General features: G+C 70.4%; 54 protein-coding genes (1 of these 54 running past the window's edge). 21 read left to right on the top strand and 33 right to left on the bottom strand.

Annotated elements, in window-relative coordinates; translation table 11 throughout:
- Positions 1 to 416 precede the first annotated feature (416 nt).
- From H8R17_RS01995 to H8R17_RS01985, 3 genes are all read left to right on the top strand, one after another.
- Positions 417 to 1,502, top strand: coding sequence for an Ig-like domain-containing protein (locus H8R17_RS01995; protein ID WP_316959275.1), 1,086 nt, complete (start codon positions 417 to 419; stop codon positions 1,500 to 1,502).
- A 149-nt stretch (positions 1,503 to 1,651) separates the two neighbouring features.
- Positions 1,652 to 2,248, top strand: coding sequence for a hypothetical protein (locus H8R17_RS48505; protein WP_187821334.1), 597 nt, complete (start codon positions 1,652 to 1,654; stop codon positions 2,246 to 2,248).
- 920 nt (positions 2,249 to 3,168) lie between these two features.
- Positions 3,169 to 3,927 carry a hypothetical protein gene (locus H8R17_RS01985; protein WP_187821333.1) on the top strand — a complete coding sequence of 253 codons (759 nt, stop codon included), beginning with the start codon at positions 3,169 to 3,171 and terminating at the stop codon, positions 3,925 to 3,927.
- A gap of 442 nt (positions 3,928 to 4,369) precedes the next feature.
- Here H8R17_RS01985 and H8R17_RS01980 read toward each other — a convergent pair whose 3' ends face one another.
- From H8R17_RS01980 to H8R17_RS01965, 4 genes are read right to left on the bottom strand one after another with little or no spacing between them, the layout of a single operon-like run.
- A complete protein-coding gene (locus H8R17_RS01980; protein ID WP_187821332.1) occupies positions 4,370 to 5,800 on the bottom strand; it encodes an amidase family protein in 1,431 nt (476 codons plus the stop codon).
- The gene (locus H8R17_RS01975) at positions 5,797 to 7,005 is read right to left on the bottom strand and encodes an MAB_1171c family putative transporter (protein WP_187821331.1); all 1,209 of its coding nucleotides are present in this window, start codon (positions 7,003 to 7,005) and stop codon (positions 5,797 to 5,799) included. The genes H8R17_RS01980 and H8R17_RS01975 overlap by 4 nt, the downstream gene beginning before the upstream one ends.
- On the bottom strand, positions 7,002 to 7,514 hold the full coding sequence (locus tag H8R17_RS46195; RefSeq protein ID WP_262504926.1) for a hypothetical protein: 513 nt from the start codon (positions 7,512 to 7,514) through the stop codon (positions 7,002 to 7,004). The genes H8R17_RS01975 and H8R17_RS46195 overlap by 4 nt, the downstream gene beginning before the upstream one ends.
- 36 nt (positions 7,515 to 7,550) lie before the next feature.
- Positions 7,551 to 8,021, bottom strand: a complete 471-nt coding sequence (locus tag H8R17_RS01965; protein WP_316959274.1) for an XRE family transcriptional regulator — start codon at positions 8,019 to 8,021, stop codon at positions 7,551 to 7,553.
- A gap of 853 nt (positions 8,022 to 8,874) precedes the next feature.
- Here H8R17_RS01965 and H8R17_RS01960 point away from each other — a divergent pair.
- From H8R17_RS01960 to H8R17_RS01915, 10 genes are all read left to right on the top strand, one after another.
- Positions 8,875 to 9,762 carry a helix-turn-helix domain-containing protein gene (locus tag H8R17_RS01960; protein ID WP_187821330.1) on the top strand — a complete coding sequence of 296 codons (888 nt, stop codon included), beginning with the start codon at positions 8,875 to 8,877 and terminating at the stop codon, positions 9,760 to 9,762.
- A gap of 2 nt (positions 9,763 to 9,764) precedes the next feature.
- Complete coding sequence (locus H8R17_RS01955) at positions 9,765 to 10,481, top strand: hypothetical protein (protein ID WP_187821329.1); 717 nt, start codon at positions 9,765 to 9,767, stop codon at positions 10,479 to 10,481.
- Between the two features lie 161 nt (positions 10,482 to 10,642).
- Positions 10,643 to 11,284: a WhiB family transcriptional regulator gene (locus H8R17_RS01950; RefSeq protein WP_187821328.1), complete on the top strand. Its 642-nt coding sequence runs from the start codon at positions 10,643 to 10,645 to the stop codon at positions 11,282 to 11,284.
- Positions 11,281 to 12,921 carry a hypothetical protein gene (locus H8R17_RS01945; RefSeq protein ID WP_187821327.1) on the top strand — a complete coding sequence of 547 codons (1,641 nt, stop codon included), beginning with the start codon at positions 11,281 to 11,283 and terminating at the stop codon, positions 12,919 to 12,921. Before H8R17_RS01950 ends, H8R17_RS01945 begins: the two co-directional genes overlap by 4 nt.
- Complete coding sequence (locus H8R17_RS01940; protein WP_055493674.1) at positions 12,918 to 13,109, top strand: hypothetical protein; 192 nt, start codon at positions 12,918 to 12,920, stop codon at positions 13,107 to 13,109. Before H8R17_RS01945 ends, H8R17_RS01940 begins: the two co-directional genes overlap by 4 nt.
- Positions 13,110 to 13,196: 87 nt before the next feature.
- On the top strand, positions 13,197 to 13,433 hold the full coding sequence (locus tag H8R17_RS01935; RefSeq protein WP_187821326.1) for a hypothetical protein: 237 nt from the start codon (positions 13,197 to 13,199) through the stop codon (positions 13,431 to 13,433).
- A gap of 101 nt (positions 13,434 to 13,534) precedes the next feature.
- A complete protein-coding gene (locus tag H8R17_RS46190) occupies positions 13,535 to 14,047 on the top strand; it encodes a plasmid mobilization protein (protein ID WP_316959273.1) in 513 nt (170 codons plus the stop codon).
- Positions 14,044 to 15,786 carry a relaxase/mobilization nuclease domain-containing protein gene (locus H8R17_RS01925; RefSeq protein WP_187821325.1) on the top strand — a complete coding sequence of 581 codons (1,743 nt, stop codon included), beginning with the start codon at positions 14,044 to 14,046 and terminating at the stop codon, positions 15,784 to 15,786. The genes H8R17_RS46190 and H8R17_RS01925 overlap by 4 nt, the downstream gene beginning before the upstream one ends.
- Before the next feature lie 428 nt (positions 15,787 to 16,214).
- Positions 16,215 to 16,658, top strand: coding sequence for a hypothetical protein (locus H8R17_RS01920; RefSeq protein ID WP_187821324.1), 444 nt, complete (start codon positions 16,215 to 16,217; stop codon positions 16,656 to 16,658).
- A 79-nt stretch (positions 16,659 to 16,737) separates the two neighbouring features.
- Positions 16,738 to 17,436, top strand: a complete 699-nt coding sequence (locus H8R17_RS01915) for a hypothetical protein (protein WP_187821323.1) — start codon at positions 16,738 to 16,740, stop codon at positions 17,434 to 17,436.
- Positions 17,437 to 18,000: 564 nt separating this feature from the next.
- On the opposite strand, the gene H8R17_RS01910 is transcribed toward H8R17_RS01915, so the two are convergent.
- The 8 genes from H8R17_RS01910 to merA form a co-directional block, all read right to left on the bottom strand.
- Positions 18,001 to 18,819, bottom strand: a complete 819-nt coding sequence (locus H8R17_RS01910) for a DUF317 domain-containing protein (RefSeq protein WP_187821322.1) — start codon at positions 18,817 to 18,819, stop codon at positions 18,001 to 18,003.
- Between the two features lie 15 nt (positions 18,820 to 18,834).
- Entirely contained in the window at positions 18,835 to 19,125 is a 291-nt protein-coding gene (locus tag H8R17_RS01905) for a hypothetical protein (protein WP_033306504.1), read from the bottom strand.
- A 90-nt stretch (positions 19,126 to 19,215) separates the two neighbouring features.
- Positions 19,216 to 19,590 (bottom strand): DUF317 domain-containing protein, encoded by a 375-nt coding sequence (locus H8R17_RS01900; RefSeq protein ID WP_187821321.1) that lies wholly within the window; start codon positions 19,588 to 19,590, stop codon positions 19,216 to 19,218.
- Positions 19,591 to 19,860: 270 nt separating this feature from the next.
- A complete protein-coding gene (locus H8R17_RS01895; RefSeq protein WP_187821507.1) occupies positions 19,861 to 22,098 on the bottom strand; it encodes a hypothetical protein in 2,238 nt (745 codons plus the stop codon).
- Between the two features lie 292 nt (positions 22,099 to 22,390).
- A complete protein-coding gene (locus H8R17_RS01890; protein ID WP_187821320.1) occupies positions 22,391 to 22,843 on the bottom strand; it encodes a hypothetical protein in 453 nt (150 codons plus the stop codon).
- Between the two features lie 869 nt (positions 22,844 to 23,712).
- On the bottom strand, positions 23,713 to 24,357 hold the full coding sequence (gene merB / locus H8R17_RS01885) for an organomercurial lyase MerB (protein ID WP_187821319.1): 645 nt from the start codon (positions 24,355 to 24,357) through the stop codon (positions 23,713 to 23,715).
- Between the two features lie 73 nt (positions 24,358 to 24,430).
- A complete protein-coding gene (locus H8R17_RS01880; protein WP_262504924.1) occupies positions 24,431 to 24,877 on the bottom strand; it encodes a MerR family transcriptional regulator in 447 nt (148 codons plus the stop codon).
- A 26-nt stretch (positions 24,878 to 24,903) separates the two neighbouring features.
- Positions 24,904 to 26,343, bottom strand: a complete 1,440-nt coding sequence (gene merA / locus H8R17_RS01875) for a mercury(II) reductase (RefSeq protein ID WP_187821318.1) — start codon at positions 26,341 to 26,343, stop codon at positions 24,904 to 24,906.
- A gap of 121 nt (positions 26,344 to 26,464) precedes the next feature.
- Here merA and H8R17_RS01870 point away from each other — a divergent pair, with 121 nt between their 5' ends.
- Both H8R17_RS01870 and H8R17_RS46185 read left to right on the top strand, forming a co-directional pair.
- Entirely contained in the window at positions 26,465 to 26,848 is a 384-nt protein-coding gene (locus H8R17_RS01870) for a helix-turn-helix transcriptional regulator (RefSeq protein ID WP_187821317.1), read from the top strand.
- A 204-nt stretch (positions 26,849 to 27,052) separates the two neighbouring features.
- Positions 27,053 to 27,196, top strand: a complete 144-nt coding sequence (locus H8R17_RS46185; RefSeq protein ID WP_262504923.1) for a hypothetical protein — start codon at positions 27,053 to 27,055, stop codon at positions 27,194 to 27,196.
- Between the two features lie 237 nt (positions 27,197 to 27,433).
- Here H8R17_RS46185 and H8R17_RS01860 read toward each other — a convergent pair whose 3' ends face one another.
- From H8R17_RS01860 to H8R17_RS01760, 21 genes are all read right to left on the bottom strand, one after another.
- Positions 27,434 to 27,817, bottom strand: coding sequence for a hypothetical protein (locus tag H8R17_RS01860; RefSeq protein ID WP_187821316.1), 384 nt, complete (start codon positions 27,815 to 27,817; stop codon positions 27,434 to 27,436).
- A 585-nt stretch (positions 27,818 to 28,402) separates the two neighbouring features.
- On the bottom strand, positions 28,403 to 29,425 hold the full coding sequence (locus tag H8R17_RS01855) for a collagen binding domain-containing protein (protein WP_187821315.1): 1,023 nt from the start codon (positions 29,423 to 29,425) through the stop codon (positions 28,403 to 28,405).
- A gap of 37 nt (positions 29,426 to 29,462) precedes the next feature.
- Positions 29,463 to 30,248 (bottom strand): DUF317 domain-containing protein, encoded by a 786-nt coding sequence (locus H8R17_RS01850; RefSeq protein WP_223124528.1) that lies wholly within the window; start codon positions 30,246 to 30,248, stop codon positions 29,463 to 29,465.
- A gap of 59 nt (positions 30,249 to 30,307) precedes the next feature.
- Positions 30,308 to 30,796, bottom strand: a complete 489-nt coding sequence (locus H8R17_RS01845) for a hypothetical protein (protein ID WP_187821313.1) — start codon at positions 30,794 to 30,796, stop codon at positions 30,308 to 30,310.
- Positions 30,797 to 30,825: 29 nt separating this feature from the next.
- Positions 30,826 to 31,686: a DUF317 domain-containing protein gene (locus tag H8R17_RS01840; RefSeq protein WP_187821312.1), complete on the bottom strand. Its 861-nt coding sequence runs from the start codon at positions 31,684 to 31,686 to the stop codon at positions 30,826 to 30,828.
- A 49-nt stretch (positions 31,687 to 31,735) separates the two neighbouring features.
- Positions 31,736 to 32,392 carry an HAD family phosphatase gene (locus H8R17_RS01835; protein WP_187821311.1) on the bottom strand — a complete coding sequence of 219 codons (657 nt, stop codon included), beginning with the start codon at positions 32,390 to 32,392 and terminating at the stop codon, positions 31,736 to 31,738.
- Positions 32,389 to 33,552 (bottom strand): MFS transporter, encoded by a 1,164-nt coding sequence (locus H8R17_RS01830; RefSeq protein ID WP_187821310.1) that lies wholly within the window; start codon positions 33,550 to 33,552, stop codon positions 32,389 to 32,391. The genes H8R17_RS01835 and H8R17_RS01830 overlap by 4 nt, the downstream gene beginning before the upstream one ends.
- Complete coding sequence (locus H8R17_RS01825; protein WP_223124527.1) at positions 33,549 to 34,802, bottom strand: ATP-grasp domain-containing protein; 1,254 nt, start codon at positions 34,800 to 34,802, stop codon at positions 33,549 to 33,551. Before H8R17_RS01825 ends, H8R17_RS01830 begins: the two co-directional genes overlap by 4 nt.
- A 54-nt stretch (positions 34,803 to 34,856) precedes the next feature.
- The gene (locus H8R17_RS01820; RefSeq protein WP_187821309.1) at positions 34,857 to 35,159 is read right to left on the bottom strand and encodes a hypothetical protein; all 303 of its coding nucleotides are present in this window, start codon (positions 35,157 to 35,159) and stop codon (positions 34,857 to 34,859) included.
- 32 nt (positions 35,160 to 35,191) lie between these two features.
- On the bottom strand, positions 35,192 to 36,412 hold the full coding sequence (locus H8R17_RS01815) for an MFS transporter (RefSeq protein ID WP_223124526.1): 1,221 nt from the start codon (positions 36,410 to 36,412) through the stop codon (positions 35,192 to 35,194).
- Positions 36,413 to 36,423: 11 nt separating this feature from the next.
- A complete protein-coding gene (locus H8R17_RS01810; protein WP_187821307.1) occupies positions 36,424 to 36,942 on the bottom strand; it encodes a regulator in 519 nt (172 codons plus the stop codon).
- Positions 36,939 to 37,781: a winged helix-turn-helix transcriptional regulator gene (locus tag H8R17_RS01805; RefSeq protein ID WP_187821306.1), complete on the bottom strand. Its 843-nt coding sequence runs from the start codon at positions 37,779 to 37,781 to the stop codon at positions 36,939 to 36,941. The genes H8R17_RS01810 and H8R17_RS01805 overlap by 4 nt, the downstream gene beginning before the upstream one ends.
- A 40-nt stretch (positions 37,782 to 37,821) precedes the next feature.
- Positions 37,822 to 38,235: a hypothetical protein gene (locus tag H8R17_RS01800; RefSeq protein WP_187821305.1), complete on the bottom strand. Its 414-nt coding sequence runs from the start codon at positions 38,233 to 38,235 to the stop codon at positions 37,822 to 37,824.
- 9 nt (positions 38,236 to 38,244) lie between these two features.
- On the bottom strand, positions 38,245 to 38,688 hold the full coding sequence (locus H8R17_RS01795; RefSeq protein ID WP_187821304.1) for a hypothetical protein: 444 nt from the start codon (positions 38,686 to 38,688) through the stop codon (positions 38,245 to 38,247).
- Entirely contained in the window at positions 38,685 to 39,167 is a 483-nt protein-coding gene (locus tag H8R17_RS01790) for a hypothetical protein (RefSeq protein ID WP_187821303.1), read from the bottom strand. Before H8R17_RS01790 ends, H8R17_RS01795 begins: the two co-directional genes overlap by 4 nt.
- A gap of 99 nt (positions 39,168 to 39,266) precedes the next feature.
- Positions 39,267 to 39,587, bottom strand: coding sequence for an SH3 domain-containing protein (locus H8R17_RS01785; RefSeq protein ID WP_187821302.1), 321 nt, complete (start codon positions 39,585 to 39,587; stop codon positions 39,267 to 39,269).
- Positions 39,588 to 39,768: 181 nt separating this feature from the next.
- Complete coding sequence (locus tag H8R17_RS01780) at positions 39,769 to 40,518, bottom strand: hypothetical protein (protein WP_187821301.1); 750 nt, start codon at positions 40,516 to 40,518, stop codon at positions 39,769 to 39,771.
- A 17-nt stretch (positions 40,519 to 40,535) separates the two neighbouring features.
- Positions 40,536 to 41,234 carry a hypothetical protein gene (locus H8R17_RS01775; RefSeq protein ID WP_187821300.1) on the bottom strand — a complete coding sequence of 233 codons (699 nt, stop codon included), beginning with the start codon at positions 41,232 to 41,234 and terminating at the stop codon, positions 40,536 to 40,538.
- 18 nt (positions 41,235 to 41,252) lie between these two features.
- Positions 41,253 to 41,732 carry a hypothetical protein gene (locus H8R17_RS01770; RefSeq protein WP_187821299.1) on the bottom strand — a complete coding sequence of 160 codons (480 nt, stop codon included), beginning with the start codon at positions 41,730 to 41,732 and terminating at the stop codon, positions 41,253 to 41,255.
- Positions 41,729 to 42,280 carry a DUF4913 domain-containing protein gene (locus tag H8R17_RS01765; RefSeq protein WP_187821480.1) on the bottom strand — a complete coding sequence of 184 codons (552 nt, stop codon included), beginning with the start codon at positions 42,278 to 42,280 and terminating at the stop codon, positions 41,729 to 41,731. The genes H8R17_RS01770 and H8R17_RS01765 overlap by 4 nt, the downstream gene beginning before the upstream one ends.
- 239 nt (positions 42,281 to 42,519) lie before the next feature.
- Positions 42,520 to 43,275, bottom strand: a complete 756-nt coding sequence (locus H8R17_RS01760) for a site-specific DNA-methyltransferase (RefSeq protein ID WP_187821298.1) — start codon at positions 43,273 to 43,275, stop codon at positions 42,520 to 42,522.
- Positions 43,276 to 43,789: 514 nt separating this feature from the next.
- On the opposite strand from H8R17_RS01760, the gene H8R17_RS01755 reads away from it, so the two are divergent.
- The 6 genes from H8R17_RS01755 to H8R17_RS01730 all read left to right on the top strand — a co-directional run.
- Positions 43,790 to 44,923, top strand: a complete 1,134-nt coding sequence (locus tag H8R17_RS01755; RefSeq protein ID WP_187821297.1) for a C40 family peptidase — start codon at positions 43,790 to 43,792, stop codon at positions 44,921 to 44,923.
- Positions 44,924 to 45,058: 135 nt separating this feature from the next.
- Complete coding sequence (locus tag H8R17_RS01750; protein WP_011031268.1) at positions 45,059 to 45,373, top strand: DUF6112 family protein; 315 nt, start codon at positions 45,059 to 45,061, stop codon at positions 45,371 to 45,373.
- Positions 45,373 to 46,065 carry a hypothetical protein gene (locus tag H8R17_RS01745; RefSeq protein WP_187821296.1) on the top strand — a complete coding sequence of 231 codons (693 nt, stop codon included), beginning with the start codon at positions 45,373 to 45,375 and terminating at the stop codon, positions 46,063 to 46,065. The genes H8R17_RS01750 and H8R17_RS01745 overlap by 1 nt, the downstream gene beginning before the upstream one ends.
- A gap of 36 nt (positions 46,066 to 46,101) precedes the next feature.
- Entirely contained in the window at positions 46,102 to 47,478 is a 1,377-nt protein-coding gene (locus tag H8R17_RS01740; protein ID WP_187821295.1) for an ATP-binding protein, read from the top strand.
- 81 nt (positions 47,479 to 47,559) lie between these two features.
- Positions 47,560 to 49,032 (top strand): SCO6880 family protein, encoded by a 1,473-nt coding sequence (locus tag H8R17_RS01735; RefSeq protein WP_187821294.1) that lies wholly within the window; start codon positions 47,560 to 47,562, stop codon positions 49,030 to 49,032.
- 100 nt (positions 49,033 to 49,132) lie between these two features.
- Positions 49,133 to 49,476, top strand: the 5' portion of a protein-coding gene (locus H8R17_RS01730) for a DUF6238 family protein (protein WP_187821293.1). It continues 118 nt past the right edge of the window; 344 of the gene's 462 nt are visible here — the first part of the coding sequence; its start codon is at positions 49,133 to 49,135; its stop codon lies beyond the right edge, outside the window.

Here is a 49,476-nt window from a genome sequence, read left to right as displayed (position 1 = left end):
CGGCCGGACGAGCGGCACGGGGGGTGACCGCTCGTCCGCCCGACGATGAAACATGACCTTAGACTACGAATACGCTTCGTAGTAGTGCGCCATCTTCTTGATCTCGACGGCCGCAAACCATCCGGTCGAGTCGGCCCCACAGGGAGGCCACCTGAATCACGAGCCCCCGACTGCGGGAACCGAGCGACGCCCGGCACTCGTCTACTAAATCACTTAGCTACATCTTGGGATGGAGGATGACTGTGCAAGACAGCCGACGGGGGCACATGGAGCCCGCAGAGCGACGACCTCGGCGCAGGCGCCTGGGATTCGCGGCCCTCGCCCTGGCCGGGATCGTGACCCTGGCCGCCTGCAGTCAGGCCGCCAATGGCGCCTCGAAGGAATCGCCGGCCTCGGATTCGAAGCCCGGGTCAGAGGTGGACGCGGATTCCGGCAAGAACGGGTCGGCCGCCGTCACGGTCTCTCCTGCCACCGACGGCAAGGACGTGATACCCGGCGAGCCGCTCACGGTGAAGCCGAGCGACGGAAAGCTGGCGTCGGTCACGGTCACCGCCAGCGACGGCACGACACTCGACGGCTCACTGTCCTCCGACAGCACCTCCTGGACCTCGTCCCATGCCACCGGATACGGCGCCACCTACACGCTCAAGGCCCAACTCGCCGCGTCTGATGGCAAGAAGACGACCCGCAGCAGCAGCTTCACGACGCTCAGCAAGGACGAGATCTTCGTCGGCACCTACAACGTCAACAAGGGCGCCACCGTCGGCGTCGCCCTTCCGGTGTCGATCGTCTTCAACAAAGCGATCCACGACAAGGCGGCAGTGGAGCGCAAGCTCAGCGTCACCTCTTCCCCGGTCGTCGAGGGCGCGTGGAGCTGGATGAAGGACCGGGACGGCAAGGACCGGGTCGACTACCGGCCCAAGGAGTACTGGAAGCCCGGCACCAAGGTGAAGCTGCGGATGGACCTGGTCGGCCTGAAGAACGGCGACCTGGTCGGCACGCAGAAGCGCGAGATCGACTTCACCATCGGCAAGTCGGTCGTCAGCACGGTGGACGTGGTCAAGAAGACGATGACCGTGGCCGAGAACGGCAAGGTCGTCAAGACCCTTCCGGTCTCCACGGGCAAGAAGACCTTCGAGACGTGGAACGGCACCATGGTCGTGCTGAGCAAGGTCCCGACGATCCGGATGAACTCCGCCACGGTCGGCATCTTCGGCCCCGAGGCGTATGACCTCGGCGCCGTCAAGTGGGACGTCCAGCTCACGCCCTCGGGCACCTACGCCCACGCCGCCCCGTGGAACGAGGGCAAGTTCGGCAAGGTCAACGCCAGCCACGGCTGTATCGGCCTGAGCACCGCCAACGCCAAGTGGTTCTACGACCGGGTGAACTACGGCGACCCCGTGACCGTCATCAAGTCCACGGACACCGTGGACGTGAACAACGGCTACGGCGCCTGGAACGTCGACTGGGAGTCCTGGAAGAAGGGCAGCGCGCTGACCTGACAAACCACGCACCCGACGAGAGCCTTGCCCGACGGCCGTGTGCCGGCGGGCAAGGCTTTGTGATGTGAGGCGTCCCTGACTGAACGGTCCACTGAGATCCGACGTACTAAGTGAGTAAGTAGAAACAGGGCTCATTGAGGGGAACCTCCGTGATCCGGCAACGTGTTGTCCTGGCCGCAGCCGCAGGCGTCACCTCCGCACTCCTCCTGACCGCGTGCGGCAGCTCCGGGGACAGTTCCTCCAGTACGGACTCCGGTGCCGCCGCGGCCTCCTCGGCCCCCGCGTCCTCCACCCCGGCCGGCAACAATGATGCAGACGGCATGGGCATGACCACCACCTCCATGCTGATGACCGAGGAGATGGAGGGCATGGGCACCTTCGTCACCGACGACAAGGGGATGACCCTCTACCGCTACGAGATGGACCAGGCGTCCCCGTCCAAGTCGATGTGTACCGGTGACTGCGCGAAGACCTGGATGCCGGTCATGGCGCAGGACTCCGTCAAGGCGATGGGCGTGGAGCAGAGCCTCATCGGCTCGGTGGACCGCTCGGACGGAATGAAGCAGCTCACCCTCGCTGGTCGGCCGCTGTACCGCTACATGGGCGATGCCAAGGCCGGCGAGTTGAAGGGCCAGGCCAAGGACAGCAAGTGGTACCCGGTCACGCCCGCCGGCGAGAAGGCCGCGATGTCCTCGGACGGCTCCGGTTCGTCCGACGACATGGAGGGCATGCCCGGCATGTCCTGACGCTCAGCAGTGCCGCGCCGGACCCGTCGGCCGAGCCATGGCACCGTCGCCGAGCAGCGCGTGGTCCAGGCACTGATCGGCACGACTGTCCGGATGCCGGTGGTCGTACGCGGCTGTGGTGGAGACCGCGAGGACGGCAACCCGATTGTCGGACCGGGCGAGGCGTACCCGCTTGTCGGCGCCCGGGCCGTCGGTCAGCCGGGTTCCTACTCAAGGAGCCGATCCCGTCCAACTGCCACTGCTGGTTACGCTCCTTGGCCGACGGCGGCGTCGCCCTGTCGTCCCGGGTCACCCGCGCCGTCGTGGACGGCTACCTGGACAACGGCCCCCAGGAAGCGGCCGCCGCGGTGTCGCCCGGTTGACCGAGCGCGAGCGCGCCGTACTCGTCCTCATCGCCGAGGGACTGCCCAACACTGTGTCCCACGTCTCAGCGCAGCCTTGCACTGCAAGGCCCCCTCCAGGAAGGCCGGTTCCGGCGCTGAGACTGAAGCTCTCACGCCGCCGAGGCCGTGCAGTCGACCAGTTGAGACAGAAAGCCCAACTCTCGGCGCGGACGCATGGGCGCGGTACCGCTGCCCGCAGGACGCAACCCCTTTATCGGATCGGGCTCTTCCTCGCATCCGACGCATCCTCCTGTGCGGCGACTCGACCTCCGTCCGCGTAGGTCGCTTAGTAGTGGATGAATCTCTCAAGCTGTGCACATGACAAACGCACGTCGATTCCCCTAATCTGCTTAGCGCTTGGTACCTCTGATCGGCTGGAGCCCCACTGGCATGCCTACGTCGCATGCCGCCCGGTCGAACGGTCAGTCACCACCGCAACACCCGCACGGTAGTTCGCGATCCTGGCTGTGCCGACGACGAAGGGGCTCATCCGGGGTCGCGTGTGGCTTCCATCCCCGACCACTGAGGAGACCCCTCGTGCGCATGAAGCTGCTCGCCGCCGTCACCACCGCGGCCGCCGCCACGCTGACGCTCAGCACCTCCGCCCAGGCCAACCACTCATGGGGCGGCTACCACTGGGCTCGCACCTCGAACCCCTTCACCCTCAAGCTCGGCGACAATCTCAGCTCCTCCTGGAAGAGCTACCTGAGCACGGCTTCGAGCGACTGGTCCACGTCCTCGGCGCTCGACACCACGGTGGTTGCCGGGCAGTCCAACAACAGCTGCCGGGCCACCAGCGGCCGGGTCGAAGTGTGCAACAGAACGTACGGCAGCAACGGCTGGCTTGGCCTCGCCTCGATATCCGTGACCGGCGGCACTCACATCAGCTCGGGCACGGTCAAGGTCAACGACACCTACTTCAACACCGCGACGTACAACACGCCGTCCTGGAGAACCCTGGTGATGTGCCAGGAGGTCGGGCACACCTTCGGTCTGAACCACCAGGACGAGACCCAGACCAACCCCAACCTGGGCACGTGTATGGACTACACCAACACCCCCGACGGGCCGCCCAGCAACCTCCACCCCAACACACACGACTATGACCAGCTGGCCACCATCTACGCCCACCTCGACTCGACGAGCACGGTCGACCAGTCCGCAGCCGTACCGCAGGTCGGTAACGACAAGGCGAGCTGGGGCAAGCGGGTTGCGCGCTCGTCCAACGGCGACACCTACGTGCGTGACTTCGGCAAGGGCAAGGCTGTGATCACCTTCGTGGTCTGGGCGCGCTGACGCCCACCGGCCAGGGCAAGGCGGCCGGACTCTCTGGCCGCCTCGCCCTCCCCGCCCGTATTGGCGGCCCTCGCGTGCGTGGGCGGGATCGTCACCGCGTCGGTGGCTGCCGCGGAGCCCGCCCTGACCGCCTTAACCTGTCCGAACAGCACACCTAGGGCCGTACACGGCAAGCGGTGAGACGTCGGTCCCTGGCCGTGGGGAATTACCGAGGTCCGATCCAACTCGCGTGTGGACGCCTCCATGGCCGGTATGGCGTCAACCACCCCGAACTCCCCTGCTTCGAGCGAGAAGCGCCCGTCGTCGCAGCTGGTGTGTCACGTCAGCTGTGCCCGCGCAACTCGTCCAGCACCTCCAAGCAGGCCGATCGTCCTCGACCACGGTCTGTGGCTCCGCTCCGACCGCGACGCGTGGACGAGACCATTCGCGAAGCCAGCGGACATCAGATTCCCCCGGCCGTCCCTCCAAGAAGCGACGCCAGATCTTCAGCCAGTGCGAGCAAGATCCGGTCCGAGTAAGTCGGCCCCACGAGCTGCACGCCGATCGGGAGGCCGTCCGCGTTTCGCGCAACCGGCATGACGAGGCTGGGCAGGCCGACGTGGCTGGTGAGGTTGGCCCAGCCGGTCTGGTCGAAGAAGCTCCGCTCGACGCCGTCGACCATGAGAGAGCGGGTGCCGGCCGCGATCGCCGCGGTGGGAGCGGCGGGAGTGATGAGGACATCGTGCTCGGCGTCGGCGAAGAACCGGTGCCACGCCCCTCGAAACTGGAGGCGCTCCTCGTCGGCTCGGAGCCAGGCGCGGTGTGTCTGGGTTCGGTGGCGGAGGAAGGTGGCCCGTGGGCTCGCGTCATCCTCGTGCAGGTCACGCGCTGCTGCGAGTTCGGCCGCGCCCGCTTCGTCGTCGGTGGCGGCCGTCGCGGTGGCGTGGAGGAGCTGCTCGAAGAGGCGGAGAGAGTCGGCGAAGCCGACCGGCCCCACGGTGCGGCGGACGTCCGCTCCGGCGGAGGCCAGCGCCTGCTCGACGGTGGCGAGAGCATCCGCCGTTTCGCGGTCGACGGGGCAGCGAGCATCCTCGGCCCACACCGCCACGCGGAGCTGGCCGACTGCACGTCGCGCCGTGGGCAGGTTGACGCGCCAGGGGCTGTTCTCTGCGGGTGACGGCGTCGTCAGCGCGTCGAGGAGCAGGTCGAGGTCGCGGGGGTGGCGTGCCAGGGGGCCGGGGGTGACCATGTCGCTGCTGGTGATCCATCCCGGCGGGCGGGGGATGTGGCCGCGGGCCGGGATGAGTCCGTGCGTGGGGCGCAGGCCGTAGACGCCGCAATAGTGAGCCGGAAGCCGAAGCGAACCGGCGAGGTCGCTGCCGAGGTCGGCGGGGGTCAGGTGGGCGGCAACTGCGGCGGCGGGGCCGCCGGAGGAACCGCCGGCGGTGTGCTTGGGGTCGTGCGGGTTGAGCGTGGGCCCGAACAGGCTGTTGTCCGTGTGCAGGTCCTGGCAGTACGCCGGGGTGTTGGTCTTGCCCATGATCACGGCGCCTCGACAGCGAAGCCGAGCGACCGCGTCGGCGTCACGTGCGGGTACGTGATCCGCCAGGTCCTCGGCGCCGCTGGTAGTGCGCAGGCCGGCCGTCTCGAAACTGTCCTTGATCGTGAGGGGAAGGCCGTCGAGGGTTCCCCTCTTCTCGTTGCGGGCGCGGCGTTCATCTGCCGCTTGTGCGGCGGCCTGGGCCGCCTCGTCGTCGCGGGTGATGACGGCGTTGACGTGGCTGGCGTCGATCCGGTCGAGGTGGAGGTCGAGCAGCTCGCGGCTGGAGATCTCACGACGGTCCAGGGCCTGGAGCTGGACGTGAGCCGGTTGGTGGGTGAGATCGGTCGTCATTCGGAGACTCGCTCAAGGTGGGGGGCTCGTGCGGGTTTGCGGCGAATGTGGCGAGCGACATCGAGGAGAGCGTCGATGTCGTCCATGGGTCCGCTGGTCTGGCGTTCGGAGTCGGCGAATTCGGTGAGCTGGTCGGGCGCCGGGCGGGCGCCTTCGGCCCTGGCGGCGATTCCGGCGAGGATCTGATCGGCCGTGACGGCAGCCGACAGCTCCTGGCCGTGAAGCCCTCGGGCCCGGTGCTGGGCTTCACTGGCCTCGCGTACTGCGGCATCGAGGTACTGGCGGATCACGAACCGGCCGTCCCGGATTTCGACTGCTCGGCGGTAGAGCCGGATCGAGATACGGCGGAACCGGCGCCTCTGGGCCGGGTCGACTCGGTCGATTGGCAGCTCGATCTCGGGCGCTTCGCTGTAGAACACCAGCCACAGGGGGCGCAGGCCGTAGTAGCTGCGGTACTGCTTGATCCGGTACTGAACACTCTGGGCCTGGTCGCTGATGGTGGGTACGAGCCAGCCGATGAGCGTGAGCATGGCGCCGACATCGCCGCAGGTCCAGGCGAAGCCCTCCCAGCCGGCGAGGGAGGCGTCAAAGGCGCCGGCGATGACGTTGCCGATGCGGACCGCGCTGTATCCGAGGGTGACGGTGGCGCCGAGGGCGACGATGCGCAGGCCGTAGCGGACGGACCCGCGGGTGCTGCGGCGGGCCAGGCGCCAGCAGGCGCGGGCGAGGAAGAGTTCGCCGATGGTGTAGGCCGTGACGTACAGGGTGAGGTACGCGGCGTACCAGTCGTCGTGCGCGTAGTACAGCGTGAAGTCGATCGGATGCGGCGCGCTGGGCGTCAGCAGGGCGAACAGCACCAACAGCCCTGCGATCACCGCGACGCCGGCCCCGAGCCACCGGCGAGTCCGCTGGCGGGCGGTCTCGGGCGGGGATCCCCAGTAGGTGAGGACCACCTGCTGGCAGGCCAGGAGGGCGACCACGCAGCCTTGCGCGAGGGGCACGGAGAGGTTGACGGTGCCGAGCACGCGGTCGAGGTAGTTCCACATCGGCGTGATGGAGAACAGGAACGACAGTCCCGACAGCAGGAAGACGGCGGCCAGCGCGGTGGAGGCGGGGTCTCGGCGGCGGGTCAGCACGTCCCGCAGGAGGCAGAGGAAGCCGAGCGTGGCGACGACGAGGCTGATCGGATGGAGCAGGTCCTTCACGACCTGGCCTCCCGCCGGCGCAGAAGCGTGTGCGTGACCCGGTCCTGCACCTCGTCCCCGGAGGACTCGTCGCTGCGCAGCCACCAGTCGATGATCCGGTGCTGGAGCAGCGAAGCGAGGAGTTCGGTGTCCCGCTCCTCATCCTCGTCGTACTTGGTGCGCCCCAGCATCATCTGCACGGTGGCCAAGTCCACGCTGGTTATGAAGGCCGGGGCCAGCGCGGACACCGGTCGGTTCTCGTGGTGACCGAGCAGGAGGTGGCTGAACTCGTGGGCGATGATGTGGTCCTGGTGCAGGGAGCTGGTCCGTGGGTCGTAGAACACGTGGACAGCACTCTCCGTCACGGCGCACGCCCCGCACACCGAAGGCGCCTGCTCCCGGGGCTCCAGGACCACCGCCCGTCCCGTGCGGCGAGAGACCTCGTCGCTAAGATCGCGGATATTGGTGACGTGCGGGACCTTCAGCTCGGCCAGGAGGTCAGGCCGACGCAACCTACGTGCAGACCACATTAATTTTCCTTGATCACTTAATGAACTAGGGCCGGTTTACACGCCAGTTGAGGGCGGCAGTCCCTCGGATTTTCGTACGCTCTCGACGATCCCCAGGACGGCATCCTTTCCATCTGCGGATACGTCTGATAGACGAAGAAGAACGTTCTTGATCTTCGCGTCGCGAAGCAGTGCGAGCAACTCAAGCTCCTGCACGGTCTTTTCGGCGACGGCATCATCGAACCAATAGGCGGGATCCACACCGAAAAACCCTGCGAGCGCTTCAAGATGACGCTTCGTCGGGTTATCGCGCTGCCCCGTCCGCAGGAGCCACAGGTACTGGGCCGACAGCTTGCCCAGCCCCCGCTTCTCCATCAGTTCGACCACTTCAGCGTTGCTGAAGGGGCCACGATCGGGCGGGTGCACCGTGTCAAACAATCGGTTTAGGCGGTCCATGAGCCCCTTGGGGTTCACCTGACCTTCGGTGGAATCTTTCATGATCCTTTCCTGGGTGGACTTCGTCGTCACTTTAACCACCCTACCCCGCCATAAACACCAGTTGACGAGCCGATCCCGCGTATGAAAAGTTCTCCCTCACCAGCACGTTTCTATGTGGCGCGCACCGCCTGTTTCAGGTCGGCCTGTCCGTTTCTACCGGCAGGAGTATGCCGGGCGACGTGGCGCGAGCCACATTCACCCAGCGACATACATCACGTCTGGCGCACAAGACTTTGATCTTCGACCGGAAAGCGCGGAGGCGACAGTGGAAGCACCTCATTCACATCGCTTTTCCGCTGCGGGAAATACCAGACACCCGCCCCAATTCGGACACAATGGCACGCTCTCGGCGTTCGGGGTAACTGCGGCAACGGTGCTCCTCGACGCCCGAGGGTGGCCCACGCCGAGTCCCGCAGATGACTCCGTCGGCAGACTATGCGGTGACTCTCTGCAACCAGTACAGAGTTTAAGAACCAAGTCTGGATCTTGACACGGGTCCGTGCGTATGTTCGTCGTCCCCGGGCAGCCCGCCCGCGATAACGGACGTGAGGAGCCAGCAAGCACGGACCGGACCGAGAAGGTCCCGTAATACAGCGACGGCGCCCGAGAGCGGTAACTCACGGACGCCGAGCGCTAAGCGGCACACCCGCCCCGGCAAGGGCGGAGGTTGCCCACCATCACCACGCTGAGTCCTTCCAAGGGGCGCGTCAGCGTGGCAACACTGCAACGGGGAGTATCGCATGCCTCCTGCCCTGCGCAAAAGGCCCTTCCGCCTGGCCTGCGCGGCAGCCACCTCCGCCTCGGCGCCTGAGCGCCCCGAGCCGGAACACACCATCCCGGCCCCTGCGCGCCACCGGCCTCGCCTGCTCATCGGGAGCGGCCGATGAGCAGCGAAGCCCGCGAGTGGGTGTGGGAACACAGCTCCAGCCGGGGGACCGCGCGTCTGGTCCTGCTGTCGATCGCCGACCGGGTGACCGACGAGCAGTGCGTCTCCTGGGCCTCGCTGTCGAGCCTGGCCAAGCGCACGCGCGCCTCCGTCTCCACGGTGCGCGAGGCAGTCGACCGCCTGGTCCACGCCGGTGAGCTGGAGCAGCTCGACGACCTCACCGGCCCGCAGCGCAGCACCGTCTATCGCCTCCCCCTCGCCGCCATGGCCGTGGCAGAGACCGCGGAGGACGAGGAAGCCGGCCAGGCGTCGGCGGAGGGGCCCGAGACCACCCCAGCGCTCCGGATCTCGGCCCTGCGGCGGTGCGGAATCCGCCCCCGTGAGGTGCCGGAATCCCCCGCGAGGGTCCGGAAACCGGCAGTACCGGAATCCGGCAGGTCCCGACGGAAACCGGCACGTCGACGTACCGGAAACCGGCACAGCGATGTACCGGAAACCGGCACACAGAACCGTAGTGAACCTGATTTGAACCGTAGGTACAGCAGTGGTGGTGCTGCCGTCCTCTCGGCTGCCAAGTGGCAGGTCGACCCCGCCACCCACACCTGGGCCCGCCAGCAGGGACACCTCGACCGCCTCGGCGAGCAGGGCCTGCAGGCAGCCGACGCGAAGTGGCGTGCCCACCGCGCCGACTTCAAGCCGAGGCCGGCGGACGCCTGGGCTGCCGACTGGCGCTCCTGGATCGCCCGAGAGCACGCCCCCAGCCGCCCGAACCTCTACGCCGTGCCCGGCAAGGCCACCGCCGCGCCGAGCGGCATGACGCGGGCCGAGGCCCACACCGCCGCCCTTCTCGCCGCCCTCGACGAGCCGACCGGAACGGAGGGCTGACCGTGGACCGCCGCGAAACCGCCGCCCTGCTGGCCTACATCGGCCGACTCGACCCCCGCACCATCCGCACCGACCAGGGCGAGGCCCGCGACCAGCTCGCCCAGTGGCACGAGCTGCTCGGCGACGTGCCGATGGCCACCCCGCACGGCTGGGACGCCCGCGTCGCCACCCGCCAGCACATCCGTACCTCGCCGTACCAGATCCTGCCCGCGGACGTCGTCCGGCCCTGGGAGAGCTACCGGCGCGACCGCCTGGCCCGGCACACCGATCCCACGCCGTCCGTCGACCCGGACGACCAGGCCGCCTGGACCGCCGAGCTGGTCGGCATGCGCCGCGCCGTCGCCGCCGGCACCGCGCAGCCCGCGCAGGCCCGGGCGATCACCAGCGGTCGCGACGGGATCGACCCGAGGCTGGAGGCGCGGCTGCGGGAGATCGGCTCCTGCATACCGCCCGCCGCCCGAGCCGCCCTCGCGCCCTACCGGCCCGCCCGAGCAGCACGCGAAATGGCCGTCGCGCAGGGGCTGCCCGACGCCCTGAGCGTTCGCTGCGAGTGGTGCAAGGCCCAGCCCGGCGAGCCGTGTCGCCGCCGCCGGATCGGCCCCGACGACGGGGTACGTACCACCGCCCCACGCGCCACTCCACACCCCGGCCGCCTCGACCTCGCCGCCGCCCAGCAGGCCCAGCAGAACGAGCAGGCTCAACAGCCCGCCATGGCCTGACCGGCGCATCCGGCGCGTGCATCCCGTCCGATACACCGCCTCCCAACATCACCGTCCCGCCCCGGCTGCGGCGCACGCCCGCGCGCCGCAGCCGGCACCCGACGCCGCGCCCGCCGAGCACCGCCCCGGCCGGCCGACGCGGCAGCACATCGGAGATCGCCTTGCGCCACATCACCACCCACGACGCGCCGGCCACCGGCCTGCGCGGCATTGGAGACACCAGCTGGCACACCCGCGGAGCGTGCCACGGCATGGACGTCGAGGACGCCGACGCCGTCTTCTTCCCCGGGCCCCGGGACCACGAGGACATCGCTGAGGCGAAGGAGCTGTGCGGCTGGTGCCCGGTACGCCGCGACTGCCTCGACTTCGCCCTGGAGAACGTCCTCAAGGAGGGCGTCTGGGGCGGCCTCACCGAAGCCGAGCGGCGTCCCTTGCACGACGGACTGCCCCAGCGTCTCGACTACCGGCGCGTGACCGCCTTCTTCCAGGGGCGCGACGTGCATCTGACCGAGGCCGAGCGGCAGGTCGTCATCGACCACGCCTACGTGCGCGGCTGGCGGCCCGACCGGCTCGCCGCCGCCCTGCAGATCAGCCACAAGCACGCCCGAGACCTGCTCCGGCAGGCCGCCAACAAGGTCTTCGACCGCGACCGCACCTACGGCGTGCCGCGGCCCAAGAAGAAGCGGAAGAAGAGCACCCCGGCAGCAGGCAGCCCCGCGCCCACTGCACCCGGCACACAGCAGCCGGTAGCCCGCCCGGCAGCGTCGACTCCGGCGCGCGCCTCTCTCGGAAAGGCCGCATGACCCACCCCGTCCTGGCCCTCAGCGCCGATCCGGACCTCCCTCTCCTCCTCGCCGCCAGCGTGCCCGCCGTGCTGGTGGTGGTGCTGGTCGCCTGGACGATCCGGCGCCGGGGTACGCGCCCGCAGAAACGTCTCGGCGGTCCGGCGGTCAAGGTCGCTGCCCTTGCCGCCCTCGGCTGCACCGCCTACAGCGCCGACACCTCGTGGCGCTTCGCGGCCGACTACCTCGACATGGCCGGCACCGCCGAGCGGGCCGGCATGTTCGCCGCGGCCGAGCTGGCGCTCTTCGCGACCGCGCTGATGGCACGCCAGAATCTGGCCACTCAGGGTGCCCCCGGTCTGCCGGGCACCCTGGTCTGGGTGATCACCGGAGTGCAGGTGATCCCCGCCTACGCCGAGAGCGGTCCTATCGGCGGCACAGTCCGGGCCTTCGTCGGACCGGTCATGGCGGCGATGCTGTGGCACCTCGCGATGGGGATCGAGCTGCGCCTGCGCACCCCGGGCGCCGCCTCCCACGGACTGATCGCCGTCCTGGGCCGGGAGGCACGCGAGCGTCTCCTGTCCCGCCTCGGCATCGCCGCGCGAGACCGCGACGCCGCACAGATCACCCGAGACCGGGCCACCACCCGCGCGGTCGCCCTCGCCGCCCGCCTCGCCGAGCGCACACCCGAGCAGCAGCGGAGCTGGCGCGGCCGGCGGCTCACTCGGCGCCTGTCGAAGGCGGTCGGCAGGGCCTCGGTCGGCACCGACCCGCTCCAGCGCGCGAACCTGCTCGACCAGCTCGCCGCCCGCCGGCACGCACTCGCGCTCGCTACGGTCCCGCTGCCCTCGCCCTGGTCCCCGGTGCAGAGCACCGCAACGGCAGCCACGGTCCCCTCGCAGTCGGCCTCGAAGGCGCCGGTCCCCGCAGCCGGTCCCCACGGTCCCGACGAGTCGGACGGGGGCACGGGACCGAGCGCCCCTAGGGGACCGGTCCCCGAGCTTGCGGACTCGAAGGCGTCGGCAGGCGCGGGGACCAAAGGCGAGAACGCGGGGACCGGGGCGGGGACCGAGGCCCCAGAAGCAGGCGCGGTCCCGGGGACCGGTCCCGCCAATCCGGAAGCCTCGGAGGGGGACGTCCGAGGCGTGGGGACTGAGCGCCTGACGCGAGAAGTGCCTGCTCAGGACCCTGATTCACGTCGGGGACCGAGCGCCGCCGAGTCGGGGACCGAGCCCACCGGGGACCGGGGACCGACCGACACCGACACGGGGACCGAGCCCACCGGGGACCGGGGACCGACCGACACCGACACGGGGACCGAGCCCACCGGGGACCGGGGACACAAGGTCCCCCTCCGGCGGAAGACGACCTCGAAGACCAGGACGAAGAACAAGGGGAAGCGCGGCCGGTCCCGCACCCCGCAGACACAGCGCCCGCCACGCGAGCCGGAGCAGTCGGTGGACCAGCTCGTCCAGCAGGTCCGCCCCCACGTCCCCGCCCTGCTCGAACGGGACGGCAACGAGTCCGTCACCCGGGTCCAGCTGCGGGAGATCCTCCGCCGCGAGGGCCTGAAGGGCGGCCGGAACGACCGGCTGAGCCTCGTCCTCCAGGAACTGCGGAGCGACGACACCACGAAGACAAGGAGCACCGCCCGATGAAGACCTGCCACCAGTTCGACACCGTCCGTGCGGAGTACGAGCGGGAGATCGGCTTCATGCTCGCCCACTCCAAGCGGCACGAGGGCAGGCCGGCGGCGAAGTCCAGCGCAAAGCAGGCTGCCTCGACGAAGCAGCGGATGGCCCGGGCGCTCAACAGCCACGTCGGGCGCTGCCCCGAGTGCGGCTGAATCGTCAAAGCCCCAGCTCAACGCCCCTATCCGCAACGGGTGGCCCGGCTCCGTGCCGGGCCACCGCCCCGCTTAAGGAGGCAAGCCGTGATTCCGCGTCTCCCTCGTTCATCCGAGCCCAACGCCGCTGAGGCCAGCGCCTGGGCGGACGTCTTGGTCCGCCGGCGACTCCTGCACGCCGCCGTCCTCACGCCGAACGGCCAGTGGCTCGTCCAGGACCGGCCCGGCGGACCCGTCCGCGTCCTCCTGGGACCGGCCGACGTCCTCGCGCTGGCCGCGACCATCCAGCACCGCACCCGCACCATGAGGCCCGAAAACCGATGACGAACCCCACCCAGAACGGCACCACCCCGGAACCTGCTCGCGACTCCAACTCGGTCTCGGGGCGAGCAAGATGGAGGTTCGGACACTCCCCCGAGGGGGCAGTGTCCGAACCCGTCCCCGCCCCTGGGGAGGCGGGGCCCGACTGGCACCAGGGGGCGCCAGTCGGGAAGGCTGCGACCGAGGGCGGATCGCAGCCAAAAGCCGCCCACAAGGGGCGGCCGAAGGGGCGAGCGCGTCCGCGCGACAAGAAGCAGCGTCGCGCGCACAGCGTCCGCCTCAACCCGTCCGAACTCGCTCTCATCCAGGCCGGAGCAGACGCCGCCGGTATGAGCGTGGCGGGGTTCCTCGCCTACGCCGGACTAGCCGTGGCCAGCGACCAGTCCCGTACCGCCGTCGCCATCGCCACCGAACGCGACGTGCTCACCGAACTGTTCGCGATGAGGCGGCAGCTCGGCTGGGCCGGCAGCAACCTCAATCAAGCCGCCAAGATCCTCAACTCCGGCGGTGACGTTCCCCAGCTGACCCAGGTGATGGCCGACGTCCACCGGGCGGCCGACGCGGTGAGGATGGCTGCCGACAAGGTAGCCAACCGGCAGGCAGACGAGGCGCCTTGATTCCACAGATCCACAAGCAGGGCAGCCACACCCTGGGCCTGCTGTACTACCTCTACGGCAAGGGAACCCACGAGGAACACGTCGATCCACATCTCGTCGCCTCCTTCGACGGCATGTCGCCTGACCCCGGACGCGATGCGACAGCTACCAAGAAGGATCTCGGGCAGCTGCTCGACCAGCCCCTCCATCTCCTTGCCGCGGATCAACGCCCCGACAAGCACGTGTGGCACTGCTCGGTGCGTGCTGCGCCCGACGACCCGATCCTGACCGACGACCAGTGGGCGGACATCGCGCGTCGCATCGTCGCCGCCACAGGGATCGACCCGCGCGACGGCGCGGGCTGCCGCTGGGCCGCCGTGCGGCACGCTGACGACCACATCCACATCGTTGCCACCCTCGTGCGCGAAGACGGCCGACGCCCCGACCACCACCGATCCGGTAAACGGGCGCAGGCCGAAGCCCGTCTCATCGAGAAGGAACTCGGGCTCCGGCAGGTCGCCCCCGGCGACGGCACCGCCGCACAGCGGCCCACCAGTGCCGAACGGCACAAGGCCGAACGCCAGGGTCGCGAGCGCACCGCCCGCGAGGAGCTGCGCGAGACGGTACGGCGCGCGGTGTCCGGTGCGAGGAGTGACGAGGAGTTCTTCGACCGGCTCGCCGCCGCCGGCCTCCTGATCCGTAAGCGCGCCGCGCCCTCTGGAGACCTTCTCGGATACAAGGTCGCCCTCCCCGACGACCTAAACAAGGACGGCGAGCCGGTGTTCTACCCCGGCGCGCGCCTGGCCCCCGACTTGTCGCTGCCCCGCATCCGGGAGCGCTGGTCCGGCGACACCGGGACCGATCCGACTCCACGGCAGGAGGACACGGTCCGTACGGGGCCCGGCACCCCGGCCTCCGCCCGCCGCAGGACGGCATCGGCCGCATGGCAGGCCGTGCTCATCGTCGAGCACGGCGACGACGCGGTCGCCGCCGCCCACATCGCCGCCGCCGGCGAGGTCCTGGACGCGCTCGCGAAGACCTCCGCCGCACACACCCGCCGCGAACTGCGAGACGCCGCAACAGCGTTCGAGCGTGCCTCCCGCTCCCACGTACGCGCCGTACGCGGGCACGACCGAGCCCTGCGGCAGGCCGCCCGCGAACTCGTCCACGGCGGCCCCGCCCTCGGCCGGGGCGAGGACGGTGCCACCACCGCGATGGCGATCGACATGCTGTTCTTCCTCATCACCGCCGCCGCCCACTGGCACGCGAGAAAGGGCCACGCCCAGCAGGCCGAAGCCGCCGCCCAGGCCGCCGAGCACCTGCGCACCGCCTACCAGGCCGCCGCCGCCGAGCCGCTCGGCGTGCTCTACCAGCGAGGCCAACGTCTGAGCCGGCCGGTGCTCCAGCGGCAGACCGTGCTGCTGCGCGAAACGCTGCCCCAACTCGCCGAGCAGATCCTCGCCGAGCCCGGCTGGTACGCCCTGGCCGCGACCATCGCGGACGCCGAAGCCGCCGGCCACGACCCGGCCGCCATCCTGTCCGCCGCCGCAGGGCGCCGCGAACTCGACACCGCGGACTCGATGAGCGACGTGCTGGTATGGCGGCTGCGGCGGACGGCCGATCTGCCCGCCGACTCCTCGATCCAGTCCGAGAACGGCACCACAGGGCGCCGTGGGTCCTCGACGCCCAGAACGGCGACCCGCCCCAACTCGCCCGGCAGGCGCCGCAGCGGGGAGGAGACATCGGGCAAGACCCGGTGAGCATGCCGAGTGCCTGAGTGCAGTCTCAGCGCACCACCAAGAGCAAGGAGACCGCCACAGCCGCGCTCGCGGCCCACGGCATGGCCGTACGCCACGACGGCCCCCGGCGGCGTGCGGGCCCACGCTGCGGAGCGCGAGCACGGGTGCGCACACAGGAGGGAAGGGAGTGGCGCAGGTGCCCCGAGTCGAGCCAGCCGGCGCCGCGGAGGTGGACGGCCGGAGAGCACGAGGTGCGTTCGGGCACACCCTGGGAACGTCACCCCGCCGTTCGGAGACACGCTCCGTGGCCAACTCGTCATCCCCTGCCCCGAGCGAGGAGATGCCTTGTGACCTGCGCGAAGGCGACTGTGGACTTTGTGAATTGAAACCGCCGGGGGCGTAGGACACGATCATGAAGCGAGCAGGACGAGGCAAAGGAGGACGCCCGGGTGTTTCACCGAATACGCCGCCGGACCAAGCAGCCCAGCGAGGCACAACGCCAGTTCGCCGAGCTGCATGCGCGGCTGCAGAACCAGGTCCCGCCCGGGTTCGGGGTGCCGCCGGCCGAGGCGGAGCGCACCGAGCCGACCACCGTGGTGGACGACTTCCTTCCGCCGGAGCTGCGGGTGCCCAGCCACGACCAGCTCGACGGCACGATGATGCCGTGGAAGCAGCCGCTCGTCCTCGACGGTGAGATGGTCGCCTGCTCCGAGTGCGGCGCGTACCGGGGCTGGCTCATCCTCTCCACCGGCGGCCAGATCTGGTTGCGGTGCCGGGCCGGACACCAGCAGCAGGAGACCCGCCTCGACACCGCCTGGTTCAACCGGAACTCCGGGCCGGCGGACGCGACGCACGCCACGTTCGAGGACTGCCTGCGACACCTCGGGCACTGACCCCCACTCCTACGACCCCACCGGGCCCGCGGGCCCGCACTGACCACCCGTCGCCTAGCACCAAGGGGTCAGTTCCGTCATGCGCGTTCGCGTCGCCACCACCGTCCTCGGCATCACCGCCGCCCTCCTCGCCGTGCCCGCCTGCTCCACCGACACCACCGGCACCAAGCCCGACACCGCCGCCTCCGCCCGTACCGGGAAGCCGACCGACGCAGCCCAGCAGGCTGCTCCGCTCACGTCGGCCGCGCTGGAGACGCGCCTGCTCGACCAGAGCGACCTCGGCAGCGGCTACCTGCGCAAGCCGGAGCGCCCCACCCAGCACAACGACGTCACCGTCTTCGGCTGCCCGGCCCTGAGCGAGCTGGGCGGCGACGCGGCAACCGGCGGCGGCACGCTCACCTTCCCGCGCAAGGCGAAGACGGCCTTCACCTACGGCGGCAGCTCCTCGGAGATCTCGGAGGAGCTGTACAGCGACAGCGCGAACAAGCTGTCCGAGGGCATCGACCGGATCTTCGACGCCATGACCGGATGCCCGACCTATCAGGTCGTCGCGGGCGGCACCCCGATCGACATGGCCTCGCAGAAGCTGCCCGCACCTCGCGGCCTCGGGGACGAGCGGTGGAGCCAGCTCCTGACGTTCTCCACCGGAGGACGGAGCACCGTGGTCAAGCAGACCGCGATCCGCGACGGCAGCCTGTTGCTGGTGATCTCCGGCTCCCCGGCCCTCGTCGACCGCCACCTCGGCAAGGCCCTCGCCAAGGCCACGGCAGCCAGCTGACGGGCCCCCGACGCACTGCTGCCCCCCGACCAAGATGGTCGGGGGGCAGTGCTGTGCGGCTCGCCACGCTGCACGGTCCAGCAGGTTCTTAACGGGATGTGAACCATGCTGCGAGTCCACTCCCCATCGTCGTGACGAAGGCCGTGACGACGGCCGCCACCAGCCAGGGCGAGATGCGTGGAACGATGACGTGCACTCCACCGCAACGGAGTTCAAGGGCTGGCTGCTGCTTCTCTTCGGTTCGAGGCATACGACTATTCAGCCGCACAGGAATGTGGCACCACTACGCCAAAACGTGGCCACCTTGCCCCGCTTGAGACGCTGGCGCTACCACCTGAGAAATCCCCACCGCTACACCAAGCCGACCTCACTTCACCCCACTTCCCCGTCTTGGAGCCGGAGGCGATCACCGATGCCGGGCAGGCCCGACACCTTGTACTCGTCGCCCGGGTCGCCCTCCTCCGACTCGATGGCTCACCCGAGCCCGGAGGGAAATGCCAGAAGCCCGGCCCCCATTCGGGAGGACCAGGCTTCTTCCGTCTGCCTGAGGGGCGCCGTCGATCGCTAGGCCGGCGCCCGCAGCAGTCGCTCCCGGGTGGCCTCGGGCACCACCCGGCGCAGGACCGGTGCGGTCGAGCTGAGGGAGGCGGCGAAGGCTGCCACGAGGTCGTGAGGGACGCTGGAACCGAAGGAGGCCGCCCACAGGCAGGGTGCGCCGAGCGCGGGCTCGGCCCATGCCTGCCATCCGACCGGTCCCGCCTCGTCGGCCTCGGTCGTCAGGGCGCGCGGGTCGACGTCCTGGATGAGGGGCGGTACCTCGCCGAGGCTGATGTGCGAGGTGAACGTCGGGTCCGTCGCTGCCACGTGGGGCTGGTCGATGTCGCGGAGCCAGCCGTGTGCGGCGACGGCGTCGAGGACCAGCTCGGGGCCAGCGAGCGGCACGGCGGGCTGGTCTCGGGCGTCGAGCGCAACGAGGAAGTCGGCCACGGCCTCGCCGGGGACATCGGGGGTGAAGTAGGCCGACCACTGAGCGAGCGGGGTGCTCGTCTCGGCGCGGGCGGAGATCTGCCAGGCGATCGGCAAATCTCCCAGGTGGAACGGCTCGTCCGCCAGGCTCCACTGGGCCCATCGGAGGGTGTCGGGGCTGATGTGCAGGACGGTACTGCGCAGGACCTGTCGGTCCTCCGGCGCCTCGTCGGGCTCGTGCCGTCCGCGGACGATCGTCAGGCTCGTCCAGCCCAGGCCGGCGAGCGTGTCGGCGACGGTGTCGTAGAGGCGCCCATCGTCACCGGCCAGATGCCGGGGACCGACCCAGAACGCGGGCTGGCCTCCGGGCGGAGTGGACGGGGCGAGCGGGAAGTCGGGGTACAGGGGCGCCTCCAAGGGCTCGGTGCGGGTCTAGTTGCCGCCGGCACTGCGGCGGGGGCGACGCGGGGGCGGCTGGACGGGGCCCTGCCACGTCAGGGCGACGGCGACCTCGGGCGGCAGATGGCCGAGCTGTGCGTCCTCGTCCCGCCCCTCGGCGAGGTAGACGACGGTGCGGCCGGTCTCGTCCACGGACTGCACGACCTGCGCCAGGCGGTGCGCCATCGGAAAGAACGGGTTCATGGCCTGGCGGACCGGAGCATCCCGGTCGCAGGCGGACAGCAAGTCGATGAGATCACCGACGGTCATCTCCGAGGACGTCACGAACAGCCTCCTGGGGTGAGGGGAAACGGTGAGCGATGAAAGGGGCGGAAGCCCGACAGCCGGCCAGCCGGCCGGCCGCCAGAGCGAGGACTACTCGTGGGCGCCTGGCTGTCGTACGCGACGTGAGGTCTCCAGCACGCGCCCCACGGCGGCGGCGACGATGTCGGCCGGCGTCTCGGTGTCGAACGACAGGTGGTAGCCACGCACCTTGGCCGTGCCGGTGACGGCGATCTTCCATCCCTCGCCGTCTGTGCCGGGGCGGCCGAGCGGGAACCAGCCGAGGTAGAAGCGACCATCCTTCGAGCTGACGTGCACGTCCGCGCGGTCGTCCACAATCAGGTGGAAGTCCTCTGCGGAGAACTGGTCCATGACGAGCGTGGGCTGGCCGGGGCCGAGTTGCCACTCGCGCAGCCGCAGGGCTTCAACGGTGGTAGCGAAACCGGGGCCCACGGGCGCTACGGTCACGGGCAATCACCTCTCTGACCTGGGGTTTCTTGCAAGGTCGTCTACGTTGACATGCCGCCGCCCGCGTTGGCCAGTCATTCCGCGATCTTTCCTGTCTGCCCCCGGCGAACTGCTGTCCGCCGACATCGAACTCTGCCCGATCCAGTCGCCGCAGGCCACGGCGTCGGGGGCTTGCGCGAAACCGTGTCCGCGATTCCCCGTCGTACGGCCTCTGGACTTACGAGAGTGGAGAGGCTCTGCGGGGCCTCCGGTGCGCCTATCCGCACTTGGTCACTCGGGGCGGCCCTGCTCGTCCGGCGGAGGAACAGGCAGCGGCCAGTACGCCGTGTCTCGCTTTCCCTCCAGCGCGGCGAGCAGGACGTCCTCGGACAGTTGCAGGGCCGGGGCGCAGCGCAGGAGCTGGGAGGGTGTGACGGGGGCACCGTCGAGCCAGGCGATGACCAGGGGTTCGGGGAGGATGGCTTCCTCGGCGAGCTGGGCGCTGCTCATGCCAAGGTGGCGGGTGCGGTGACTCAGCAGGCCGGCTGTGGTGAGGTCCCGTGCGAGTTCGCGCAGGCGAGCGGGCAGCACGTCGTAGAGCTGGTGGTCCAGGGGCGCGGTGGGCTGGCCGCCTCGAAGGAAGTCCATGGCGGTCTGCCCGTAGTTGGCCAGGATGTACTTGGTGCAGTCTTCAAGGAGGGCGACGGCCCACTCGCGTGCCTCGCGGTCCGTGCGGTCGGCGCTCAGGCGCCAGGTGCGGGTGTAGCCCTGAAGGCAGAAGTCGGGGTCGACGAGCAGCAGCCCGGTCTTGACGGCGCTGGCGCGGGGGTTGAGCGGCCAGATGTGGAAGGGCACCACGGTGTCGGTGTCGAAGAGGCGAGTAAGTAGACGGTCCAGGTTTGCGGCCATCGCGATGGCGCAGGGCTCGTCGAAGAATCGGCGCTGGGCCAGGCCGGTGAAGTGCTCGAACTCGTCGCGGAGCCCCTCGGGCAGCATCGTGGACGTGTCCGCCTCGGCGGACGGGGTGCCGACCTTGGCCAGGGCTGGGGTGCTGGCGAAAAAGACGTCGGGATCCGCGTCGGCGAGGCGAGCACGGTGCTGGTCGGTCAGGGAGCGAGGAAGGCGGGGGCGGATGTTACCGAAGGGGTCGAACCAGGCGCGGGGGCGCAGGTCTCCGGTGCCGAGTTGCTGGCTTGCCGGGTGGTCGGGGTCAGAGGCGACGCCGGCGAGGGCCTGGTCGTAGTGGAGCAGGACGTCTTCGTCCTGCAAGAAGGCTTCCCGCCAATGGTCGAAGGTGCGGTGGCGGACGGTGAACTGGCCGCCGGCTGGCAGGCCCACGGCGTGGGCGTATTCATCGTCCTCGTCGAGGTAGTCCAGGACCGTCCGGGCCTCGGACAGGATCAGATGGAACGCGAGTTCCTCGGCGGTGCAGGTGGGCAGCGGGGCACGTCCGCAGCGCAGGTCATCGGCCAGGTTCTCCACGGCCCGCACCATGGCCAGGCGCCAGGCGGCGGACTGGCCGTCGCACAGCGGCGGCAACTGGAGGAGGAAGGACTCCTCCAGCTCCCAGGCATCCTCCTCCTCGTCGGGGCGTGCGAAGACCCGGTCGCCGTGGGCGAGCAGGTCATGCCAGCCACGCTCGCCCACCTTCTCGGCGGCCACCGTCAGCAGTCTGGCCGCCAGCGGAGTCAGCGTGTCCGCCATCGTCCGCACCCGAGGGCGCAGGACATCGCTCTCTGCCGCCTCCCATGGGTCGAAGTCATCGCCCAGGCCCAGCAGGTGCGCGGCCCGCTCGGTGCTCGGCAGTACCGATGGTGCAGGGCTTTGCTCGGGAGTGTCGGCCCAGCCCGGGTGGCCTCGCTCGGCGTTTCGGGGGCGGGTGATGCCGTAAGGGGAGAACCAGTAGGCGGGGGCGTCCCAGCCGCCCTCGGGCTCCGCAACCGCGTCGGCCTCCGCGGCACCGTCCGCGGTCTCCTCGGCGGAGACAGGCGGTTGGGCCTCGGGGATGGTGTACTTCGCGTCCTCGATGACGAACGCCCAGGCTTCTTCTTCGAAGTACGGTGCCCGGTAGGAGGATTCGCCCGTGTCCGAGGGGATGGGCACGCCGAGCCCGGTCAGTTCCTCGTCGGCGGCGGCACACATCCGGGGCGCTGCATCCAGCATGGTCGTAAGGGCCCAGGTCTCGGCCTGGCAGCGCGGTAGCGGGGCGCGGCCGACCGCGAGGTCGTCGGCCAGGTCCCAGAAGGCGCGCGCCGCATCCCGGCGGAAGGCGTCGCCCTGGCCGTCGCACGTCTCGGGCAGCAGGTTCAGCACCGTGGCAGCGGCGTCTTTCTCGCCGCGGTCGAAGGGGCGGTCTGCGTAGTAAGCGGCGTCGCGGTAGGCGCAGACTGCCAGCATGCGGCCGGCCGCCATCAGCAGTCCGGCCTCGAACGGCTGGAGATACTCGTCGAGCTCGCCGTAGGGCAGCTCGTCGAAGAAGTCGGCCTCTTCGGTGTAAGCGCCGAAGGGGCCATCTGCCGTGATGCCCATCTGTCGTCCGTCCTGCCGTTCGCCCTGAGGTGGTGCGGACAAGTCTCGCAGGGCAGCAGCATGGACCGCGCTGGTACGGCAGGACTCCACCCGTACGGGACGGCGCCTGGGAACTTCCTCGGAGATGGCCACCAGCACAGGAGCTTCACGCATTCCCGTCAGGCTGAAGCGGCGTTCCACAACAACACGCTGCCCATTACCGAAGGCGCAGCCAGACCAGGATGAGGCGCCGGGCCGCAGCCATGGTTCGTGGTTTCCCTGGAGTGCCCGTCGCTCGCGGCGGCGAGGCCGGTCATGATGCGCCGATCCGCCAGGACGTACCGAGTTCCGCAAGGCGCCTCCGAAGTGCGCCGCGCTGCTCCTCCAGGTCCTGCGAGGCGGGCGACAGGAGATAGACGTTATCGCGGTAGAGGCGGAACCCCAGGCTCTCCCACCCCTGGATGATCTTGGCGCTCACGCGGTCCCACTCGGACCTGTCCCTCAGACGTTGGCTGCTGAGGTCGGTGATGCCGGGTGAGCAGGCGATGGCCCGGCAGCCGGCCATTAGCCGGTGGATCGCCTCGCAACCGAGTACGGCCGCCAGGCCGTGCCCGCGCCACGGCGGATCCAGGGTCACCCTGTCCATGACCAGCAGCGCGGAGCCGACGTACTCCAGCAGGTCGCCCACCTCACTGATAAACGAACCCGTCTCGGGGTCGAGGAGGACCTGGGCGGTCTCGTACAGCTCCTCGGACTCCTCTTCCATGGCCCGGAACGTTCTGTATCCAGTGACTGTTGTTGCGGAGTGTCGTTAGAGATCTCGTGAGGGCTGAGAACCCATCGCCCCCTCGGGCATCACCGGCCGGTCTGCCCCCCTAGCCAGGTCCTCCAGTAACGACTCGAACTCGGGAAACTCGTCGGCCCAGGCCGGGTAGTCGTTTCCGGTCCGCAGACGTAGTTGGCCCTTCTCAGGTCCCTTGCTGTACACGCGCTTGCCGTGCTCGGGCTCGTCTTCGCGGCGCGGTTCTCATGGCGGTGGCGGCGCCGAGGGCGCACGGCACGGCGAACAGTGCGGGATATCTCCAAGAGGGTTGCCCGGTGGGCCGGTTCGAGCCCAGGCTGGATGTCACCATCTGCCTCAGTGCCAAGGATGGAGGCCGCACGTGGCCAAGGACTGTTCGCCGGGTCCTGCCCGCTGTTCGGCGTGTCTGCGCTGTGGGCGGCGCCCCTGCTCCGGGTGGCAGAGGCCACGAAGCGTCGTACGGCTGGGCCGTACCGTGCTCACCTACCGTGGCTGCCTGCGCTGGTCGCCGCGGCGCTCATCGCGGCGGCCGGATTGCTGATCGGCGGGGGGCTCGCGGTGTACTGCTGCCTACCGGGTCCGTCGCTGCCCTGGTCGCGCTGGCGTGGGCCGCGCTCATGCTGCGGGTGATCCGGCTCGCGCCCGCCTGCCCCGGCCCCGGCGGCCCCGGTCCGGGTGCGGTCGGGATACGGGAGCCTCGTCTCCCGAAGCCCTGCCCGCCGGGTGGCGTCATCGCGTTGCCGCCGCCCGAGGATCCGCCCTGCGGTTCCGCAGCGCTCGTCTGACGTGCCCGTACGGGCCCCCCTCCCGGGCGGGCACGGTCCTGGGCGTGTTCAGCAGCAGTCAGTCTTGGTGCCACCACCGGAGAGGATCTGCTCGATGATCGGGCGTCCGACTGTGTGGGCGTCGGCGACGGGCAGGACCTGGGCGTCGCGGTGTTCGGCGAGCCAGTCCTTGGCGGCGTCGGCACTGGCGAAGAAGTGGACCTGGTTGCAGAAGGCGGCGCGAACCGAGGTCGGCGCGTCGGGGGTGACCACGGAGACGACGGCGGTGGCCGGTTCCACGTTGGTGGGTCCGTCGGGGGTCACGGTGAGGCGGACCGGTTCCCCGGTGGCCCGGCAGGGTGAGGCGACCTGGGCGGTGTGGCCGATGATGGCTGGGAAGACCAGGGTGTCCATGGCGCACCAGGCGTACAGCGTGTGGTTGTTGGCCTCGTAGCGGTGCGGGGTGGGGTTGTGGGTGAGGCCGTTGCCGATGATGCGGCCCTGGGTGTCGTACTCGGTGTCGGGCATGTCGGCCAGTGCCTCGCGGATCGCGTCCACAGGACGTCCGGCCTGGGCGGCGAGTTGGTCGAGGGTGACCGGCTCACCGGTGGCCAGCAGCGTCAGCAGGGGGCGCAGCAGCCAGAGCTTGACGCCGGGGGCGCGGTTGACCGTGTCGGTGAAGCGGGTGGCGATCTTCTGGGTGTCGGTGTCCACGGCGGGTTCTTCCCTTCCGTTGTGTGGATGGGTCCGATGCCGCCGACCGTAGGGTCTGCCCCCGGGGTGAGGGTCAAGCCTGTGCTTCGCAGCCGCGTGGATCACCGGCCCAGCACAGGTCGTCCTCCGCGAGGTGTTGCTGGTGCTCGGCCTCGAACTTCTCGATCCGGTCCAGGATTTGCTCCTGTGCGGCAATGCGCTGCCGCACGCGCTCGCGGGAACGGTGCAGCAGCTCGGCCAGGTGCGAGCCGACCGGCCCGTCGGGGCTGTCTACATACGCGGTGGTCAGCTCGCGGATCTCGGCCACGGTCACCCCGAGGCCGCGCAGTTCGCCGATGAACCCTACGCACCACAGGGCGTCGGTGTCGTACAGCCGGTAGTTCGAGGGGCTGCGGCCGAGGGTGTAGATCAGCCCCGAGTCGGTGTACTCGCGCAGGGCTTTGACGGGCACGCCGGTGCGGCGGGACAGCTCTCCGATGGTCATCGCATGCCTGCGGTGCGCGGACCGGTTCGTGTCCATGAGCGCCTCCCTCCGTCGTCATCCGCTCAGCCCGCGCAGCAGGAGAGCTTGGCGACGTCCGCGGTGAAGGTCTGGGCGGCGAGCTTGAGGGCTTCGGCCATGGTCAGGTACGGGGCCCAGGTGTGGGCGAGCTGGTCGACGGTCATCTCCGCACTGATCGCGTACGTGGCGGCGGTGATCAAGTCCCCGGCGCCATCGGCGATCACGTGCACGCCGAGGATGCGGCCGGTGTCGGCGTCGGTGACGAGCTTGACCAGGCCCCGGGTGTCCCGGTTGGCCAGCGCGCGCGGCACGTACTCCAGCGGCAGGGTACGGCAGTCGCAACGGATTCCTGCCTCGGCCACCTCGGCATCGGTCAGGCCGACCGCGGCGATGGCCGGGCTGGTGAAGGTGACACGGGGCAGTGCGGTGTAGTCCAGGGTGCGTTCGGCGCCCGCGAGGGCGTTGTCGGCGACCAGGGTGCCCTGGGCGGCGGCGACGTAGACGAACTGCGGGCCTCCGGCGACGTCCCCCGCCGCCCAGATCCGCTCGTTGGTCGTGCGCAGGTGGTCGTCCACGACGACTTCGCCGCGCTCGCCCGTCTTCACGCCGACCGTATCGAGGCCAAGACCGGTGGTGTTGGCGCGGCGACCGGTGGCGATCAGCAGTTGCTCGGCGCGCAGCTCGATCTCCTCGCCGCTGCGGGTACGTACGGCGGCGATCCTGGCTCCGTCTTCGATCCGTACGGAGGTGAAGGTGGCGCCGGTATGGACTGCGATGCCCTCGTCCGCGAACACCTCCTCGATGACCTGGGAGACCTCGGGCTCCTCGAACGGGGCCAGCCGCTCCAGCGCCTCGATCACGGTGACCTGGGTGCCGAGGCGGGCGAACAGCTGGGCCTGCTCCAGGCCGATCGCGTTGCCTCCGACAACCAGCAGCGACTCGGGCAGGGCGTCGAGTTCCATGGCGGTGGTGGAGGTCAGGTATCCGGCCTGCTCCAGGCCGTCAATGGGCGGGGCCCAGGGGGCCGAGCCGGTGGCGATCAGGTAGTGGGGGGCCTCGAGCCGGCGGCTCCCGCCATCGCTCAGCGTCACCTCCAGCACCGGGGTCTCGGTGGTCCCAGTGAAGGCGGCGGTGCCGTGCACGATCTCCCAGCCGTAGTCGGCGGCAAGGCCGGTGTACTTCTCCGCCCGTAGTTGCTCGACCAGCGCGTCCTTGCCGCCGATCAACTCACCGAAGCCGACCGGTATTTCGGCGGCGGCCAGTCCGGGGAAGCGCCCGGCCGCCCCGGCGCCGTGGCGGGCCTCGGCGGCGGCAAGCAGCGCCTTGGACGGCACGCAGCCCACGTTGACGCAGGTGCCGCCGGTGGTGCCGCGCTCGACCATCACCACGCTCTTGCCCTGGTTGGTGGCGGCGATCGCGGCGGCGAACGCCGCAGAGCCGGAGCCGATGACCGCGAGGTCGAAGCCGGAGTGCGTTGTGGTCACGGTGCTGCCTCCTCGTACGGGAGCCGGGGTTCCGGACCCACTGCTATGCGCCTTGCCGTATAGCTCACTGTCACCATACTATGCGGACAGGCGAATAGTTCCAGTTGTGGAGGCTGTCTCTATGCCCCAGCGCCTTGACACCCCCAACCCGTCCACCGGCCTGGCTGCCGATGAGGTGCCGTGCACTCATCTGGACACGGTGGCGAAGTTCTTCCGCGCCCTGTCCGATCCGACCCGGCTCAGACTCCTGGAGTTCATCCTGCGCGGCGAGCGCACCAGCGCCGAGTGCGTCGAGCACGCGGGCATCTCTCAGCCTCGCGTCTCCGTCCACCTGTCCTGCCTCGTGGACTGCGGCTACGTCACCGCCCGCCGCGACGGCAAGAAGCTGCGCTACTCCGTCGGCGACCCACGCGTCGCGGACCTGGTCGTGCTCGCCCGCTCCCTGGCCGCGGACAACGCCACCGCCCTGGACTGCTGCACCCGCATCCCCGACAGCCGGGGATAGCCAGCAAGGAGCACCCCGTCATGCCTGCCGACCACCACCGGCCCCCGCGCCGCAACAAGGAGCCCTCCGGCACCGGCATGGCCACCGCCGGCATCGGCGCCGCCATCCTGATGATCGCCTGCTGCGCCGGGCACCAGCGGCGCGCTCGCGGGAATCGGCGGAGCCCTGGGCAACCCCTGGCTGATCGCCGCCGCCGTGGTCCTGGTGGCCGCAGCGATCACCGTCGTCGTACGCCGCCGCCGCTCGGACCGCGACGCCTGCTGCCCGCCCACCGCAACGACCAAGCACCCCGCCGACCGGGAGACCCCGCACACCCCGGCCGACCAGGAAGGCCCCCGCTTCCCATGACCACTTCCCAGCCCCGCCGCCAACACCGCCCTCGCCCTTTCGATCACGGCGTGAGGCCCTGCTCCTGGGCCTCGCCGTTCGACGAGGCCCGGGCCCGCGGACCGACGATTGAAGGTCACCCCGTTGGCTAGCGTACGGATGGGCAGCGGACCGGCGCTCTTGCGGAGCTCGGTGAGACGCACGCCCGGGCCAGTCACGGATCAGCAGCTACGGGCGAACGCTCAAGAGATCCGTCTCTCACAGAGAGGCAACAGTGCTGTTGCACACTCCCGCCCCTTGCCAGCCGTTTGAACTGGGCATATACGCCGTCAAGGCATGCATCTGCCGTTCAAGAGATGGCGGCAGAAAGTAGGCGTTCCGGTCTCGGTCGAGGTGCACGCCGGTAGACGTCAATGACCCGACGGTGGTGTCCTCGACCGTGCACGAGCAGCAGTCCGGGGTGATGCAGCTACTGGGAGCCGCTGGCCCCTGACCTCCGCCGTGTGTACGTCGGCGGTGGAGGACGGCCACGTTCCATCGCTCCAGCGTGTCGGCCTGCGGGGTATCCCAGAATTCGTCGTCGTAGTAGACGCGCAGGTGCAGCTCGGAGGGATCGCCGGGCAGCGAGGAGGACTCGATCACTGCGGCAGCCTAACGAGGCGTCCGCACGCGGCTTCACGCTTGGGTAGCAGCACCGCACGCGTGAGGGCCGCAGACGGCGAACTGCCCCCTCCCGCCGGCGACACACGTGCCGCCGCGAAGCGGTCAAATACAAACAAGGACCCCACTCGGTGAGTGAGGTCCGTCACGGTCGACGCGAACCGCTTCCCGCGCGCACACGAGAGCACCGACCCGCCTCAACATGCCTGACCAGCAAGCCTTTTGGGGCTGGCCCATATAACTTAACCACCCCACCCCCGAAAGGAACATTAATGATTAAAAGGGGCTTCTAGTGCCTCCTAACACATGAGAATTGGTGCGCCGTTCATAACCTTCTCCGGCCCGCCTATGGCCCTACTGACCGTGCTGTTCGCTGTAGCACTGGCACACCCCGAACCGCAGGTCAGGGCGCGGGCGGAGCGGCTTCTGGCGGTGATCTTCCGTGCCCGTTAAGCCAAAGTAAATCTCAGCAACGAACCACTCGTCCATCCCTGCATTCGCCGACGACAATACCCCCGGAATCCAAGCAGGGGATTCCGGGGGCATTGCGCCGTGAAGGGGGCGAGGTCAACTCTCGACGGAGCCGTCGTCGGTGGACTCGTCCGCGCGACGACGACGGGCCATGGCGAGGGCGCCTCCGCCGGCGGCGACCAGCACTCCCGCGCCGCCGACCAGCCACGGTGTGGCGTCGGCGCCGGTGTGGGCGAGGGAGCCCGTCGGTGCCTTCGGCGTGGAGTCGCCAGCCGGGGTCGCGGCGGTGGTGGACGAGAAGTCGGCATCCGGTGTGCCGGTGCCCGGCGAGGTGGGCGTGGCCCCGCCGGTACCGCTGCGCGGCTTGCCCGGGGTGGACGGGGTGTTTGTGGGCTTGTGCGTCGGCCTATCCGAGGGGTCGGGCTTCGGGTCGGTCGCGGTCTTCGCGTTGGTGACGGTCACTGTCACTGGGGCTCCGGGGCCCGCGGTGAACGTCTTGGACGGCTTGTAGAGGTCGTACCCGGCGGGGGCCTTGATCTCCTTGACCCAGAACTGCGTCTTCCGGCTCGTCACCGGTAGCTCTCCGGAAGCCGTGCCCTTGGCTCCAGTGGTCAGGGTGAGCAGCGTCGAGGTGCCGGTGCCGATGTTCACCGTCGCCCCGGGCAGGAGCTTGCCGGTCTTGTCGTCCTTGGCCTGCAGGAGAACCTTGGCGGCCTTGAACGGGTCGGTGACCGTCAGCCGTGTGGTCGCGCCCGGGGTGACGATGACGTCCTGGTCGGCGACGACCTCGTGGAGCGGACTGCCGGACGCCGTCTCCTTGAGCCGGTAGACGCCCGGCGCGAGGTCGGGGAAGGTCAGCTTCCCCTGTGCATCGGTCTTCCCGCGTCCGGCTTCTTCGCCGGCAGAGTCGAGCAGCAGGAACGCGGCGCCGGGGAGCGCCTCGCCAGCCGTGTCCTTGGTGGTGATCTCGACGCTGCCCGCGTCCAGAGTCGGCGTCTCGGCGGTGGCGGCGGCCGAGGGAGTCGGCTCGGAGGGCTGGGCGCTCGCGGCCGGCGCCCAGGTGAGGGTGCCGGTCACCGCGACGGCGACGGCGGCGGATCGGACGAAATGTGCGTGCACGAGGAGGAGGACTCCTTGGATCAGAGGGTGGGGAAGGTCATCGGGTTCGGCCAGCGCCCGGGGCGGGAGGCGGCGGGGCGACAGGTGTGTTGCCGTGAGGCTGCATGGGTGTAGTCGTGGCGATGTAGAGGGCGCGGCGGGTGTGGACGGGGACCTCTTGCACGGTGCGGTGCAGTGGCTCGGTGGAGATGAGCGAGGCGGTGAAGGCCGCGACGAGCGTGGTGGGCGTGCCGAACGAGAAGCGTGCCGTCCAGTGCAGCTCGCTGGGGTATCCGCCCCAGGATCGCCAGGCTGGCCCGCTGGAGCCGCTGATGGCGTATCGGTGGCGTACACCGCCGAGTCCTTCCGGGGTGAGGAAGGTCTGTGTGCCGTCGGTCTTGACGTCGTGGCGCCAGCCGCGGGTGAGCAGCTGTACGTACGCCTCGTACGGCGACGTCTCGTCCTGGAACAGCCGGTCCTGGTCGCTGTGCCGGTCTTCGAGGTAGAGGTCGAGCAGTTCGGTGTGGACGTCGTGCAGCAGCTCGACGGGGGTGGTGGCGTCGAAGCTGATCCGCCAGGCCGGCGGGGTGAACGGGGCCCGGTGCGCGCTGATGGTCCACGTGCCCTTGCCGGGCTGGTCGGGCTGGGGGTCGTAGGTGGTCTGTAGTCGCAGGCACGGGCTGAAAGCGGCGGCCGTGCCGTCGTCGGTCTGGGCGAACGGCCAGCCCTCGTCGAAGGGGAAGGCCCAAGCGCTGCGAGGGTCAACGGCGCCGGGCCCGGCAAGGTGGCGGGGAAGGACCTGCACGGTGTGGGCGGGGTCGAGGTTTTCAAAGGGGTGGGTCATCACAGGCAGGGCTCCTGCTGGAGAGTGCGGGACGCCGGGGCTGATGGTGTGGGCGCGGCTCAGCGGGCGCGGGCGCCGCTGCGGGCGGCCGGCATGGCGGGAGACGTGTGGGCGGTCCGGCCTGCGGCGCGGCTCGGCTCGGACGCGGTCCAGGCGCCGGGGAACCAGACGGCGGTGTACTGCTCGATGGCGTCGCGCAGCCCGGTGGTGACGGCCCCGTCCCACGGGGGTCGGCCGGGGCGGTGGTACTTGTCGAAGGTGCTGTACTGCTTGGTGTTCGGCCGGGTGTTGGTGGCTTCGTCGCGGCGGTGGAAAGTTCCGTGATCCACGAAGCTGAGCGCCACCGCGTCGATCTCGCCGCGTTCCGGGTGGACGATCGCCGCACGCAACCCGCCGTAGGTGTCCGCGTGAATGGTGCCGGTGAAATCGATCCGCAGCCGCAGCGGTGCGCCGGGGACGGGAGCGGCGAAGTACGTGTTGCCCACGACGGTGCTGTCGTGGAAGGGGAGACACAGCTCGGCGAAGAACTCAGGGGCCTGCAGGGACAAGAGGGGCTCCGGTAGGCGTCGGGCTGGTCCTACCGGCGTGGACCGGGCAGGGCCGGTCGGCTGGTGGTGCTCCAGCGCGGGACGCTGGCCGCGGGGAGCGCGGCCGGGCGGCGGGACGCGACGGCCCGCTGCACGTCGAGCGGGGTGGGGGCCGGCGGTCCGGGCGGAAGGATCGGGGTGAGCTGGGCCATGCCCTTGATGTAGCTGAAGGTCTCCTCGCGCCACCGGGGCAGTGGAGCCGGATCGGCAACACTCTGGGTGACGGCGGTGAGCAGGGCGACGGGAGTGTCGGTGCTGGCTGTCGCGTACCAGACGGGTCGCTCGATGGAGTTCCCGGCCCACAACTGCCACCGGGCGTCGCGTGTGGTCAGCTCGGTTTCCGGATCGAGGTCGCCGGTGGTGAACTCCAGGCCGGCGAGCCCGTCCGGGGACTGGACCGCGAAGACGCCCCAGCGCGGGCGGTCGATCTCCCAGCTCTGCTGCAGCAGGGGCACGACAGCCAGAAAGGGATCGTGCTCGTCGACCCCGGCGACCGGCCTGGCGAGGTAGGCGTCCGGGCCACGCTCGTACGCCTCGGCGAGTGCGGTGGTGAAGGCGCGGACGAACTCGGTGGGGACGCGGTCGTTGAAACAGACACCCCACGCCGGCGGGCCGAACGAGTCCTTGTAGGCGTTGATACGCCACAGCCCGTCGTCCTCGCCCTCGGGCAGGTAGCCCAGGCGAACGCGCCGGTCGGGAGCGCTCAGGCACACGTTGGAGTCCTCGTCGTACCGGAGGTCCCAGCCGAGGTCGAGCAACGGGGCGAGGGCGGGGTCGCCGGTCCCGGTGGTGGAGGCGAGATGGCGCGGGGAGACGTAGACGTCGCCGTCGATCTCTTGGGTGTCGGGCACGAAAGTCCAGGGGGTGGTCGGGGCGGTGGTGGGTGGCGCGGCATGAGTGTCAGGCGCAGAGGTTGTTGACCGGGGCGGGCAGCAACTGCTCTTCCAGCTCTGTGGGTTGGCCGGTGTAGTGCAGGGTGCGCAGACCCAGTTCGGCGGCGGCCCGGCAGTTGTCTTCGCGGTCGTCGACGAACAGCACACGTGCTGGGTCGGTGATGCCGGTGGCGGCCAGGGCGTGTTTGTACGTGGCCGGGTCGGGCTTGCACCGGCCCATGCGGGCGGAGTACAGGGCGTCGTCCATCAGCTCGCGCCGCCAGTCGGTGGCGTCCAGGACGTTGCTGAGGTGGGCCGGGGCGTTGGAAAGCAGCACCATCGGCAGCCGCCTTGCGGCCCGGGCGCGGTACAGGATGTCGAGGACGCGCGGGTCGGTGCGGGTCCACATGGCGGTGTCGGCATCGCGCAGGGTGCGCAGCCACCGCGGGCCGGGGTGGTGTCCGAGCACCTTGGCCCAGTAGGCCAGATCGCTCAGTTCCCCTGCGTCGTACGCGTTGCGGGGAGCCCAGAAGGCGTCCTGGAAAGAGGGGAGATGCCGGTCGGGCCACTCGGCGAGGTCGGCGAGACGGGTCCACATAGCGGTGCTGGGTTGCAGGCCCGGAACCCCGTTGTAGTCGAGGATCAGGGCATCCACGCCGCTCGGGGAGACAGATGTGCGGGTCAAGGGGTCGGTTTCTCCAGGGCTTTGGGGGTGAGGGCGGCGACTGCGCCAGCGAGGAGGGCGGGCAGCAGCAGTGCAATCGGCAGAGCGGTGACGGTGGCGAGGGCACCGATCAGGGCGGGGCCCGCGAGCAGGCCGACGTAGCCGGTAACCGCGACGGTGGCGACCGCGCGGGGACCGCCGACGCCGGCGGCGGTGATCAGGCTGGGGATCGTGACGGACAGCCCCAGGCCGAAGGCCGTCCAGCCGAGCAGGGCGAAGGCGATGGTGGAGCCAGCCAGTCCCGTGGCGAAGCCGAGCGCGGCCAGCGCGGCACCAGTGCGGACGACGGCGAGAGCGCCGAAGCGGGCGGTGAGTCGGTCTCCGGCGAGACGGCCTGCGGCCATGGCGGCGCTGTAGAAGCCGTACGCCACGGCACTGGTCGCGGCCGTCGCGCCGAGGTCATGCAGGTGGACAGCCGCCCAGTCGGCAGCAGCTCCTTCACCCAGCAGCGTGGCAGCAGCAAGCGCACCCAGCAGCCACAATCGGCGCCGGGACAACCCCCTCTGCTCGCCCGAGCCCAGTGCAGCACCGTGGTGGACGGGCTCGAGTACAGGGCTGGCGACGGTGCGGGTGAGCCGCGTGGCCGCGCCTGCCGCCGCAGCGGCGCAAGCTGCCACCGCAGCAAACAGAACGGTGTGCGAGGTGTGAGCGGTGGCCGCGGCCAGCGCGGCACCGGCGAGGGCGCCGAGGCTGTAACTCGCGTGCAGCCGGCCCATGATGGGGTGGCCGTGGGCGTCCTGGCAGCGGACCGCCGCGGAATTGGCCGCGACGTCAAAGACGCCGTGCGCGGTGCCGAAGGCGAACGCCGCCGCTAGGAGGCTCTCCAGACTGCGGCAGAACCCGAGGACGGTAAGACAGGCGGCGAGGGCAACGGCACCGCCGGTCAGCAGCACGGGCAGACGGGCCGGCCGGGCGAGGCGCCCGCCCGCCTGGAGCCCGGCGACCATGCCGAAGGCGGCGGCCAGCAGGACCAGGGCAAGCCCAGAGGTACTCACCTCGGCGGCGTTCTGAACTGCGGGCATGCGCGCGCCCCAGACGGCCATCACCACACCCAGGCCGGCGAAGTACCCGGTCAGCAGGCGACGGCTGCGCACCAGCTCGGGCGCCGCGGTCTGCCTCACGCGGCATGCTCCCCGGTAGTCAGGGCCGCCGGCGGGACCGGGGCAACCTGGACGTCGAGGTTGCGGTACACCTCCTGGGCGCGAGCTTCGGCAACGGCGGCGGTCAGCCCGGTGGTGATCAGAAAGCCGATACGGGCGGTGTACAGATCGCCGCCGTCCTGTGGCAGTACGAGCTGGTCGCCGGCCTGTCGCTGGAAGCGCACGCGCTCCACTCCCCCGGTGGGCTTCGTGACACGGCGGGCGGTGAGGGTGCCGGAGTAGGCGGGGTAGATGAAGCGGATCGCCGCGGCCCGGTGGCGGGTGGGCGTCAGGTCGGGGGTACGTCCGCAGGCGATGTCGGCGGCGGCCCGGGCGAGGTCGACGCCGGTGGCCAGGTGGACGAGGTGGCCGATCATGTCGCCGCCCAGGCGTGCGTTGACCTCGATCAGCCGGGGCCGGCCGCCGACCAGGCGTATCTCGACGTGCTGCACGCCGTCTGTGATTCCCAGGGCCTTGATGGCAGCAGCGGCGGTCGGTGCGACCGTTGCGAGGAGCGGATCGGCGGCGTCGACGGTGTGCCCGGTCTCGTCGAAGTAGGGTGCGGGGCCCAGGTTCTTGCGGGTCACGGCGACGGCGGTGGTGGTGCCGCGGTGGGTGACGCATTCGACGGAGACTTCGGGGCCGTCGAGGTACTCCTCGACCAGGACGCCGCGGTCCTCGCGGCTCCGGCTTGCGCCGACAGAGGCGAACGCGAAGGCTGCGGGCAGCTCTTCGGGCCGGTCGATGCGGATCACGCCGATGCTGCCGGCCGCTGCGGCGGGCTTGAGGACGGCGGGGAAGCCGAGGGTCCTCGTCGCCAGTTCGGCCTCCCGCAGGGTCCGGGCCTTCATCGACGCGGCCGACGGCACTCCGTGGCGGGCGAACAGAGTCCGGGCGGTGGCCTTGTTGCGGCAGGCCCGCATCACCTCGACGGAGTTCGCGGCCAGACCGAGGGCGCGGGCGAGGCGGGCGGTGGGGATGAGGTTCCATTCGTCCCAGGTGACGACGCCGGCAAGGTCGTGTCGTTCCGCCAGAGCCCGGCCGGCGGAGAGGAGTGCAGTGGTGTCGTTCAGATCGGCGACGGCGTGGTCGACGATGTGCGGCTTCTCCCACGATGGCTCGGCGCCGGTCAGCAGGACGATGTCGTACGCGGCGGCCACCTGCTCAAGGCAGTAGCCGCGATCCGCCTCATCGCCCGGAGAGACGACGAGTACGAGGGGGCGAGCGGACAAGAAGGGGTTCTCCGAGTCGGTAGGCGGCAGGACGAGGGAAGAGAAAGGGGTGTCTCAGGCGGCACGGCGGCGGCGCAGCTCGAACACGCCGGCCCAGTGGGGGTGGTCGTCGATCAGGCGGCGGGCGTGGAGGGCGGTGAAGTTGTTGTTCAGCCCGGCGACGCCGTACGGGAGTTGGCGGCGCAGGTCTTCGAAGAGGTCCTTCAAGCTGACCCGCGTGGCGCCGGCGGCCAGGCGGCGGGCGGCCATGCGTTCCAGAGCGCGGTAGACGTGCGGGTTGTGCGCGTCGAAGGCGTGGAACTGTTCGGTGATGGTGCGACCGCTCGCGCGGTTCGTCCCGAGGACGGCGGTGGGCATGGGGTTCTCCACAGGCTGGGGGCGCAGCAGGGTCAGGTGCGCAGGGCGGGATCGGTGCGCAGGCGGGTGAAGGCGCAGAACAGACCGAGGGTCTGCAGGGCGGCGCACGCGGTGATGACGTGGCCCAGCGCGTCGGGCGGGGTGAGGGCGGTGAGTACGCCGGCGACGGGGAAGGGCAGTAGGAGGATGAGGATGGTCGCCGACAGGGTGCTGCCGAACTTCTCCGGGGGGATCAGGCGGGAGCGCAGGGTGCGCAGGACGACCGTCATGCCGCCTTCGGCCGCCATGAGGACCGCGACCAGGGCCAGGTAGGACAGGTAGTCGGGGGCCTGGGCGGCGGCGAGACAGGCGAGCGAGGCGAGGGCGGCGCAGGCTGCGCCGACCGGCCACAGGCCCAGGCGGTCGATCGCGAACCGGCAGATGGTGACGGCCAAGAGGGTGGCCGCCGCGGCGGCGGACCAGACCAGACCGACGGCAGTGGTGGACTGCCCGAAGTGCTGGACGACGATCACCGGACCGGCCGCTTGGAGAAGGCCGGTGGCCAGGTTGGACAGGGTCAGCCCGGTCACCAGCCAGCCGAGCGCGGGAAGAGCGCGGATGGTGCGCCACCCGGTAAGGAGTCCGGCGCGGGACTGTCCCTTCGGCGCACGGGTCGGGGCGACGGGCGAGGGGGGTGTACGCAGGGCGAGCAGCGCGGCGAGAAGCGAGAGCACGGTGATCACCACGAGCATCGGCGGCGGCCCGGCGAGCAGGAGTACCCCGGCGAGCGCCGGGCCGGCCAGGGTCGCGGTCTGGTCGATGCCGAGCAGGACGGCCTGGACGCGGTGGGCCCGCCTTCCCGCCCGGCGGCCGGCGGCAGCGCCCGCCGTCTCGGCCGCGATGTAACTGAACTCGGTGAGCACGCCGGTGGTCGCCGCGAGCACCATCACGGTCGCGCTCGCCACGGTGCCGGACGGGTGGAGGTGGAGCAGGACCGCGCCGGTGGCGAGAGCCAGCGCGCGTCCCAGGGAGGCGAGGTGGAAGACGACGGCCGCCCCGCGCCGGTCGACGATCGATCCGGCCCACCCGAACGCCGCCAGTCGCGGGATCCACTCCAGGGCGAACGCGGCGCCCGTCAGCGCGGCGGAGCGCGTGGTGGCCAGGACCAGCAGCGGGATGCCGTAGGTGGACATCGCGAACGCGAGAGCGTCCGCCGTGCGCGGCAGGTAGATGCTGCGCATCAGCCCGGCGGTGTGGCGTGCATGCCGGGGCATGACAGCAGCGCTCACGCGACCGGCTCGGGCTCGGACACCCGGGTGACCTGCGGGTTGCCGGCCAGCCACTGGATCAGGAGAGCGCGGGGACGGGCAAGGTCCGCCTCGGCCTCGTCGCTGGGCAGCCGCGCGGCGGACGGCCGCGGGAGACCGTCGGCGCGCTCGGCCGCGAGCGAGGGCGCCAGGAGGTCGAGGACGTGGCGGATGCGACTGCTGAACTCGCAGACCGGTGCCGGGAAGGCGTGGCGTCGAGCCCAGCGCGCAGCCGCGTCGTACAGGTCGGCCAACTCCGAACCCGACTCGGTGAGTTCCAGACCGGCGCCGGGGGCGACCCGGACGAGACCGTGGGCGCGGGCCGTCTCAGAAGCGCGGCGCAGCTGGTGCAAGGAGAGGTCGGGAAGGGTACCGGCCAGCCGCCGCGGCGGTATCGCCCCGTTGTCGTCGATCTCGGTGACCAAGCGGATCAAGGAACGCGAAGCCAGCAGCTCGACAGCGTTGCGTACTTCGGCAGGGGTGAAGAGGGTGGTCATCGGCGCGGACCTCCCTCCGGGACGGCCGCCTTCGGCCGGGCGGCCGTGGCATGGGAGAAGAGATCGCGGTTGTGCCACGCCGGAGAGGACTCACCCGTCCGGGTCTGCGGGAGCGCCGCGGGGGCCGGCCGGGACTGGCTGCTGACCCACGGCCTCGGCGCGGGCTTCGCCTGCGGGTGCCCCCAGACCGGGTGCTGGGCCGCCTGGCTGAGGGGCTGCCCGGCGGACCAAGCAGACAGGGCGCCGAGAACGGGGCCCAGGCCGTCGCCCGCCGCGGACAGCCGGTACGGCCGGCCGATGCCCTCGGTATCGACCAGGCCGTCGGCCACGAGCTGCCTCAGCGGCGGGTACACGTTGGTCCAGTCGCTGCTGGGCATCACGATCCGGGCCAGGGCCCGCCCGCTGACCTCGTTACGGGACTTCAGCACCCACAGGATGGCGGCGGCGTGCCGCCGGGTGAGCAGGGTGAGGCTGTCCTCGATCTGCTCGATCGCGGGCAGCGGGCGGTCCGCCTTCTCCAGATACTCCTCGGCCCAGGTGACGATCATCGGCAGGACCGGCAGCAGGGCCACGCCACGCTCGGTGTGGCCGTAGGTCACATGCCGTGCGGTGTGTTCGGTGCGCTCGACAAGACCGGCGTCGCACAGTGCCTTGAGCTTGGGGTGGAACTGGCCGTTCTGCAGCCAGGACACCTTGGCGGCCAGCTCGGTGTAACGCACGGGCGGGCCGGAGAGTGCCAGCAGGATCCGGACGTTCCAGCGCGGTGTGATCATGGCGAGGGCCTCAGTGACCCGGGCAATGTCGGCGTCGGTGTCAGGAGGCAGAGCGGTGATGGCCAAGGTAGGAACTCCTGGGTGAGTAAGGGAAATCGCCTGCGGGTCAGCGGCTGTGCGCCGTGCTCTGGGCCGGAAGAGGCGGAGCCGGAACGGGCGGCGAGGGAGTCGGCGGGGACGGCGCTGGGGCCGGGACGCGGGCCAGGCTCTGCAGAACGGCCAAGACCGACTTGGCCTGGACGTCGCGCACGACGACGGCTTCGGCGAGTCGGCGGGAGCCGTCGAGGAGGTGGGAGACCTCGTGCCGGCCGATCTGCCGCTCGGGGTGGATGAGCCGGGCGAGGTAGTCGCGGTGGAAGTCGATGCTGAGCTCGGCGTGGGCGAGGTCGTCGTACATGCCGAGCAGGGCGGAGAGCATGCCGGGCGGCTGGTCCTGGGCGTGGGCTTCGAGGTCGGCGAGCGGTGCGCCGTACAGGTCCTCGATCCGTCCGGCGATCTCGGTGGACGTGAGGTGGGGCAAGCGGGGCTTTCAGGGTCGGCGAGCCCGGGCCGCCCCGGCACGCTGGGGTGCCGGGGCGGCGGACGGGGGCAGGGTTGCGGTGGCCCTGAGCTGCGTCGTGCGGACGGGACGGGGCCGCTGGTCGGGCGGAGGCATGGTGCGCAGCAGTTCGCCGAGGGCGGCGCGGTAGGCGTCGCGGGCGTCGAGCGCCGCCTCCAGCCACTGCGCGTCGAAGCGGAGCTTGTCCGCCGACAGCTCGCTCATGTCGCGGTCCGGATCCATGTCCGCGTGCACGCGGTCGCGGACGCGGGCGACTTGCTCCTCGGTCAGAGCCAGGAAGGAGCGCAGTTCCAGGGCACGGGCGAGGGCGGGCGAGGTATCGGTGCCGACAGCCGCGTCGTACAGCTCGGGAATCGGGTTCCCGAAGACCTTCTGCAGGTCGCCGTCCATGGTGCTGGCCTTGACCCGGCTCAACGGACGGGTCTTCCCGACCGCCACGTCGACGCCGGCGCGGGTGTACCCGCGGGTCGGTGGGGAGCGCTGGTCTGCACCGCGGGCCCGGTTCGGGGGCGAAGGCGGGCGAGCCGTTCGGCGGCGAGGTCCTTCTTGCCCGGAGCGTCCGGGTCGAGGAGCCACCGCACGACCAGGGCCCGGCCGTCGCGTGCGGTGACGGCCGCGTTCACGCGGTGGGCGAGGCCCATCGTCGGGTCGTCGACCTCGCTCGGCTGGGTTTCCAGCGCGGCGAGGAGGTCGTCCTCCGCGCGGTCGAGCACGGACTGGGCCTGGACGAGAAGGCCGTGCCACTTGACGACGTCGGTGGCGTCAGGGTTCGCGGTCGGCGCGGCGGCGACCGCGGCCTTCAACTGGTCCATGTCCATGGCGAAGCGCGCTTCGATCCGTTCGGTGAGCACGCCCACGACATCCTCGGCGTCATCGGATATGCCGTCGGACAAAAGAGAAACTCCTGTTCTGGAAAGACCGGTGCCTGGGGGAATGTGAGGGGCGGCCGTACCCGGCGGCTCAGTCGCCTACGGGCGCCTGCTGAATGCCTGTCAGTCCAGGCACATGCGGGTGTCGCGGTAGACGTACGTGCCGGAGACCCAGCCCTTGACGCCGGTCGACTTGTCCGTGATGTAGAGCCAGTTGCCGCTCTTCTTGTGGACGGTGAACTTGTGGCTCTTGTAGAGCACTCCGACCGCGGTGGACTTCGTGGTGGCCTTGGACCGGATGGTCACGGCCGACGCGTGGACCTTGTACGGCAGCGGCGGGAGGTCCGGGCAGGGCGTAATGCTCGTGGCCGTCGGCGCGGCAGCGGTGGGGGCCGCACTCGCGGTCGTAGTGGACAGCATCGGCAGAGCGATTACTCCGAGCATCGCCGCGGATATGGCAATTCGGGTGGAGCGCATGCGGAAGAAACCTCCGTGAAGGCATAGGGATTGCGTGGAAGGGCGCCGCGGGAGTTGTCCCGGCGGCTGTATAAGAGTCCGGAGAATCGCCGGTTTGGCTAACCGGCGATCGTCGGCTATGTTTCGCCGCCCGCGTCGGCCTTGGCGCTCAGCGCGAGCGGCCGGGCGGGCGCGGAGCAGGGGCCTTCGGCACACCGGCCGGGCGGCTGGCTGCGGTTGCCGGGCGGACCGGCGGCAGAGGGCCGGCCTCTCCGGTAAGCCGGTCGTCGCACCACTGCAGGGCCTCGCCCACCGTGTCGAAGCCGCCCTCGCGCAGGGTGTGCGTCCACGCGTCGGTGTCGACCTCCTCGACCACGACGCGGAACGGGCTGGGGGCTCGCTCATCCAGGGCACGCAGTGCCACGACGGTGACCATGTCGTCCGGGTCGTCGCAGGTGTAGGAGTAGCCCATGGCGTAGTGGTCGCCGTCGCCCGCGAGGCGTCGCTCCAGCGCACGAGTCGCCTCGTCCGCCGGCGGTGGGCCCAGCTCGGCGTTGAGGCCGATGGCATCGTGCGGGCAGCCGCGGTGGATGAGCCAGGACTGCGCCATCGCGGGCAGCGGCAGCAGGGCCTGCTCGAAGTCGAACGTCTCCTTCTCCCGGTCCCGCTTCAGGTGAACGGCGACGTATTGCGGCATGCCTGGGTGCCCGTAGGTGGCGGTGCGGTCGAAGAGGACGTAGTAGCTGTTCGCGCCGTTGGGGGTGTGGTGTTCGGCGAGGGGGACGAGCATGTCCTCGCGGACGGCGACCTGGCGGTAGAAGTCGAGGTACATCTCCTCGTCGGCATCGAAGTCGTCCAATGCGAAGTCGACTTGGGGGATGGACTTCCGAGCCGGCGCCGGTTCGGTGGGAGACAACAAGGGCCTTTCGATGGAGTTCAGCACCGCTGCGCCGGGGTGGACGGCGACGTGCCGGGTAGAGCCGGGACCTTCGGCACCTGGGTCGTGGGCGTCCGTCGGGCGGCGAACAGCGCGGCGCGTCCGGCGTCGGTGAGTGAGACCGGTTGGCCGGCGTGCACGGGGTGGTCGGTATCCCGGACGACCAGGCCGGCGTCCTCCAGCCGCTGCAGCTTGGCGTGAGGGACGCGGGTGCCGGAGGCAGCGGTGACGGACATCCGGCCGGTCAGCAGGTGTTCGTAGAGCTTGGCGCCGCCGGCGATGGCGAGCAGCGCCGCCTGGTCGTCCGTCGAGAGTGGCTTCGCGTCGGGCGCCAAGGCCGCTGCGGCGGCCTCGATGGGCTCCAGGGCGGCGAGCACCTTCCGGGCAGCGGCGTCCCGCGCGTCGGTGGCCTCCTCCAGCTGGTCCACGGTGCGGTCGATGCGCGTGAACAGGGCGTCATCGACGTCGAACTCGCCGCTGGAAAGGCGGTTGAGGAGGCGCAGGTAGAAGGTGACGCCGGTCTGGGTCTTGGCCAGCTCGCGGTGTCGGTCGACCAGGTGGGCGTGTGGCTCGTCGAGGATGCCGCGGTCGCGGTAGGCCCACAGGGTGTCGATGTCGTGGCCGGTGACGGCTTCGATGCGGTGGTCGAGTGGGGAGACCGCACGCCGGGCTGGTGTCGGCGCGGGTTCAGGGGGCATGGGCGAGGCTCCGTGCGTTCAGCGGGTGTGATGGTGCGCGGGGTTGTGTGCGGGACGGGGCAGGCCCGGCAGTGCGGTGGGCGGCGGACCGGGCCGGGGCACGGGAGTGCGGGTGGTCAGCTGCGGGGAGCGGGCCGCGTGGGTGCGGGCGCTCAGCGGCCGGCGGGCCATCCCCAGGCGGCGGCCGACCTCGTCGTAGACGTCGTTGCCCGCACGCGGCCGGACCGCGACGACGTGGATCTCCTTCGGGTGCGCGGACTCCGCGGGCGCCGGGCGGACGCCGTAGACGACGCGCCAGTCCTTGCGCGAGTCCACGAACAGCTTTCGATAACCCTCCAGGTCACCGTCGAGGCGTAGCCCGAAGCGCTGAGCGTTCACGACTTCCTGCAGGTAGGCGAGGGTGAGGTCGCGGATATCGCTGGGGGCCTGGAGGAGATCGGTCAGCGCGCGGGGGTCGAAGCTCAAGCCGAAGGCGGGCTGTCCCTGTCCCGCGGTCATGACGTCGGCTCGTCCGGCTCGGCGGGCCCGGCGTCTTCCGCCCGGTCCGCCGCCGTCTCCATACGAACGGACGGCGGCGGACCGGGCAGAAGACGGTGCGCGGGCCGATCGGGAGAGGTCATGCAGGCCGACAGCGGCCCGCCCGGTGCGCGGATCGCCGCAACGGCGTGGGTGAGGAAGTCCCGGTGCCACACGAACAGGCCGGAGAGTCCGGCTTCGGGGTCCTTGTGCTGCTGGTAGGCGAGCCACAGGGCGTGGAGCCAGGCCACGACATCGTCGTGCTCCTGCCACTGCAGACACCAGGGCGCCGCGGTGGTGACCTCCGACCCGTAGACCGGGAGGAAGAAGTCGTCGACCCAGTCCGACAAGGCGTCGAGTTCGTCTTCCCTTTCCTCCCCGTCGAGTTCCAGGATCGGGCGGGGCTCCGGCGGAGCGGCGGCAGGCCCGCCGAGCCCCGGCATGCCGAACGCGGCGAACGGCGATCCGTTCGGCTCCGGGGCGGACGCGAGGTGGTCGAGTTGCTGCGCCTGTTGCGCCGACTGCTCCATGAGCCGTCGGACGCTCGCCTCGATTCCCTCCAGCTGCGGATCGGGAATACGTACCGGCTCCAACTCCCCATCGTCAGATGGCTTTGTGGATTCGGGCATCAAAAGGTTGGCCTCCTACGAGACGCGGAATGAGAGAAGGGTGAAAGCGGCGACACGCGGAGCGGCCAGCGAGTTACAAGTCCGCTTCGCCGATTGCCGACTTGGGCGCCGGTCGCCTTGACGGGAAGCGCGCTCGCGGCTCAGACGGTGAGAATCACGTCGTCTTGCGTGAGGGTCTCGCGGATCGTTTCGGTGAGCCGGTCGGCCGCGATCGACGCGTAGTGCTCGGTCTTCTCAACGCCGATGAAGTCCCTGCCTTCCAGCAAGGCGGCGACGCCCGTGGAGCCGGAGCCGGCACAGAAGTCGAGCACCGTGCCGCCCTCGGGGCTGATCTTGACCAGCTCGCGCATCACCTCGACGGGCTTCTGCGTGATGTGCTGGCGCTTCGCCCCAGAGGGCTGCGACGCGGAGTACATGCCCGGTAGATAGACCGGGTTCCGGGAGCCGTCGATCGGCCCCTTGCTGGCCCAGACGATGAACTCGCAGTTTTGCGTGAACCTCCCGCGCTGGGGCCTGGCCTGCGGCTTGTGCCAGGCCAGCACCCCACGCCACAGCCACCCGGCCGCCTGGATCGCATCCGTCGTGACGGGAAGCTGACGCCAGTCGGTGAACAGCAGCGCGGTGCCGCCGCTGCGGGTGAGGCGGTGGGCTTCGGTCATGATCTGCGTCAGCCAGAACCCGTAGCTGCGCTGGTCCATGTTCTCGCCGGTGAAGTCCGGCAGGGTGTGCTGGGCGTCGGCGGAGGTGTACTTCTGCTTCGCGGAGCGGGTGGTGCGCTCCTTCGCGGTCCTACCGCCCGAGTTGTACGGCGGATCGGTAATGACGGAGTCGACGCAGTCGTCCGGAAGGCCGGCGAGAACACTGAGGGCGTCGCCCTGGTGCAGGGAAAAAGGCAAAGAGGAACCCCTATTCGGGTGCGGAATCGCGGAGGGAACTAACCGCCTCGCGCAGGAGTCCTCGCGGGCCGGAAGTGGGCATGCAGAAGCCCAGGGCCGCAGACCGAGGAGGGCGAGGGGGAGTCCAAAAACTGTAGAGGCGAATCCGCCGACGACCAAGAAGTGAGTTGCTGAGGTGCCGGATTCCGGCACCTCACGCCAACTTTTTGGTCAACCGCCGATCCGCGCCTACTGTTTTTGAACCGCCCGGCGCACACCGCCGCTGGCTACTCCCCTGCCACGCCTCACGGAGGTACCCCCTTGCCCCGGCAGACCTAGCTCACGGCCCGGCCACGCGGAGCGAGCGGCAACTCGCCCGCACCGGCCCGTCCCGATCGCCCACCCCGGCCGCCGCGCCCTTCCACCACGCCTCGCGCACGCGGCACGCCGGACACCGCACCCCGAAGGACACGTTCATGACGCCTCGCTACCCATCCATGGCCGAACCCGCTGACCGGCGAGCGGTCCGCTCGGATTGAAGGGGCTCGCCGCCGGCATCGGCGTCGTCTTCCTCTCCCCGATCCTGATCGCCGGCACCGGCATGATGCTGGCCTCCTCCGCCGACGCCGTGCAGAGCAGCGGCTCCTTCAGCAGCTGCCTGAGCGACATCGACAGCGACAAGGTCGCCGAGCAGGTCACCAAGATCCTCGACGGCGCGTCGGGTAAGGACGTGCACGTCGAAGGCCTGGACCTGCCCGCCGAGCAGGTCCCCAACGCGGCGACGATCGTGGCCGCCGGCCTCTCGCTCGATGTCCCCAAGAAGGGACAGATCGTCGCGCTCGCCACGGCGATGCAGGAGAGCCGGCTGCGCAACCTCAACTACGGCGACCGCGACTCCCTCGGCCTGTTCCAGCAGCGTCCCTCCCAGGGCTGGGGCAGCGCCCAGCAGATCCGCGACCCGGTCTACGCAAGCGAGCAGTTCTACAAGCACTTGCTCAAGGTGAGCGGCTGGCAGCAGATGACCGTCACCCAGGCCGCCCAAGCCGTGCAGAAGTCCGGCCTCCCGGACGCGTACGCGCAGTGGGAGAACCTGGCCACCGCGCTGCAGGACGCCATCGCCAAGACCTTCCCCGGCGGCGGCAACGACGCGGACGGCAAGGATCCGGACCAGGGCAAGAAGCCGTCGACCGGCACGACCGGATGCGCGCCGGGCCAGGACGGTTCCAGCTTCGGCCGCATCCCCGAGGGAAGCGTCCCCAAGGGCTACGCGATCCCCAAGGACGCCGATCCGAAGGCGCGCAAGGCCATCGAGTGGGCGATGCACCAGCTCGGCACGCTCTACCAGTGGGGCGGCTCCTGCACGAACTCGCATGGTCCTGACCCCATGGGCCGCTGCGACTGCTCCAGCCTGATGCAGCAGGCGTACGCGCATGCCGGCGTCACACTCACCCGCACCACGTACACACAGGTCAACGAGGGCAAGGCGGTCTCGCCCGCCCAACTTAAGCCCGGTGACCTGATCTTCAGTCGGGGCACCGCCGCCCGGCCTGAGCACGTCGGCATGTACATGGGCGAGGGCCTCGTGATCGAGGCGCCGCGCACCACCAAGCCGGTCCGGATCACCCCGATCAAGGACTGGACGATTCTCGCCGCCCGCCGCGTCCTCTGACGCCGCCCCCGCCCGGCACCGCTCCGGGCGGGCCGCCGCGGCCACTTCCGCGCCCCGAGCGCGCCTCCCCCCTCCGCTTTCCCCTTCCCGCCGGCCCTCGCCTGGCCCGCGTACGCAAGGAGCCCCGCCACACCTATGTCCGTCCCTCTCGCAGACCGCGTCATCCAGCTCGCCTACGACCCAGGAATCTCGCCCAAGGGCGGTGGCCTGCCCGGCCTGAGCGTGTTGAAGAACGTCGTCAACAGCATCAATATGTTCGGGATCATCGCCGTCGTCGGCGCCCTCGCCGTCTCGCTCGGCGTATGGGCCTGGGGGCACCACACCGGTGGCCACCAGGCCGAGGCCAACGGAAAGAAGGGCGCGGTCGTAGCCGCCGGCGCCGCCCTCGGTCTGGGTGCCGCGAACGGCATCGTGGCCTTCTTTTCCGGCCTGGGGTCGCAGGTCCACTGATGCGGAACCGATTCCCTTCCTTTTCGCTGTCCTCGTACGGAACGGGCTGGTCGGCCAACCGGCGCATCGCGATCGTCGCCTCCGCCGTCGCCGTCCTGCTCGCCATCGCCGGGATCGTCGCCCTGCTGACCGGCGGCGGCAACGGCCACCAGGCCCCGGACAGCGCCGCGCCCGCCCCGACTGGCAGCCCGTCCTCCTCCGAGGCCGCCCCCAAACCTTCCTCCGGATCCGGTTCGGTGCCTAAGCCCCCGCAGATCGCCGAACCGGTCGCCTACGCCAAGGCGGCGGCCCAGATGTTGTGGTCCTACGACACCCGCGACACCAACCGCGACCAGCAACTGGCCGGCATGCGCGCCTGGATGACCACCGAGACCAAGTACGCCGACTGGGCCTCGGTCTCCGGCCAGGTCCCCGATCCGTTGCTGTGGTCACGGATGGCCGACCAGGACCAGCACGCCACCGCCAGCGTCACCGAGGGCCACTACCCCTCCGCATTCAAGGCCGCCCTGGCCGACGACCCGTCCGCGATCACCGAGGCGTACATCTACGTCGTCACCGTCAACGGCAAGCAGACGCTCAGCTGGAAGAAGGGCGGCGGCGGAGCCGAGGAGAGGGCAGTGACCCTCGCTGTGCAGTGCCGCCCGAACCACGACTGCACTCTGGCCGCGATCGCACCGAGCGTCACACAGTGACCCGCGCCTGAGACAAGAAAGGAGGAGTAACTCCTCGTGGGTTTCTGTGATTTTCCCTTGGCGGACAAGCTGTGCGCCGTCGGTGACGCGGTGGATTTCGCCTCGGACCCCGGCAAGGCCATCGGTGACTGGATGGCGAAGTCCGCCGGTGAACTGGCAGCCGCCGCAGCCGATTTGGCCGCCGAGGCCGTCAACACCACCACGAAGGTGGACCTGAACGCCGGATGGTTCGTCGACAACTACGAGATGTTGCTGCCACTGGGCCTGGTCCTGCTGGTCGCGACGTTCTGCGCGCAGTTGGTCCGGGCAGCCATCCGGCGCGACGGACAAGCGCTGGCACAGGCGTTCACCGGCACCATGAGCGGCGTCCTGTTCGCCTTCTGTGCCATCGCCTTCACCACAGTCGCCGTCGAAGTGGTCGACGCCGTCAGCGACGGCCTGTTCAAGACCGCGCACCTGAACATCGAGTCGGCCGTGCGCCGCATCGTGAAGGTCAACCAGATCGGCGGCCTGTCCGGCCTGGGCTGGCTCGTGCCAGTCGTCGCCGGTCTCGGCGCAGCCATCGGCGCCTTCCTCTACTGGTGCGTGATGATGGTCCGCAAGGTCGGCATCCTCGTCATGGTCACGCTGGCCGTCTTCGCGTCCGCCGGCGGCGGCTGGGAGGTCGCCCGGCGCTGGCGCAAGGGCTGGATCGAAGCCACCGCCACCCTCGTGGTCTCCAAGCTGCTGATGACCGTGATCTTCGTGCTCGGTATCGCCGCCATGGGCAAAACCGAGGCCAAGGACGGCATCGCCGCTCTGGCCGACGTCATGTCCGGCATCGTGATCATGGTCTTGGTGTTGCTCTGCCCGTACGCCGTCTTCAAGTTCGTCCACTGGGCAGCCGACGGCACCGACGGCGAGTCCATCCACCGCGCCGGCGGCGCGGGAGCGCAGATCGCCAAGGCGCATGCTGAGAAGGCCGCCCGCAAGGCCGCCGCAGCTGCAGCTACCGCCGGAACCGGTGGCGCTGCTGCCGGAGCAGGCGCCGCGCCGCAAGGCCCCGACGCCAGCGGGGGCGGCTTCCCCGGCGACGTCGCCGCCAACCCGACCGGCGGAGGCAGAGAGGGCAACGAAGGTTCACAAAGCGGCGGAACGGGCGTCTCGCCCGGTGCCGATGCCGTCAAGTCCGGTCTGGAGAAGGCCGTCCAGCCCGCGCCGACGAGCGTGTCCGACGACACCAGCAGCCAGGTGGGCGGCAGCCCGGGGCCGGGCGGATCTGGCGCGAATGCCGCGTCCGGCCAGGGCGGCGGATGGCAGTCCGCTCCGCCGACCACGACTCCGCCGCCACAGGGCGCACCCCCGTCCTCCGGCTCGCAGAACGCCACGTCGAGCGGGTCGGCCTCACCGCCGCCGCCTCCGACCGGCCTCTGATCCCCTGCCCGCCTACCGGGGGCGGGACGTGCACTGCACCTCCCGCCCCCGGGTTCCACCCGCGCCTCCAGGACCCGCCCCTTGACTGATCTCTCCGTCGCCCCGGTCACGGTGAAGTTCCCGCACCGGCCCCGCCGCGGCATCCTCCTCGGCCTCTCCCTGCCCCAACTCATGCTCGTTTCCTGCATGTTGGCGGTGCTGCTGATGACGGTGGTCTCCACCGGACTGCTCGGCGCCGTCGCCCTGACCCCGCTGTGGGCCGCTTCCGGTGCCCTCGTCGCGATCCGCCGGCACGGCCGCTCCCTCATCGACTGGGCACCGATCGTCACCCGCTACGCACACCGCCGCCGGACCGGCCAGACCCTCTGGCTCGCCCGGCCCGTCACCCGCCCCCGGCAGGACGGCGTCCTCCACCTGCCCGGCACCACCGCCTCCCTCAAGGTGGTCACCCCCGGCGACTCCGCCAACGGCGCCGCGGCCGTCCACGACCCGCACCAGCAGACCCTGACCGCCATCGCCCGCGTCAGCAGCCGCGCCTTCGCCCTCCTCGACCCCGCCGCCCAGAACCACAACGTGAGCAGCTGGGGACGCGCGCTCGCAGGCATCGCCCGCACCGGTCATATCGCCACCGTGCAGGTGCTGGAGCGCACCGTCCCCGACAGCGGCGACGCCCTCACCCGCCACTGGACCCAGAACGGGCAGCCCCAGACCCCCGTCGCCGGACAGATCTACTCCGAACTGGTCTCCTCGGCCGGCCCCGCCGCAGCCCCGCACGAGACCTACCTCGCCATCTCCCTCGACCTCAAAGCCGCCCGGCGCCTGATCAGCCAGGCCGGCGGAGGCTTGCCCGGGGCGTTCACCGTCATGGAGCAGACCACCGCCTCCATCGCCCAGGCCGCCCGCAACGCCGGACTCCAGGTCACCGGGTGGCTGACCTCGCGGGAGATCGCCGCCGTCATCCGCACCGCCTACGATCCGGGGGCCCTCGCGGCCCTCCAGCAGTGGTCCGAGACCGGCCGCGCCGAGGCCGACCCCGCAGCCGCCGGGCCCGTCGTCCAGTTCGAGGAGTACGACCGCCTCGCCACCGACAGCGCACGGCACGCGACGTACTGGGTGGAGAACTGGCCGCGCACAGAAATGGGAGCCGGGTTCCTGCACGGGATCATGTTCACGGCCGGAGTGCGGCGCAGCCTCTCCCTTATATACGTGCCGCAGGGGCTCGAGTCCGCACTGCGGGACGTCCAGAGGAAGAAGGCGGCGATCATCGCCGACGCCAACGAACGGGCCCGCCGGGGGCAGGTCGACAGCGAGGAAGACTCCGTCGAGTACGCCGACGTCAAGCAGCGTGAGCGCCAGCTCATCGCCGGGCACGCGGACGTGGCCCTGACCGGCCTGGTCACCGTCACCGCCGAGACCGACGCCCTCCTGGACGCCGCCTGCGCGCAGATCGAGACCCACGCCGTCACCTCGGGCGTCGACCTGCGCAGGCTCAACTACCAGCAGCCGGACGCCTTCACCCTCACCGCGCTCCCGCTCGCCCGGACCGCCCCGTGAGCCAGCCCCGCCGGCCAGCACCCCGGCCCACTGCTCTTCGCTCACCCGCGGCGGACCACCCGTCGCCGTCCCTGCCTCCCGGCAGGAAGGACCACCACCTTTGACCTCTCGCACACCTCCGGACGACGCGCACCCCTACCTCCGCGCCGCGAGCGCCGGAGTCCGCCACCACACCCGGGCCCTTGCCTCGTCGGACGCGACCCCGCCCCGGCCGGCGGACCGCCTGCACCTTGACGTGCTCCACGCCCACCTCACCGCCCTGCACCAACTCCTGGACCGCCTCGCCGAAACCACCCGTCCGCCACACCCCGCCGCCGGCCGCCACCTCGCCACCGCGCACACCCGCCTCTGGCAGGCCACCAGCGAGGTCCACTCCGCCTTCCACCTGCTGCCCAACAACACAGCAGCAGAAGCCGAGTCGAGCGCATGCCATCCAGAGCGGCT

The sequence above is a fragment of the Streptomyces sp. TRM68367 genome (assembly GCF_014495685.1).
Classification (GTDB): domain Bacteria; phylum Actinomycetota; class Actinomycetes; order Streptomycetales; family Streptomycetaceae; genus Streptomyces.
This window is presented reverse-complemented; position numbering and strand designations above follow the sequence as displayed.

Excerpts from the sequence above, each read along its gene's own strand:
- H8R17_RS01980 (WP_187821332.1), bottom strand. The coding sequence starts at position 5,800 with ATGACGACCGATCTCACCCACCAACCGGCTCACGTCCAGCTCCAGGCC.
- H8R17_RS46195 (WP_262504926.1), bottom strand. The coding sequence starts at position 7,514 with ATGTGGTCTGCACGTAGGTTGCGTCGGCCTGACCTCCTGGCCGAGCTG.
- H8R17_RS01960 (WP_187821330.1), top strand. The coding sequence starts at position 8,875 with ATGAGCAGCGAAGCCCGCGAGTGGGTGTGGGAACACAGCTCCAGCCGG.
- H8R17_RS01945 (WP_187821327.1), top strand. The coding sequence starts at position 11,281 with ATGACCCACCCCGTCCTGGCCCTCAGCGCCGATCCGGACCTCCCTCTC.
- H8R17_RS01940 (WP_055493674.1), top strand. The coding sequence starts at position 12,918 with ATGAAGACCTGCCACCAGTTCGACACCGTCCGTGCGGAGTACGAGCGG.
- H8R17_RS01915 (WP_187821323.1), top strand. The coding sequence starts at position 16,738 with ATGCGCGTTCGCGTCGCCACCACCGTCCTCGGCATCACCGCCGCCCTC.
- H8R17_RS01895 (WP_187821507.1), bottom strand. The coding sequence starts at position 22,098 with ATGGGCATCACGGCAGATGGCCCCTTCGGCGCTTACACCGAAGAGGCC.
- H8R17_RS01890 (WP_187821320.1), bottom strand. The coding sequence starts at position 22,843 with ATGGAAGAGGAGTCCGAGGAGCTGTACGAGACCGCCCAGGTCCTCCTC.
- H8R17_RS01880 (WP_262504924.1), bottom strand. The coding sequence starts at position 24,877 with ATGGACACGAACCGGTCCGCGCACCGCAGGCATGCGATGACCATCGGA.
- H8R17_RS01870 (WP_187821317.1), top strand. The coding sequence starts at position 26,465 with ATGCCCCAGCGCCTTGACACCCCCAACCCGTCCACCGGCCTGGCTGCC.
- H8R17_RS01850 (WP_223124528.1), bottom strand. The coding sequence starts at position 30,248 with ATGACCCACCCCTTTGAAAACCTCGACCCCGCCCACACCGTGCAGGTC.
- H8R17_RS01820 (WP_187821309.1), bottom strand. The coding sequence starts at position 35,159 with ATGCCCACCGCCGTCCTCGGGACGAACCGCGCGAGCGGTCGCACCATC.
- H8R17_RS01815 (WP_223124526.1), bottom strand. The coding sequence starts at position 36,412 with ATGCCCCGGCATGCACGCCACACCGCCGGGCTGATGCGCAGCATCTAC.
- H8R17_RS01810 (WP_187821307.1), bottom strand. The coding sequence starts at position 36,942 with ATGACCACCCTCTTCACCCCTGCCGAAGTACGCAACGCTGTCGAGCTG.
- H8R17_RS01785 (WP_187821302.1), bottom strand. The coding sequence starts at position 39,587 with ATGCTCGGAGTAATCGCTCTGCCGATGCTGTCCACTACGACCGCGAGT.
- H8R17_RS01775 (WP_187821300.1), bottom strand. The coding sequence starts at position 41,234 with ATGCCCCCTGAACCCGCGCCGACACCAGCCCGGCGTGCGGTCTCCCCA.
- H8R17_RS01770 (WP_187821299.1), bottom strand. The coding sequence starts at position 41,732 with ATGACCGCGGGACAGGGACAGCCCGCCTTCGGCTTGAGCTTCGACCCC.
- H8R17_RS01765 (WP_187821480.1), bottom strand. The coding sequence starts at position 42,280 with ATGGAGCAGTCGGCGCAACAGGCGCAGCAACTCGACCACCTCGCGTCC.
- H8R17_RS01750 (WP_011031268.1), top strand. The coding sequence starts at position 45,059 with ATGTCCGTCCCTCTCGCAGACCGCGTCATCCAGCTCGCCTACGACCCA.
- H8R17_RS01745 (WP_187821296.1), top strand. The coding sequence starts at position 45,373 with ATGCGGAACCGATTCCCTTCCTTTTCGCTGTCCTCGTACGGAACGGGC.